The 55464-nt window shown below is 63.5% G+C and carries 51 protein-coding genes and 1 tRNA gene (1 of these 52 only partly in view); 25 read left to right on the top strand and 27 right to left on the bottom strand.

Annotated elements, in window-relative coordinates:
• The first annotated feature begins 89 nt into the window (after positions 1–89).
• Positions 90–371: a hypothetical protein gene (locus ACTIGF_RS10580; protein ID WP_439636856.1), complete on the top strand. Its 282-nt coding sequence runs from the start codon at positions 90–92 to the stop codon at positions 369–371.
• A 6-nt stretch (positions 372–377) separates the two neighbouring features.
• Here ACTIGF_RS10580 and dprA read toward each other — a convergent pair whose 3' ends face one another.
• The 7 genes from dprA to ruvX form a co-directional block, all read right to left on the bottom strand.
• Positions 378–1505 carry a DNA-processing protein DprA gene (gene dprA / locus ACTIGF_RS10585; protein WP_439636857.1) on the bottom strand — a complete coding sequence of 376 codons (1128 nt, stop codon included), beginning with the start codon at positions 1503–1505 and terminating at the stop codon, positions 378–380.
• Complete coding sequence (plsY, locus tag ACTIGF_RS10590; protein ID WP_439636858.1) at positions 1502–2098, bottom strand: glycerol-3-phosphate 1-O-acyltransferase PlsY; 597 nt, start codon at positions 2096–2098, stop codon at positions 1502–1504. The genes dprA and plsY overlap by 4 nt, the downstream gene beginning before the upstream one ends.
• 2 nt (positions 2099–2100) lie before the next feature.
• Positions 2101–3366 (bottom strand): dihydroorotase, encoded by a 1266-nt coding sequence (locus ACTIGF_RS10595; protein ID WP_439636859.1) that lies wholly within the window; start codon positions 3364–3366, stop codon positions 2101–2103.
• Positions 3363–4367, bottom strand: coding sequence for an aspartate carbamoyltransferase catalytic subunit (locus ACTIGF_RS10600; protein ID WP_022702090.1), 1005 nt, complete (start codon positions 4365–4367; stop codon positions 3363–3365). The genes ACTIGF_RS10595 and ACTIGF_RS10600 overlap by 4 nt, the downstream gene beginning before the upstream one ends.
• An 86-nt stretch (positions 4368–4453) precedes the next feature.
• The gene (locus ACTIGF_RS10605) at positions 4454–5368 is read right to left on the bottom strand and encodes an AEC family transporter (protein ID WP_439636860.1); all 915 of its coding nucleotides are present in this window, start codon (positions 5366–5368) and stop codon (positions 4454–4456) included.
• The gene (locus ACTIGF_RS10610) at positions 5365–6282 is read right to left on the bottom strand and encodes an AEC family transporter (protein WP_439636861.1); all 918 of its coding nucleotides are present in this window, start codon (positions 6280–6282) and stop codon (positions 5365–5367) included. Before ACTIGF_RS10610 ends, ACTIGF_RS10605 begins: the two co-directional genes overlap by 4 nt.
• Positions 6279–6725 (bottom strand): Holliday junction resolvase RuvX, encoded by a 447-nt coding sequence (gene ruvX / locus ACTIGF_RS10615; protein ID WP_439636862.1) that lies wholly within the window; start codon positions 6723–6725, stop codon positions 6279–6281. Before ruvX ends, ACTIGF_RS10610 begins: the two co-directional genes overlap by 4 nt.
• A gap of 165 nt (positions 6726–6890) precedes the next feature.
• Between ruvX and gatC the strand changes: the two genes are divergently transcribed.
• From gatC to ACTIGF_RS10645, 6 genes are all read left to right on the top strand, one after another.
• Positions 6891–7178, top strand: coding sequence for an Asp-tRNA(Asn)/Glu-tRNA(Gln) amidotransferase subunit GatC (gene gatC, locus ACTIGF_RS10620; protein WP_022702094.1), 288 nt, complete (start codon positions 6891–6893; stop codon positions 7176–7178).
• A gap of 5 nt (positions 7179–7183) precedes the next feature.
• A complete protein-coding gene (gene gatA / locus ACTIGF_RS10625; protein ID WP_439636863.1) occupies positions 7184–8665 on the top strand; it encodes an Asp-tRNA(Asn)/Glu-tRNA(Gln) amidotransferase subunit GatA in 1482 nt (493 codons plus the stop codon).
• Positions 8665–8904, top strand: coding sequence for a hypothetical protein (locus ACTIGF_RS10630; RefSeq protein ID WP_439636864.1), 240 nt, complete (start codon positions 8665–8667; stop codon positions 8902–8904). The genes gatA and ACTIGF_RS10630 overlap by 1 nt, the downstream gene beginning before the upstream one ends.
• Positions 8904–9890 (top strand): NADPH:quinone reductase, encoded by a 987-nt coding sequence (locus tag ACTIGF_RS10635; RefSeq protein WP_439636865.1) that lies wholly within the window; start codon positions 8904–8906, stop codon positions 9888–9890. The genes ACTIGF_RS10630 and ACTIGF_RS10635 overlap by 1 nt, the downstream gene beginning before the upstream one ends.
• Before the next feature lie 36 nt (positions 9891–9926).
• Positions 9927–11423 (top strand): Asp-tRNA(Asn)/Glu-tRNA(Gln) amidotransferase subunit GatB, encoded by a 1497-nt coding sequence (gatB, locus tag ACTIGF_RS10640; RefSeq protein ID WP_439636866.1) that lies wholly within the window; start codon positions 9927–9929, stop codon positions 11421–11423.
• Between the two features lie 603 nt (positions 11424–12026).
• Positions 12027–13382, top strand: a complete 1356-nt coding sequence (locus ACTIGF_RS10645; protein WP_439636867.1) for a mechanosensitive ion channel family protein — start codon at positions 12027–12029, stop codon at positions 13380–13382.
• On the opposite strand, the gene ACTIGF_RS10650 is transcribed toward ACTIGF_RS10645, so the two are convergent.
• The 4 genes from ACTIGF_RS10650 to ACTIGF_RS10665 all read right to left on the bottom strand — a co-directional run bounded on the left by ACTIGF_RS10650 (position 13379) and on the right by ACTIGF_RS10665 (position 16116).
• The gene (locus ACTIGF_RS10650; RefSeq protein WP_439636868.1) at positions 13379–14323 is read right to left on the bottom strand and encodes a radical SAM protein; all 945 of its coding nucleotides are present in this window, start codon (positions 14321–14323) and stop codon (positions 13379–13381) included. The genes ACTIGF_RS10645 and ACTIGF_RS10650 overlap by 4 nt on opposite strands.
• Before the next feature lie 101 nt (positions 14324–14424).
• On the bottom strand, positions 14425–14649 hold the full coding sequence (locus tag ACTIGF_RS10655) for a helix-turn-helix transcriptional regulator (protein ID WP_439636869.1): 225 nt from the start codon (positions 14647–14649) through the stop codon (positions 14425–14427).
• Positions 14646–15092 carry a hypothetical protein gene (locus ACTIGF_RS10660; RefSeq protein WP_439636870.1) on the bottom strand — a complete coding sequence of 149 codons (447 nt, stop codon included), beginning with the start codon at positions 15090–15092 and terminating at the stop codon, positions 14646–14648. The genes ACTIGF_RS10655 and ACTIGF_RS10660 overlap by 4 nt, the downstream gene beginning before the upstream one ends.
• Positions 15093–15162: 70 nt before the next feature.
• Positions 15163–16116, bottom strand: a complete 954-nt coding sequence (locus ACTIGF_RS10665; protein ID WP_439636871.1) for an isopenicillin N synthase family dioxygenase — start codon at positions 16114–16116, stop codon at positions 15163–15165.
• A 114-nt stretch (positions 16117–16230) separates the two neighbouring features.
• On the opposite strand from ACTIGF_RS10665, the gene ACTIGF_RS10670 reads away from it, so the two are divergent.
• From ACTIGF_RS10670 to ACTIGF_RS10680, 3 genes are all read left to right on the top strand, one after another.
• Positions 16231–16956 carry a glutathione S-transferase family protein gene (locus tag ACTIGF_RS10670; protein WP_439636872.1) on the top strand — a complete coding sequence of 242 codons (726 nt, stop codon included), beginning with the start codon at positions 16231–16233 and terminating at the stop codon, positions 16954–16956.
• A 72-nt stretch (positions 16957–17028) separates the two neighbouring features.
• Entirely contained in the window at positions 17029–18528 is a 1500-nt protein-coding gene (locus ACTIGF_RS10675) for a hypothetical protein (protein ID WP_439636873.1), read from the top strand.
• 174 nt (positions 18529–18702) lie between these two features.
• Positions 18703–18975 carry a hypothetical protein gene (locus tag ACTIGF_RS10680; protein WP_430432037.1) on the top strand — a complete coding sequence of 91 codons (273 nt, stop codon included), beginning with the start codon at positions 18703–18705 and terminating at the stop codon, positions 18973–18975.
• A 57-nt stretch (positions 18976–19032) separates the two neighbouring features.
• Here the strand turns inward: ACTIGF_RS10680 and ACTIGF_RS10685 are convergent, their stop codons facing one another.
• Entirely contained in the window at positions 19033–19764 is a 732-nt protein-coding gene (locus ACTIGF_RS10685; RefSeq protein ID WP_439636874.1) for a polysaccharide biosynthesis/export family protein, read from the bottom strand.
• A gap of 82 nt (positions 19765–19846) precedes the next feature.
• On the opposite strand from ACTIGF_RS10685, the gene ACTIGF_RS10690 reads away from it, so the two are divergent.
• The 3 genes from ACTIGF_RS10690 (at position 19847) to ACTIGF_RS10700 (ending at position 23268) form a co-directional block, all read left to right on the top strand.
• Positions 19847–21337 carry a GumC family protein gene (locus ACTIGF_RS10690; protein WP_439636875.1) on the top strand — a complete coding sequence of 497 codons (1491 nt, stop codon included), beginning with the start codon at positions 19847–19849 and terminating at the stop codon, positions 21335–21337.
• Positions 21338–21406: 69 nt separating this feature from the next.
• On the top strand, positions 21407–22021 hold the full coding sequence (locus tag ACTIGF_RS10695) for a hypothetical protein (RefSeq protein ID WP_439636876.1): 615 nt from the start codon (positions 21407–21409) through the stop codon (positions 22019–22021).
• Entirely contained in the window at positions 22018–23268 is a 1251-nt protein-coding gene (locus ACTIGF_RS10700; RefSeq protein ID WP_439636877.1) for an O-antigen ligase family protein, read from the top strand. Before ACTIGF_RS10695 ends, ACTIGF_RS10700 begins: the two co-directional genes overlap by 4 nt.
• Here ACTIGF_RS10700 and ACTIGF_RS10705 read toward each other — a convergent pair.
• Genes ACTIGF_RS10705 through ACTIGF_RS10720 form a run of 4 tightly spaced genes read right to left on the bottom strand, consistent with a single transcriptional unit; the run spans position 23265 to position 27356 of the window.
• The gene (locus ACTIGF_RS10705) at positions 23265–24179 is read right to left on the bottom strand and encodes a glycosyltransferase family 2 protein (protein ID WP_439636878.1); all 915 of its coding nucleotides are present in this window, start codon (positions 24177–24179) and stop codon (positions 23265–23267) included. The two genes, ACTIGF_RS10700 and ACTIGF_RS10705, sit on opposite strands and share 4 nt — an antisense overlap.
• Positions 24176–24967, bottom strand: a complete 792-nt coding sequence (locus ACTIGF_RS10710; RefSeq protein WP_439636879.1) for a polysaccharide deacetylase family protein — start codon at positions 24965–24967, stop codon at positions 24176–24178. The genes ACTIGF_RS10705 and ACTIGF_RS10710 overlap by 4 nt, the downstream gene beginning before the upstream one ends.
• Positions 24964–25902: a glycosyltransferase family 2 protein gene (locus tag ACTIGF_RS10715; RefSeq protein ID WP_439636880.1), complete on the bottom strand. Its 939-nt coding sequence runs from the start codon at positions 25900–25902 to the stop codon at positions 24964–24966. Before ACTIGF_RS10715 ends, ACTIGF_RS10710 begins: the two co-directional genes overlap by 4 nt.
• Complete coding sequence (locus ACTIGF_RS10720) at positions 25899–27356, bottom strand: lipopolysaccharide biosynthesis protein (protein WP_439636881.1); 1458 nt, start codon at positions 27354–27356, stop codon at positions 25899–25901. The genes ACTIGF_RS10715 and ACTIGF_RS10720 overlap by 4 nt, the downstream gene beginning before the upstream one ends.
• Positions 27357–27547: 191 nt before the next feature.
• Here ACTIGF_RS10720 and ACTIGF_RS10725 point away from each other — a divergent pair, with 191 nt between their 5' ends.
• From ACTIGF_RS10725 to ACTIGF_RS10740, 4 genes are all read left to right on the top strand, one after another.
• Entirely contained in the window at positions 27548–28633 is a 1086-nt protein-coding gene (locus ACTIGF_RS10725; protein ID WP_439636882.1) for a GNAT family N-acetyltransferase, read from the top strand.
• Between the two features lie 115 nt (positions 28634–28748).
• The gene (locus tag ACTIGF_RS10730; protein ID WP_439636883.1) at positions 28749–29501 is read left to right on the top strand and encodes a glycosyltransferase family 2 protein; all 753 of its coding nucleotides are present in this window, start codon (positions 28749–28751) and stop codon (positions 29499–29501) included.
• Positions 29502–29503: 2 nt separating this feature from the next.
• Complete coding sequence (locus ACTIGF_RS10735) at positions 29504–31204, top strand: ArnT family glycosyltransferase (RefSeq protein WP_439636884.1); 1701 nt, start codon at positions 29504–29506, stop codon at positions 31202–31204.
• A 56-nt stretch (positions 31205–31260) separates the two neighbouring features.
• A complete protein-coding gene (locus ACTIGF_RS10740) occupies positions 31261–32025 on the top strand; it encodes a crotonase/enoyl-CoA hydratase family protein (RefSeq protein ID WP_439636885.1) in 765 nt (254 codons plus the stop codon).
• A 65-nt stretch (positions 32026–32090) separates the two neighbouring features.
• Here ACTIGF_RS10740 and ACTIGF_RS10745 read toward each other — a convergent pair whose 3' ends face one another.
• Positions 32091–34685 carry a M14 family zinc carboxypeptidase gene (locus ACTIGF_RS10745; RefSeq protein ID WP_439636886.1) on the bottom strand — a complete coding sequence of 865 codons (2595 nt, stop codon included), beginning with the start codon at positions 34683–34685 and terminating at the stop codon, positions 32091–32093.
• 187 nt (positions 34686–34872) lie between these two features.
• Here ACTIGF_RS10745 and typA point away from each other — a divergent pair, with 187 nt between their 5' ends.
• Entirely contained in the window at positions 34873–36702 is a 1830-nt protein-coding gene (gene typA / locus ACTIGF_RS10750; protein WP_439636887.1) for a translational GTPase TypA, read from the top strand.
• 61 nt (positions 36703–36763) lie between these two features.
• Here typA and ACTIGF_RS10755 read toward each other — a convergent pair whose 3' ends face one another.
• Entirely contained in the window at positions 36764–37627 is an 864-nt protein-coding gene (locus ACTIGF_RS10755; protein ID WP_439636888.1) for an alpha/beta fold hydrolase, read from the bottom strand.
• Positions 37628–37745: 118 nt separating this feature from the next.
• Here ACTIGF_RS10755 and ACTIGF_RS10760 point away from each other — a divergent pair, with 118 nt between their 5' ends.
• Positions 37746–38522: a DUF547 domain-containing protein gene (locus ACTIGF_RS10760; RefSeq protein ID WP_439636889.1), complete on the top strand. Its 777-nt coding sequence runs from the start codon at positions 37746–37748 to the stop codon at positions 38520–38522.
• A gap of 48 nt (positions 38523–38570) precedes the next feature.
• Positions 38571–39941 (top strand): membrane-bound lytic murein transglycosylase MltF, encoded by a 1371-nt coding sequence (mltF, locus tag ACTIGF_RS10765; protein ID WP_439636890.1) that lies wholly within the window; start codon positions 38571–38573, stop codon positions 39939–39941.
• Between the two features lie 49 nt (positions 39942–39990).
• Here the strand turns inward: mltF and ACTIGF_RS10770 are convergent, their stop codons facing one another.
• From ACTIGF_RS10770 to selD, 3 genes are all read right to left on the bottom strand, one after another.
• Positions 39991–40860 carry a hypothetical protein gene (locus ACTIGF_RS10770; protein ID WP_439636891.1) on the bottom strand — a complete coding sequence of 290 codons (870 nt, stop codon included), beginning with the start codon at positions 40858–40860 and terminating at the stop codon, positions 39991–39993.
• 71 nt (positions 40861–40931) lie between these two features.
• Complete coding sequence (locus tag ACTIGF_RS10775; RefSeq protein ID WP_439636892.1) at positions 40932–42248, bottom strand: ABC1 kinase family protein; 1317 nt, start codon at positions 42246–42248, stop codon at positions 40932–40934.
• A 53-nt stretch (positions 42249–42301) separates the two neighbouring features.
• Positions 42302–43366: a selenide, water dikinase SelD gene (gene selD, locus ACTIGF_RS10780; RefSeq protein ID WP_439636893.1), complete on the bottom strand. Its 1065-nt coding sequence runs from the start codon at positions 43364–43366 to the stop codon at positions 42302–42304.
• Between the two features lie 53 nt (positions 43367–43419).
• Here selD and mnmH point away from each other — a divergent pair, with 53 nt between their 5' ends.
• Complete coding sequence (mnmH, locus tag ACTIGF_RS10785) at positions 43420–44481, top strand: tRNA 2-selenouridine(34) synthase MnmH (protein WP_439636894.1); 1062 nt, start codon at positions 43420–43422, stop codon at positions 44479–44481.
• Positions 44482–44579: 98 nt separating this feature from the next.
• Here mnmH and ACTIGF_RS10790 read toward each other — a convergent pair whose 3' ends face one another.
• Positions 44580–45467, bottom strand: coding sequence for a dienelactone hydrolase family protein (locus ACTIGF_RS10790; protein ID WP_439636895.1), 888 nt, complete (start codon positions 45465–45467; stop codon positions 44580–44582).
• Positions 45468–45658: 191 nt separating this feature from the next.
• Between ACTIGF_RS10790 and ACTIGF_RS10795 the strand changes: the two genes are divergently transcribed.
• A complete protein-coding gene (locus tag ACTIGF_RS10795; protein ID WP_439636896.1) occupies positions 45659–48094 on the top strand; it encodes a DUF305 domain-containing protein in 2436 nt (811 codons plus the stop codon).
• Positions 48095–48256: 162 nt separating this feature from the next.
• Here the strand turns inward: ACTIGF_RS10795 and ACTIGF_RS10800 are convergent.
• Positions 48257–48347: transfer RNA gene (locus tag ACTIGF_RS10800), tRNA-Ser, on the bottom strand.
• A gap of 146 nt (positions 48348–48493) precedes the next feature.
• Here ACTIGF_RS10800 and ACTIGF_RS10805 point away from each other — a divergent pair.
• A complete protein-coding gene (locus ACTIGF_RS10805) occupies positions 48494–49552 on the top strand; it encodes a P-loop NTPase (RefSeq protein WP_439636897.1) in 1059 nt (352 codons plus the stop codon).
• Here the strand turns inward: ACTIGF_RS10805 and ACTIGF_RS10810 are convergent.
• Positions 49549–49899, bottom strand: a complete 351-nt coding sequence (locus ACTIGF_RS10810) for a DUF1428 domain-containing protein (RefSeq protein WP_439636898.1) — start codon at positions 49897–49899, stop codon at positions 49549–49551. The two genes, ACTIGF_RS10805 and ACTIGF_RS10810, sit on opposite strands and share 4 nt — an antisense overlap.
• 169 nt (positions 49900–50068) lie before the next feature.
• Here ACTIGF_RS10810 and ACTIGF_RS10815 point away from each other — a divergent pair, with 169 nt between their 5' ends.
• Positions 50069–50413, top strand: a complete 345-nt coding sequence (locus tag ACTIGF_RS10815) for a rhodanese-like domain-containing protein (protein WP_439636899.1) — start codon at positions 50069–50071, stop codon at positions 50411–50413.
• Positions 50414–50485: 72 nt separating this feature from the next.
• On the opposite strand, the gene ACTIGF_RS10820 is transcribed toward ACTIGF_RS10815, so the two are convergent.
• The 3 genes from ACTIGF_RS10820 to ACTIGF_RS10830 are packed head-to-tail and all read right to left on the bottom strand — an operon-like array spanning position 50486 to position 52983.
• Positions 50486–51415: an alpha/beta fold hydrolase gene (locus tag ACTIGF_RS10820; protein WP_439636900.1), complete on the bottom strand. Its 930-nt coding sequence runs from the start codon at positions 51413–51415 to the stop codon at positions 50486–50488.
• Positions 51416–51427: 12 nt separating this feature from the next.
• On the bottom strand, positions 51428–52294 hold the full coding sequence (locus ACTIGF_RS10825; protein ID WP_439636901.1) for an alpha/beta fold hydrolase: 867 nt from the start codon (positions 52292–52294) through the stop codon (positions 51428–51430).
• Positions 52294–52983, bottom strand: a complete 690-nt coding sequence (locus ACTIGF_RS10830) for a TetR family transcriptional regulator (RefSeq protein ID WP_439636902.1) — start codon at positions 52981–52983, stop codon at positions 52294–52296. Before ACTIGF_RS10830 ends, ACTIGF_RS10825 begins: the two co-directional genes overlap by 1 nt.
• A gap of 205 nt (positions 52984–53188) precedes the next feature.
• Between ACTIGF_RS10830 and ACTIGF_RS10835 the strand changes: the two genes are divergently transcribed.
• A protein-coding gene (locus tag ACTIGF_RS10835) for a TonB-dependent receptor (RefSeq protein WP_439636903.1) crosses the window boundary here: on the top strand, positions 53189–55464 show its 5' portion. The gene runs 58 nt beyond the window's last position; the window shows 2276 of its 2334 coding nt (coding positions 1–2276); it begins with the start codon at positions 53189–53191; its stop codon lies beyond the right edge, outside the window.

Below are 55464 nucleotides of genomic sequence, written 5' to 3' on the forward strand. Positions count from 1 at the left end.
CTGTCAACATGGCGCTTCCGCTTGCCTTGGCGCGAGCACAGGTATACGGCTCGCCATTAAGTTGTTCCACGGGCAATCAAAGCGCGCGCATGATACAATCTCCCTCTCAAAACTCATCCAATAGTGACGAGACGCAGCCCGCATCCGCCAGGACCGAAGAAGCGGCGGGCTATCTCATCGAAATGCTCTCCGCCTTGTCTCATGTGGCGCATCGGGCGGATCTGAACAATTCCTCGGTCATGCTGGCGACCGCCGCGCATGTGATCGAGCAAGAGTGCAGACATCTGACGCAGAACGCGCCCAAGGCGACCCCAGGCGTCGATGCGGATACGCTGTTTCCCTTTCATCCCGACGGCAGCCCAAGGGAGTAGGGCGCGTCAGGGCTGATAGGCGCTGCAGACCATGCCGTTGGGCCAGATCTCGCAGCGGCCCGCCAGCTCCAGCTCCACGAGAGCGGCCAGAACCACACGGGCGGGCGATTTCGTCAGGCGCGCCAGCTCATCGCGCGACACTGGGGTGGGCGACAGCAGCGCGGCGATGCGTTCGCGGATATCCTCGACAGCGTCATTGAGCGCGTCCGCATCGTCAAATTCGTCTTCAAACTCCGACCCGCCCGGTTCCTGAAGGCTGGAGCGGCGAGCGCCGGACAGCACCGCCAGCACATCCTCCACCCCCTGCACCAGCGCGGCGCCGTCCTGCAGCAGACGGTTTGAGCCCCGCGCCCGCGGATCCATGGGAGAGCCGGGGACGGCCATGACTTCGCGATTTTGCTCCAGCCCATACCGAGCCGTGATCAGCGAGCCGGAGCGTTCGGCGGCCTCAACCACCAGAACGCCCAGAGAGAGCCCGGAAATCAGCCGGTTGCGACGCGGAAAATCGCGCGCTTGCGGGGAATAGCGCAGGGGCGTTTCGCTCACCAGGAGGCCTTGTTCGGCGATGGCGTGATAGAGCGCTTCATGTTCGGGCGGATAAATCGAGGTCAGCCCGCCCGCCAGCACGGCGATGGTTCCGGTCTCCAGGCTGGCGGCATGGGCGGCGCCGTCAATGCCGCGCGCCAGCCCCGACGCCACGATCACGCCGCGCTCGCCCAAGCCCCGCGCCAGATCGCCTGCAAAGCGTAGGCTCGCCGCAGAGGCGTTGCGGGCGCCCACCATGGCGCAAATCAGCCGGTCCTTGAGAACCAGCGGCCCTTTGACGCTGATCACCGGCGGCGGCGGATCAATAGCGGCGAGATCGGCGGGGAAGTCCGGCTCGCACGCACACAACAAACGCGCGCCCAGCTGATCGTGATCCTCAAGCTCGGCTTCAGCGTGCTCGCGAGAGTGGGCTTTCAGCGGCTTTGACCGTCCGCCACGTTTTGACAGATCGGCGAGATTGTCGATGGCGTTGGATGCGGTCTCAAACCGCTCGATCAGCTTGGCGAAGGTGACAGGTCCGACCCCCGATGTGCGCGACAGGCGAAGCCAGTCCACACGCTCTTTCGGGGAGAGGGCCTGTCGCCTCACGCTTTCTTCGCCCCGATCTTGGGTTCCTCACCTGTGAGGATGCGGCTGATATTGTCCTTGTGCCGCCAATAGAGCAGCACCGCCAGGAACAGGGCCAGCACCGCAACGGCTTCCTGGCCGAAGGCGTAGGCCAGAAGCGGCGCGGCCAGGGCCGAGGTGAGCGCTGCGAGCGAAGACATGCGCATCATGAGCGCCATGCCCAGCCAGACCAGGCAGGTCAGCACGCCGACCGGCCAGAAGGCCGCTAGCAGCACGCCCAGAAAGGTCGCGACGCCCTTTCCGCCCTGAAACTTCAGCCAGACCGGGAAACAATGGCCGAAAAACGCTGCGCCGCCAGCGATCAAACCCGCTGTGGGCGAGGCGAGCGCGGTGAACAACAGACACGCGAAACCCGCCTTGCCTGAATCCAGTATCAGCGTGGCGAGCGCCAGATCCTTGCGTCCGGTGCGCAGCACATTGGTCGCGCCGATATTGCCCGACCCCACGGCGCGAATATCCCCGAGCCCCGCCAGCCGGGTCAGCAGCAGGCCGAACGGGATCGAACCGAACACATAGCCGACGACCAGCGCCGCCGCGAACCAGGGATGAAACATGACTACTCGTCTTCCAGTTGATAGATAATCGCGCCTTCCGCGATGGTGATCAAGGCCTTGCCGAACATTCGGCGGCCAGAAAAGGCGCTGGGGGCCCGGCATTGCATGGGGCCGCGGCCGTAAACGAAGGGGGCGTTGGGATCAAACACCACCAGATCGGCGGGGGCGCCATTGTCCAGTCGGCCCTGTTCCAGACCCAGAATGTCCGCAGGGCCGCAAGTGACGGGCCGCAAGGCGTCCGCGAGGCTCATATGGCCGTCCTGCGCAAGCGTGCACAGAACCGGCAGCAGCGCTTCCAGACTGGCGGCGCCGGGCGCGGCTTCGGGGAAGGGATGGGCTTTGGATTCATTGGTGCAGGCCACATGGTCTGACACGATGGCGTCGATCCGGCCTTCGGCAAGGGCGGTGATCAGCGCTTCACGGTCGCTCTCACTGCGCAAAGGCGGTTCGAGACGATAGCGCGGATCGAGCCCGCCCGTATCCAGGTCGTTAAAGCTCAGATGGGTGAGCGGCGCGGTGACCGCGACTTCCAGACCGCTTGCGCGGGCGTCCGCCGCCGCGTTCAGGGCGTCCTGGGTGGTGACGCGGTCAAAGATCAGCCGGGCGCCGGTGAGCGCGGCCAGCGCCGCATCGCGCTTCAGGGCCATGGCTTCTGATTGCGCAGGACGCGAAGGCAGGCCCAGGCGCATGGACAGATCGCTTTCCGTCGCCATTGTGCCGCGGCTGAGCCCGGTGTCTTCGGGACGCAGGCTGACCCAGGCGTCAAAACCCGCCGTGTAGGCGAGCACCCGGCGCGCCAGGCGCGTATCCAGGATCGGCTGGCCGCCATCGCCCAGATAGAGCGCGCCGGCGCGCAGCATCAGGCCGATTTCCGCCATGTCTTCTTGAGAGCTGACGCACAAACCCGCCGCATACAGGCGCACCGCGCTCGTCAGGGCCGCAGCATCTACCGCCGCAATATCTTCGGGACGTTTGAAGCCGTCACCGCTTTCAGGCGAGAGCACCAGCGTCGCCACGCCGCCCGCCGCCGCGGCGCGCGCTGCAGCGTCCACGCCGCGAGCGCCGGTGGAGGCCGGGTCCGCCGTGCAGCGCATGTCGATCAGCGCCGGAGCGAGGGCGGCGCCCTTGACGTCGATGACGCGTTCATCGTCAGAGGGCGTCAGGTCCGGCCCGCTCTCCACGATCAGGCCGTCGCGAATACGCAGGGCGCCGAACTCATCGCGTCCGGAGGCGGGGTCGATCAGTCGGGCGTTTTCAAAGAGCATCATGCGCCGTCTCCCAGCCCGTCCATGTCATGGGCGCGCATGTCGGCGATCGCGCCGTTGGGCGCGCGTCCGGTGATCAGTTCGAGAATGGCGGAACGTACGGCGACGCCGCTTTCCACCTGATCAAGAATGACCGCGCGGTCGGGATCGTCCGCCAGCGCGCCGTCGATCTCCACGCCGCGATTCATCGGGCCGGGATGCATCACAAGGCAATCGGGGCTGGCGCGTTCAAGCCGGGCTTCGTTCAGCCCCCAGAGCGCGGCGTATTCGCGGTCTGACGGGATCAGCCCGCCGGTCATGCGCTCTTTCTGGATGCGCAGCGCCATCACCGCGTCGCAGCCTTCAAGCGCTTCCTCAAGATCATGAAACACCGTGACGCCCCAGCGATCGGCGTCGGCGGGCAGCAAGGTGGCGGGACCGCACAGGCGCACTTCCGCGTTCAGAAGGTTCAGCAGCGAGACGTTTGAGCGCGCCACGCGCGAATGCAGGATGTCGCCGACGATCAGGATGCGGCGGCCGCCAACCTCGCCCCAGCGCCGGGTCAGGGTGAAGGCGTCCAGCAGGGCCTGGGTGGGGTGTTCGTGGGCGCCGTCGCCGGCATTGACCGTCGGCACGCCTGTGACGCGCGCGAAATGCGCTGCCGCGCCCGCTGATTTATGGCGCACGACCAGCACGTCCGGGCGCATGGCGGCGAGGGTGAGGGCGGTGTCGTCGAGACTTTCGCCCTTGGAGATCGAGGCGCTTCCGGCGGCGAAGTTCACCACATCCGCACCGAGGCGTTTGGCGGCGATTTCGAAACTCGCCAACGTGCGGGTGGAGTTCTCAAAGAACAGATTGATCTGGGTGAGGCCCTTGAGGGTGTCGCCCTGCTTGTCGCCGCGGCGCGCGGCGTCGAAATGATGCCGGGCGCGCTCGAAAATCATCTGCACGTCGAGCGGGTTGAGATCCCCGACGCTCAACAGGCTGTCATGGGGAAAATCATAAGCGAAGCCTGTGCGCTCCATAAAGGCGCCTCCCGATAAGCGTTCGCGGGGGTATAGGCGCGCACACGGGTTCGGGCAAGCTGGCCCGTGTCAGAAATCAGAGCCTGTCAGAGCGACAGGGCGATCGCGGCCGCCACCGGCAGGGTGATCAGGCTGGTCAGAACGGTGAGGGTGATCATGCCCGCGGTCAGTCCGGCCTCGCCGTCAAAATCGGCGGCGACGGCGTAGATGAAGGCGGCGGCGGGGGCCGCGCCCGCAATCGCCATCAGCACCGCCAGATCCCCCGTCAGGCCGAACGCCAGCGCCAGTCCCAGATAGACCACTGGCCCGATGACGGTGCGCAGCACGGCGGCGGACAACAGCACCGTCATCCGGCCTTTGAGCGCCTTGAAATCCAGCCCTGCGCCCATGGAGAGCAAGATCACCGCCATGGAGCCGGCCCCGATCATCTCGATCGGCGCTGTGAGAAACGCAATCCGTCCCAGTCCGGACAGATTGGCGATGAGGCCGAGCACGCAGGCGAGCACCACAGGATCGCGTGCGGTTTTGGCGAGCGCTGCGCTCAGGCCGCGCCCTGAAGTGAGGGCGAAGCTCGCCACCGCGGCGGCCGCCCCGATGATGACGCCTGTGGCGGACACCGCGGCGCCGGCGCTGGCGATGGCGTCGCCCAGCAGCCGGTCCGCCAACGCCAGTGTGAGAACGATGTTCCACATCACGGCGGTGGCGATCATGGGCGCGGTGATCCGGCCGGAATTGCTGACCAGACGGCCCAATCCCAGGGCCAGGACGATCATGATGGCGGACCCCAGGGCCGACACGCCGCCGATCATCAGCGAGGCGCCGCCGTCAAACTCCGCCTGCGCCAGAAGCGTGAACAGGAAACTCGGCAGCAGGAGACGATGGTTCAGCGCGTTCACACCCCGCCAGTGCTCGCGGGGAATATAGCCGCTGGCGCGCACGCCATAGCCCAGTGCGATGACGACGAAGACGGGCAGGAAGGCGAACAGGATGATCTGCGTCATAGACCGGCGATCCAGATCCAGAAGGGGATGGCGAAGAAGGCCAGAATGGTTGTGGCGGTCACATGGCCGGCCATGAGGCGCGTGTCCCCGCCCATTTCAGCCGCCAGCACATAGGCGCCGGCGGCGCCCGGCGTCGCGCCGACCATCACCAAAAGCGCCAGGGCCGTGCCTTCCACCTGCATGAGCAGGCCCAGGGCCAGAAAGACGGCGGGCGCGACGACAAGTTTCAGCACAATGCCCAGGCTCAACAGTCCCGGGCGGGTTTTGAGCGCCGAGAAATCAAGACCGGCGCCGATCGCCAACAGGATCAGGGGCAGCGCGGCGCGCCCGGCCAGCTCCGCCGTTTTTGCGACCGGGCCGGATTGAAACAAACCCACAGCATTCGCCAGCGCGCCCGCCAGACAGGCGATGATCAGCGGATTGGTGACGAGCCGCAGTCCCACGCGGCGGATATTCGGACTGACCTGGCTGGCGCCCCAGATCGTCAGCACCGCCACGGACATGATGTTCACCAGCGGCACGGTCGGCGCGAACACCAGGGCCGCCAGCGCTTCGCCTTCCTGACCAAAGGCGGGGCCCGCCACCGCCAGAAAGACAAATCCGTTCCAGCGCACCGAGCCCTGAAACAGGCTGGTATAGGCCGGACCATCCACGGGCAGCAGTTTGAACCCCAGGGTCACAACGCCCATCACCAGAAAGCCCAGCGTCACCGCGATCAGGAAAGGCCCGGCGGGCAGGCCGGCATAATCGGCGCGTGAAATCGTCGAGAACAGCAAGGCGGGCAGCAAAGCCTGATAGCTGAGCCGGTTGACGCCCAGCCACAGCTCGGTGCGCACCAGACCTGACCGACGCATGATCCAGCCTAAGGCGATGACGCCGAAAATGGGGATGAGAGCGTCGGCGACCCCGGTCATGACAAGGGATCGTCCGGCGATGACAGCGGCGGGCTCAGGCCTTCATTGATCCGGGCGATGGCGCTTTCCAGAATCACCGCCGCCGCCTGGGCATCCACGAAATCCTTGTGCTGGGCGTGCTTCACGCCCGCCTCCAGCAGGGATTCGGTCGCCGCGAAGGTGCTCAGCCGCTCGTCCTGAAAGCACACCGGCAGATCGCGCAGGCGCAAAAGATTCGTCACGAAGGAGCGCGAGGACTGCGCCCGGCGGCCATCCCCGCCATTCATGTGCAAGGGCAGCCCCACGATCAGACCGGCGCATTTGCGCTCGTCATAGAGCGTCAGCAGCGCCTGGGCGTCCGGGGTGAACTTGACGCGCTGGATGGTGGTCAGCGGCGTGACCAGCGTGCGGTCGGTGTTGGAGACGGCGACGCCCAGCGTTTTCGTGCCGGGATCGACCGCCATCAGCGGCCCTTTGGGAAGGAGCGCGGGTTCTAGAAACAACATGCGCCCGGTTTAGGCCTGTCAGCCTGTCTTTGGAAGAGGCTGACTCCGTCACAATCTTGCGCCGCAGCACCGGCGTTGGTACGCAGAGCGCTTAGTCTTGCCCTCCCATCCGGAGACCTGCCCATGTCTGTGACCCAAGACGATGTCCGGCGCATTGCGCGTCTGGCCCGCATCGCCGAGCCGAGCGACCGTCTCGATTCGCTCACCAATGAACTCAACGGCATTCTCGACTGGGTCGAGCAGCTTGATGAAGTGGACGTCACAGGCGTCGAGCCGATGACCACCCCGGTGCAGACCCCGCTGCCTCTGCGCGCGGACGAGATCACCGATGGCGGCAAGCGCGACGACATTCTGGCCAACGCCCCGAAAGCCGAAGAAGGCTTCTTCGTGGTGCCCAAGAGCGTGGAGTAAGCGCGATGACCGAGTTTACCCAGCTCTCCCTGTTTGACGTGCTCGACGGCCTTGAGAAGAAAGACTTCTCGGCGGTTGAGGTCGCTGACGCGACCGTGAAGGCGGCGGAAGCGGCGCAAGGCGCGCTCAACTGCTTCACCTCGATCGATGGCGACAAGGCGCGCGAGATGGCGCAGGCCTCTGACGCGCGCCGCGCTGCAGGCAAGGCGGGCCTTCTGGAAGGCGCGCCCATAGCGATCAAGAATCTGTTCGGCGTGTATGGCGTGGAGACCACCGCCAGCTCCAACATCCTCAAGGGCTTCAAGCCGCGCTATGAATCCAGCGTCACCCAGAACCTCTGGGATGCGGGCGCGGTGTTCTTTGCCAAGACCTCCATGGATGAATTCGCCATGGGCTCGTCCAATGAAACTTCGGCCACCGGCCCGGTGGTGAACCCCTGGCGCGCCAAGGGCTCGGACGAGAAGCTGGTTCCGGGCGGCAGCTCGGGCGGCTCGGCCGCGGCGCTGGCGGCTGGCATTTCCTATGGCGCGACCGGCACCGACACCGGCGGCTCCATCCGCCAGCCGGCGGCCTTCACCGGCCTTGTGGGCGCGAAACCCACCTATGGCCGCTGTTCGCGCTGGGGCGTGGTGGCGTTCGCCAGCTCGCTCGACCATCCGGGTCCGTTCGGCAAGACGGTGAAGGACACAGCATTGCTCACTCAGGTCATGTCTGGCCATGACCCCAAGGATTCAACCTCTTATCCCGGTCCTGTGCCGGACATGGTCTCGGCGGTCAGCCGCGGCGTGAAGGGCCTGCGCATCGGCATCCCGAAAGAGTATCGCGTCGACGGCATGCCGTCTGACATTGATGCCTTGTGGGAGAAGGGCGCCCAATGGCTGAAAGAGCAGGGCGCGGAGATCGTCGAGATTTCCCTGCCGATGACGAAATACGCCCTGCCGGCCTACTACATCATCGCGCCGGCGGAAGCCTCGTCCAATCTGGCGCGCTATGACGGCATGCGCTACGGCCAGCGGGTCGAGGGCGATGACCTGACCGACACCTATGAAAAGACGCGCGGTCAGGGCTTTGGCGATGAGGTCCAGCGCCGCATCCTGATCGGCACCTATGTGCTGAGCGCGGGATATTATGACGCCTATTACCTCAAGGCGCTGAAAGTCCGCCGGAAAATCCTCGAAGATTTCAACGCCGCTTTTGAGGGCGTGGACGCCATCCTGACGCCGACCACCCCAAGCGCCGCCTTCGGCATTGGCAGCAAAGCGGACGCCGATCCCATCGAGATGTATCTCAATGACATCTTCACCGTGACCGCCAATATCGCCGGCATCCCGGCGATGAGCGTTCCGGCGGGGCTGGACAAGTCCGGCCTGCCGCTGGGCCTTCAGGTCATCACCAAGGCGCTGGACGAGGAAACCATGTTCGCCGTCGGCGGCGCGCTGGAACAGGCCGCAGGCTTCACCGCGAAGCCGGAGAACTGGTGGGGGTGATGCCGCTTCCCCGCCTCCTCATGATCGGCTTCGGGCTGGTCGCCATATTCGGTGCGCTTCTGGCGTCCGGGCGACTGGGCGAGGGCGGCGTGCAGATGGCGGTGGGGATTACGCTTCTTGTGACCGGCGGCATCGGGGTGATGAACACCATTTTCTTCACCCGGCTCAAACGCTCGCTCGACGAGATGGCGAAAAATCCGCCCGACGTCGCGCCCAAGCCTGACGGGGAGCCCGACTGATGCGCGCGATCTGGTATGAGGATCAGGGCGCAGCCGAGGACGTGCTGACGCTCGGCGAGCGCCCGGAGCCCAAGCCCGGCCCCGGAGAGGTGGCGGTCTTCATCAAGGCGTCGGGCGTGAACCCGTCAGACGTGAAAACGCGCGCCGGTCTGCGCGCCCCGATGAGCGTCGCGCGGCAAATCCCGCATTCAGATGGCGCAGGCGTTATCAAATCGGTGGGCGAGGGCGTCGACCCGGCCCGGATCGGCGAGCGGGTGTTTGTATTTAACGCCGCCTATAAGCGCGCCGGCGGAACCTGCGCCGAGATTTGCGTCGTGCCGGTCGAGTTCACAGGCGGCCTGCCGGACGCTGTGAGTTTCGAAGAAGGCGCGAGCTTGGGCATTCCGGCTTTGACCGCCCATCGCGCGCTGACGGCCAATGGTCCGGTGCAGGGCAAGACGGTGCTGGTCACCGGCGGCGCCGGGGCTGTGGGGCTGCAGGCGATCCAGCTGGCGAAATGGATGGGCGCGCGCTTTGTCATCGCGACCGTCTCCGGCCCGGAAAAAGCCGAAGCGGCGCTCGAGGCCGGCGCGGATGATGTGATCAATTACCGCCACCAGGATGTGGTCGAAGCGGTCGAGGCCGCCACAGACGGCGAGGGCGTCGATCATATCGTCGAAGTGGAGTTCGGCGGTAATCTGGCGGCGTCCGCCGCGCTGATCCGTCCGCACGGCCTGATCGCCAGCTATGGCAGCGAGGGTGAGAAGACGCCCGAACTGCCGTTTTACGATCTGATGTTCAAGAACGCCGGATTTCAGAGCGTGTTCGTCTACACCCTGACCCCGGCCCAGCGGGCGGGCGCGGTGGCCGATGTCAGCCGTGCGCTGGCCGAGGGCGCGCTGAAACCGCGCATCGACAGCTGTTACGCCTTGGAAGAGTGCGCCGACGCCCATAAACGGGTGGAAGCCGGAGAGAAAATCGGAAGCGTCATCGTCACGCCTGTGTGAGGATGATCCTTGTTAGTTGAGATAGAGAAGACCGCCATGAGCAGCGAGCACACCTACGTCATCAACGGCGCCACGGGCGATTGGGAAATCGTCATGGGGCTTGAGGTGCACGCCCAGGTCAAATCCAACGCCAAACTGTTTTCCGGCGCGGCGACGGCCTTTGGCGCGGAGCCCAACACGCAAGTGAGCCTGGTTGACGCCGCCATGCCGGGCATGTTGCCGGTGATCAACGAGGCCTGCGTCGCGCAAGCCGTGCGCACGGGCCTGGGTCTGAACGCCCAGATCAATAATTTCTCGCGCTTTGACCGGAAGAATTATTTCTATCCCGACCTGCCCCAGGGCTATCAGATCAGCCAGTTCGCGCATCCGATCGTGGGCGAAGGCGAGATCGAGTGCGAACGCGATGACGGCACCCTGTTCACCGTGGGGATCGAGCGCCTGCACCTTGAGCAGGACGCGGGCAAGTCCATCCACGACCTTGATCCCACCGCCACCTATGTGGATCTCAACCGCTCCGGCGTTGCGCTGATGGAGATCGTCTCGCGTCCGCATTTGCGCACCCCCGCTGATGCGGCGGCCTATGTGCGCACCCTGCGCACGATCCTGCGCTATCTCGACACCTGCGGCGGCGATATGGAAAAGGGCCAGATGCGCGCCGATGTGAACGTGTCGGTCTGTCGCCCGGGCCAGTACGAGAAGTTCATCGAGACCGGCTCGTTCGAGCATCTGGGCACGCGCTGCGAGATCAAGAACGTCAACTCGCTGCGCTTCATCATGCAGGCCATCGAGTTTGAGGCCCAGCGTCAGGTGGATATCCTGGAAGAGGGCGGGACGATTGATCAGGAAACGCGCCTGTTTGACGCCAACGCCGGGGTGACCCGGTCCATGCGTTCGAAAGAAGAAGCGCATGATTATCGCTATTTCCCTGATCCCGACCTGCTGCCGCTGGTGCTCGAGCAGAGCTTTGTCGACGATCTGAAGGCGAACCTGCCCGAACTGCCCGCCGACAAGCGCAAGCGCTTCGTCGAGGAGCTCGGCCTGTCGGAATACGACGCCTCGGTTCTGGCCGCCGACAAGGACCGCGCGGACTATTTCGAGAAGGTGCTGGAAGGCCGGGATCCCAAGCTCGCCGCCAACTGGGTGAATAACGAGCTGTTCGGTCGCCTCAACAAAGAGGGCCTCGGGATCACCGAAAGCCCGATCAGCCCCGAACAGCTGGGCGGCATCGTCTCGCTGATCAGCGACAAGACCATTTCCGGCAAGATCGCCAAGGACGTGTTCGAGATCGTCTGGGCGGAAGGCGGCGACCCGGCCAAGATCGTCGACGAGCGCGGCATGAAACAGGTCACCGACACCGGCGCCATCGAGAAGGTCATCGACGACCTGATCGCGGCGAACCCCGAACAGGCCGAAAAGGTCAAGGACAAGCCCAAGACCATGGGCTGGTTCGTGGGCCAGGTGATGAAGGAAATGGGCGGCAAGGCGAACCCGCAAGCCGTCAACGAAATCCTCGCCAAGAAACTGCTGGGCTAGGCTTTCCAGCGCTGCAGAACAAAACCCCGGAGCCAGGCTCCGGGGTTTTTTTGTTTGGGCTCTCAATCTGTCAGCCCGGACGCGTCGCGATCCGGGATCTACCGGAACCTCTCTGTTCTGATCACAGAGATGCCTGCAGTAGATCCCGGCTCAAGGCCGGGATGACGGGTTTAGAGTCTTGTATAAGACGCACCCATAGCCCCGCGCGCAAACGCAGGGGTGAACCAAATGACGGGTCGCGCGGGAGCGGGCCGTTAGAGGTGAGCGATAAGTCTTGGAAGCCATACCCGGCTCCCGCGCTGGAGATGTTTTGTCGGGATCACCGCACGGAGACTTCTGCGATGTCGCGCCGCCGGTGCAGTCGCCGTCTCATCAGACGCCGCCGCCCTGGACCGTACGATGATGACCCGCCTTTTCGCATGGAGCGCGCGTCACACGCTCTATGCTCGGGACATCTCGCCCCTCCCAGCCTGAACGCGCCGGCCGCCCGTCACGGAAGGAACGAGGCAGAGTATGGCTCACAGGAGAGAGGGGGCGGATAAGTTGGCGGCTGTCCGCACGCGCTCTAGTGACACGCAATGCGAACGCGCTACCCTTGGCGGCATGACCCAACAGCCTGAATCCGCCCTGTCTGACATCGTCCCGGTTGATGAAATCCGCACGCGCGCGGAAGCGTTGCTCGATTGGGTGCAGGTCTCTGTGCTCAATTTCGACAACGCCTTGCAGCTGGGCCTGATCCTGGCGGCGTTCGTTCCGGCGCTGATGTTCGGGCCGCGCCTGCGCAATCTGATCCATGAGGGCACGAAAACCCGCATCAAGACCGGGATGTGGCGCCGGCTGCTGACGGCGGCGCTCGCCTTGATGACGCCTCTGGCGCTGTATCTGGTGCTGACCATGATCCGGGTCGGCCTGGGGGCGCTGGATCGGCCGGTCGCCATCGTCAGCGCGGCGATCAGCCTGATGAGCGCCTGGCTGTTGATCCGGGCGGTGACGTTGATCATCCGCTCGCAATTCTGGTCCCGGCTGGCGTTTTATATCATCTGGCCCGTGGCGGCGCTCGACGTGTTCGGCCTGCTCGACGATGTGATCGCTCAGCTTCAGGCGCTGTCCATCCCGCTGGGAGAAACCAGCGAGGGTGAGCCGGTCTCGCTGAGCCTGTTCGACGTGCTGCGGACGATGATCTATTTCGGCCTGCTGTTCTCGATTGCGAGCTTCGCGGGGCGGACGCTCGACAAGCAATTGCAGAAGTCCGACGAGATTTCCCCGGCGCTGAGCGCCCTGATCTCGAAGGTTCTGGGCGTGTTGTTGCCCGTGCTGGCGCTGTTGATCGCGCTGCAGATGACGGGCTTCAACCTCGCCACGCTAGCGATTTTCTCCGGCGCTGTCGGCATCGGTGTCGGTCTGGGCCTGCAAAAGACCGTGTCGAACTTCGCGGCCGGTTTCACGCTATTGGCGGACAAGTCCATCAAGCCCGGCGACGCCATCGAGGTGGATGGTCAGTTCGGCTGGGTCACAGGCATGCAGGCGCGCTACGTATCGATCCGGACGCGCGACGGCACCGAAATGCTGCTGCCGAACGATCATTTCATCAATAACGGCGTCACCAACTGGTCGAAATCTGATCACATCGTGCGCATGCATGCGCCGTTTGGCGTGTCATACGGCACGCGCGATCTTAAGGCGGTGCAGACCCTCGCCATTGAAGCCGCCAAGACGGTGAACCGGGTGGTCGCCGAGCGCGACCCGGTCTGCAATGTCATGGAGTTTGGCGATTCGTCGGTGAATTTCGACCTGCGCTTTTGGATTCGCGATCCCCAGAACGGCCAAGCGAATGTGCGCTCTGACGTCTATCTCGCCTTGTGGGACCGCTTGCATGAAGAGGGGATCGAGATCCCGTTCCCGCAAATGGATCTTCACGTGAAAGCCCTGCCGGACCGGTCCGAGCCTTCAGAGGCTTAAGCCGAACAGCTAGCCCCGCCCTGAACGCAGAACTGGGCGCAGAATTTATGGTTCAGGCGCACAGGCTTCAGGCTCTCTTCCAGCGTTTGCGCCAGCTCGAACTCGTCTTCATAGGGCAGAAGGGTGCAGGCGACGACGCTGGCGCGTGTCGCGCCGCGCCGTTTGATCACCATGCGCTGGCTGGCGCACATGATGTCGTCTGGATTCTTGTTCAGAATGCCCCAGCAATCCACCGTGATCTCAGGCGGATCGCCGCTCTCATCCATTTCGGGAAATATCACCAGGCGGGACGGATCCTCGCTCGGGATATCCGCGCCGAGGTCTTCAAACAACGCCTTGAAACCGGCGCGCGCTTCGGCGTCGGTCTCATGCCAGAGCGAGCGGCCTGCAGCGCTGAGGGTGAAACCGTGATCTGAGAGCCATTTCAGACCCTCCAGCGTGGCGTCAAACCCGCCGACGCCGCGTTCTTCGTCATGATAGGCGCGGGTGTAGTGATCGAGGCTCAGCCGCATCTCGATCCGGTCGCCGAACCGGGCCTGAAGGTCCAAAAGGCCTGTCTGCACGCGTGGCCGCATCATCGGCTTCATGGCGTTGGTCAGGACCAGAACGTCATGTCCGCGCTCCAGTGACACCTCCATTAGCCGGACCATGTCCGGGTTCATGAAGGGCTCTCCGCCCGTAAAGCCGATCTCGATCTGACCGAATCCGAGCGCGTCGATCTCGTCGAGATAGGAGACCACGTCCGCCTCGGTCAGATAGACCAGCGCATCATTGGTGGGGGAGCTGAGGATGTAGCAGTTCTTGCACTCGATATTGCACAGCGTGCCGGTGTTGAACCACAGCGTCTTGAGCGTATCAAACCCGACGCTGGCGCGGGTTTCGCCTTTCGCCGTGACAAGAGGGTCTGAGAATTTGATCAGCGGCGCTGAGGCGTCAGGCATGAGGCGTATCCAGGTCAAGTGAGCAGTCGGGCTGTGAAGCTAGGGCAGGGCCTGGCGCGCAGCAATCGCGCTCAAGCGGATGTGTTCACAGGAGATGGTGTTTAGTCGTCCCCGGACTCATCTCGAATCCAGAACACGCTTTCGACCTTTTGCCCTAAAGCCTGGGCGATCTTCAGCGCCAGCAAGGCGGAGGGGATGAAAACCCCGTTCTCCACCGTGTTGATCGTCTTGCGCGTCACACCCACCTGCAACGCCAGCTCGGCCTGGGTCAGGCCCGCTTCGGCGCGCAGGGCCTTCATGGCGTTGCCGAGCGCTGCATCTTTCATTCTTCAGCCCCGGTTTCGCCCTGGCGGTCATAATGCACGGCGGCGAGAAAGAAGCTCGACACCGACAGGCCGGTCAGAATCTTGAGCAACATGCCGCCATCCAGACCGAATTGATTGATCGTCATGGCGAGCACAGTCGCGACCGTGATGACCCAGAACGCGGCTTCCGCTGCGCGGCGGCGGACATCGCGCGCCCATTCATCATTGATGATGTCATAGCCGACAGTCTTGTAAGCGCGGAACGCATCGCCAAAGTACAAGATGATCGTCACCAGCCAGAGCCCGAATCCGACGCCGCTGATCACAAGGCCCGGTCCCATCCAGCTGTCTGGAGTCTGGGGCGATGTCCCGACGCCGTCCGCCGCCTGCCAGGCGAAGAATCCTGCGGCCTGGCACAACAGAAAGGCGCGCATGCGCCCATTGATCTTTTCAAGCTCGTCCATGGAAGACTCCGATACGCCATGTCACCTTGGGGTAACATGGCGCGGGAGCGATGTAACGTCAAGGTGACGCTTACATCAGCCCGATTTCACGCAGGCGCTCGAGCAGATAGTCGTGTGCGGTCATCGGCTCGGGGTAGCGGTTCGGAGTGTCGTCGCTGACGCAGCCGGGCAGGGTCTCGATCAGGAAATCGGGATTGAAGTGCAGGAAGAAGGGCGTGGAATAGCGCGAAAACGCCATGCGCTCTTTGGACGGGTTCACCACCCGGTGCGTGGTCGACGGATACACATGGTTGGTCAGGCGTTGCAGCATGTCGCCGATATTGACCACCAGCGCGCCTTCGGGCGGCTGCACCGGCAACCAGGCGCCGGTCTTGGTCTTCACCTGCAAGCCGGCTTCTTCCGCGCCCAGCAATAAGGTGATGACGTTGATGTCTTCATGGGCGCCCGCGCGCACGCCCGACGGATCGCCGTCGATGGGCGGATAGTGCAGAAGGCGCAGGATGGAATTGCCGTCATTGACGGTTTTGGAGAACCAGCTCTCATCAAGCCCGAGATCCTTCGCCAGCGCCTGAAGCAGCACCGCGCCCATCTCGTCGAGCGCCGCGAACAGCGCCTGCACGCTGTCGTCAAAGCGCGCATGATCAGACACCGGCACATTGGGCGGCATCACGTCTGAATAGGGGTGGCCCTGCGGCAGGTTCCGGCCATGGTGCCAGAATTCCTTGAGGTCCTTTTGCGCCATGCCCTTGGCGTTTTCGGTGCCGAACGGCGTATAGCCGCGCTGCCCGCCGCCGTTTTCCACCACATAGCTTTGCTTGGCGGCTTCAGGCAGGGCGAAGAACGCTTTGGCGTCTTCCAACGCGCGGTCAATCACATCCTGATCGACAGGATGATCACTGATCACGGCGAAGCCGGTTTCACGAAAACTCGCGCCCAGTGCGCGGGCGAAAGCTGCGGGATCCTCACCGGCGAGTTTGAACGACACCGGTTCGAGGGTCTGGTCAGTCAAGATGATATCGGTCATGGCGCGCTCTTTAGCCTTCCCTCGCGGGCTCGTGAAGCCGCAATGTCTTGCACGAATGGTCGCAGACCCCGACATATGCCGCCTGAAGCTGTTTTACAGGGCATGGAGAACCGAATGACCCAGCCGATCGAGCTCTATTACTGGCCGACCCCGAATGGATGGAAAGTCACCATCGCGCTTGAGGAAATGGGCCTTCCCTACGAGATCAAGCCGGTCAATATCGGTCTGGGCGAGCAGTTCGAACCCGATTTCCTGAAAATCAGCCCCAATAACCGCATGCCGGCCATCGTTGATCCGGACGGCCCGGACGGCCAGCCGATCTCGATTTTCGAAAGCGGCGCGATCTTGCAATATCTCGCGCGCAAGACGGGGCAGTTTTATGGCTCCAACCCGCGTGAGCAGGCGGCGGTCGAGGAATGGCTGTTCTGGCAGATGGGCGGACTGGGTCCGATGTGCGGGCAGGCGCACCATTTTCGCACCTACGCCAAGAAGGTCGAGCCCGATGAAAGCAAGCTCGAATACGGCAAGAACCGCTACACCAATGAAGTGCATCGTCTGTACGGCGTGATCGAGCGGGCTCTTGAGGACCGGGACTATCTGGCGGGTGATTTTTATTCCATCGCCGACATGGCCGCCTGGCCGTGGATCCTGCCTGAAGGGCAGGGCCAGGATCTGGACGAATTCCCGCGGCTGAAAGCCTGGGTCGAGCGCGTCGGCGCGCGCGAGGCGGTGAAAACAGGCCGCAGAGTAGGCAAGGATTTGTTCAAACCCCTCGATGAAGACAGCGAGGACATGAAAAAGGCGCGCGCCGTCCTGTTTGGTCAGCGCGCCAAACCTTAACGAATTGTAAAATCGGCTTCCCCTTGGCCTTCAACCCGCATAATTTGGGGGTGAGGGACAGGGGGACTTCCAATGTGGGCGCAGACAGACCGGTCTCGCACCTATAGCGAGCGCTATGGCGCGCGTTCGCCATGGCTGTCAGGGCCTGTGCGGGCCGGAGTCTATCTGATCTGGCGCGGCGTGTTCGCGGCCTTGCGTCCTGTGTTGTTTCTGGGGCTGCTCATTGCGGCGGGCTGGTTCGCGTATCGAGGGCTCGAGGCGGCGCCCGGCGGCGCGCTGCAGCTTCCGCAGAGCTTGAGCGAGCAGTTTGACGCGGCGCTGCATGAAGCGGCGAACCCGGCCTCAGCTGATCCCATCCTGTCGCGATGGAATACGGAGCTCACTCAATCCTTGCGGCCAGGCCCGACGGGCGGACCAGACATTTTGCGCGCGCAGTCCTTCGCCGCCAGCCTTCCGGCCATGATGGGAGAGGAGGCGCTGGCGCTTCACCTTATGCGTCATGAGCGCCGCCCGGACATGATGCAGGTGGACCTGGTCGCCATGCCCGTCTGGCGGCGCAACCAGATCGTCACCGGCGTTCTGCGGGCGCGGAGCGATGATGCGCAGCGGCAGGGGATTGATCCGGTCTGGCTGATTGAGAGCAGCCCTGATGTGCAGCACCGCTTTGCGCGTGCGCAGCGCCTGTATGGATCCAGCCTGCAGGCGGCGGAGCATTGGTTTGTGCGCCCTGGATCACAGGCCCTGAACCTTGATGCGTTCGCGGATCTTGTAACCGCTCAGGCGACCGACCCGGTCATTCTGCCCGATGCGCGGGAGGTGATCGCGCTCGGATGCGCGCTTGCGCGGTCGCATGCCCAAACTGTGCCGGCCTGTATCAGAGCGCGACCCGCGCCCGTATCTGCAGACCCTGTGCGCACGGCTTTGGCTCTGTCTGTGTTTGACGCTCAGCTTGAAACGCCGGCGGTGCGTCTGGCGCTGGCGGCGCGCGCTGCGGGTCGACTGGACGGCGACTGGCTTGACGCTCTGGTGTTGGGGCCGGCGGCGCCTGAACGCGACTTGCGGCTTCTGACAGCGCTGATGCCGGTCTTGGCTGAGGCTGACCGCTATTATGCTCAGCCCGGGACCTGTCAATTGGCCTGCACGCGGGCGATGGCTGAGTTTGCGATGCGCGCCGGCTATGACGCCGCCGCGCGTCGAGACTGGTTCGCGGCATACGATCAGGTGCGCCGCCAGGATGGCGCATTGGTCACCATCCGGGTGTCACACACATTGACGGAGGCTGAGGCTGTTACGGCGCTGGTGCGGATCAGCGCGATCAGCGAGGGGCGTTTGCTCGCCGCCAGCGTGCTTCTGGGCGATGAGCTGACAGAGCTGCACGTCGCTGAAAATAATTTTTGGCCCGTTGGAGAGGATTTGAACCTCGTCCTGGCGGCCGTGCTTGCGGGCTTGGCGTTGCTGCTTCTGGGAATCGTTTTGATTTCAGGGGGCTTTCGGCGTTCGGGAGGCGCTCCGGGTGCACTTGAACGCTTCGACGGACAGGTCAGCCGGTTAATATTGGGTAGGAATGTCTAACGGAATTAAAGGGTTAATCGGCGTTATTCTTGAGACTCTTTAACCCTGTGGTCACCCATCACACGCATTCTGATCTTGCACAACGGGCCACCGAAAAGGCTTCGGGTGCATGGTGGGATGCGGAGGCGACACGGACGAAAAGTCCGGCCCTCCGCCAACGATGGGAAGACTAAAATGGCTTTCACTGACGTGGAAACGGCGCAAGTGCACGATGCGGTCAAAATGGACCCGACCGGCGAAGACCTGTGCAAGCTGGGCCTTTTGTATTCGACCGGCCAGTGCGGCGTGATCGATTACATTGAAGCGCACAAATGGTTCAACCTGGCCTCTCTGATGGGCTCGGACACCGCAAAATACTATCGCAGCGAAGTCGCTGCCGAGATGGATGGCGATCAGCTCGCAGCGGCTCTGACCGCAGCGCGCGAATGGCTCTCCACCCGGCACTAAGACTGATCGAGCCATGATCGCCGCCAGAAGCGACAGGCTCGATCCGTCTGCATTCCCTTAGTTCGAATTGAACACCTGATCGGCCAACGCGTAGGCGAATGCGTTGTCGAGCGGCAGGATGTTTCGAATGTAAAGCTCTGTAAAATCGTTGATTTCAGCGATTACAGTGCGCGGTGCGAAGACAATGTCATGCCGGGCCAGCGGGATCATATCCGTAGGCGCGCCCTGTTGGGCGTCACGCACATTGACCGTCCGCATCATGACGCCGCCGTTTTCCGCGCGGCGCAGGACGACCACCTGACGCAAACGCGCGCGATTATTGGCGCCGCCGGCGAGGGTCAGGGCTTCCAGCACGCCCATGCGCGGGCTGACCATTTCATAAACACCCGGACTGCGCACTTCGCCGCCCACAAGGATTTGTTGCGCGCCATAGCTGACGGGCCGCACTTCCACGATCGGATCGCGCAAGACGCGGACATATCGATCCGCAATGGCGCGCGCCGCTTCCGGCCCCGTCATCTGCGCCACCATCACCGATCCCGCCAGCGGCAGGCTGACACGGCCATCCGGTCCGACGGGCAGGGTGCGGTTGAGCTCTTCTGCGGTGTGAACCACCACTTCCACCTCGTCGCCCGGAAACAGGCGATAGGCGGGCGCGGTCTCATCCCAGCTCTGAAAGCGGTTTGGCTCAAACCCCTGTTGTGGGGCTTGCCGCGGCGCGCCCGCGCACGCACCTGCCAACAATACGCCCAGACCGGACAAGACAGACCGTCGTGTTGGCGAATTCATGCTGGCGACTCCCCTAATCAGATCTTCACCATGAAAGGCGGCGGCTAAGGAAAAATTAAGCGCAATCGCGCCAGATGCACCTATGACGTCAATGTCTTCAGACACCAGAGCCGAAGAGCGGGCGCGGCGCGAGCTGGATCTTGTGGATCTGGTTGCGATCGCGTGGACGCAGCGCCTGTTCATCATCCTGATTACGCTCATCATTTTCATCCCGCTGGCGGTGATGGCGTATTTGAGCCTGACGCCGACCTATACCGCCGGCAGTCGGTTGCTGGTGATTATGGATGACGAGGATCTGACGCCGGGCGCCGCCGGGGCGGGCGGCGAGTTCATGTTTGACCAGATCATGCAGTCCGAGGCCGATCTTCTGGCGTCAGAAGAAGTGCGCCGTCGCATGCTGATCGAGCTGACCGGCGCTGCTGATCCTGAACAGCTCAAGACGCTGGGCGACGGGTTTGGCGTTTCCAGAGCGCCGAACGCCAGCTTTCTGATCGCCACGTTCAAGAATGAAGACGCCCAAGTGGCCGCCAATACGGTGAACGCCATTGTCGACGCCTATTTGCGGTACCGGGTCGAACTTCTGACGGGCGGTTATGAAGGCGGCGTGCAGGCGCGTCTGGACGCCGCCGAACGGGACGCCCAGGCGGCGCAGCAGGCGCTTCGGTCCTTCCTGGCGGACAACGCCATTACCGATTTTGAGACCGAGCTGAACTCGGCACTGGGCCGGTTGGCTGATATCCAGGGACGCAAACTGGCGGCAGACGCCGATGCGGCCCAGGCGCGCGCGCTGGCGCAAGCGCTGGAGCAGCGTCTTCAGGACATTCCTCAAACGATCGAACTCTATGTCGAAAACTCGGTGACGGGTCAGCTTCTGGACCTTCAGGTGCGGCAAGCTGAATTGATGGCGCGTTACCAGCCGGACGCACCGCCTGTGGTCGCTGTTGAGCGCGAGATCGAGGCGCTTGAGCGCTTCGTTCAGGACGGTCGGGCCAATGGCCAGGGACAGCGCCGCACCGGTGTGAATCCGATCTGGCAGGAGCTGGAATCCTCACGCCTGCAACAAGAATCCAACGCCGCCGGCCAAGCGCGCCTTGCGTCCTCGCTGAATGCGCAATTGCGCGACGCCCGCATGCAAGTGGATCGCCTGCGCGCCTTGCAGTCTGAGTATGATCGTCTGATCCGTGCGGTTTCGGCGCGGTCCGCAGCTGCGGACCAGTTGTCGGTTCAGGCGGCGGACGCCATGGCGCGACGCGAGATGCCGCCCGGCGGCGCGGACGCCATCCGGATCGTCTCACGCGCCACCCCGCCGGTTCAGGCGCAATCCAAGCGAAAGCTGGCCGTGATGGCGGTGGGCGTGCTGGCGGGCGGGATCGCGCTCTTGCTCGGTCTGATCCGCGGCTATGTTGTGGCCGTGCGACAGGATCCGCCGCCGCAACGTCCAACTCCGCCTGTAGAGCGTGCGCCCTCCAATGAGCGCCCAGAGCCAGAGCCGCGCAATGAAACGCCCCGGAGCGAAGCGGCGCCCCGACGCACACCTGTGCCGGTGCTGGCGCGGGTCAGCGACGCGCGCTGACGCGGAAGCGCTCCGTTAACCATTCGCGCATACATCTGTCTGTTGAGTAAACAGGCGTGGTCGTCGCGTATGAGCATCGAGCGTGAACTTGAGGGGTTGGCCCGGCGGTTGTCACCGCAGGGCATGGCCGCGCGCGCCGTCATGGTCGCGCCGGTCAGCGCCTCGGCCGGCGCGTCGACCATCGCCGCCGGTCTGGTGCGCGCGGCTGTGGCGCAAGGCGTGAAACCGGTCTGGCTTTACGATCTCGATTTCAAGAACAATCCTCAATCCGATGCGTTTCGTCTGAACGGGCAGGCGTATTCCGGGGCTTTGTCGGGGCGGCGCTTCTGGCGAACCGTGCCTGACAACGCCGGGCGTGTGGCGCTGCGGCGGGTCGAGGACCAGCCGATCTATGTCAGCCGTTTCGAACGCGCGCCGGGACAGGTGCGCAGCCTGACATTTCTGGACAATGCCGAGTACTGGAACCGGGCGCGACACAGCGCAGGGCTGACAGTGGTGGACGCCTCGTATCAAAGCGCGGCGATTCCGCTGATCGCGCCGAATATGGACGGGGTCATTCTGGTCGCGGATGCGCGCAGCGACGGTCGCGCCGCCACTGAAAACGCCGCTGATCGCTTGCGGGCGCAGGGAGCGCAGGTCTGGGGCGTTGTCGTCAATCGCACCCGGGCAGCGGCGCCAGCGTGAGCGCGTTCGCGCTCGCCGATCGCTGGCGCGCGACCTTGCCGCGCTTTCGCTTTGCGCTTGCGCTTGAAGCCGGGCTCGCCGTCTTTCTGATCTTCATGTTCTCAAGCGCCCTGTTCTCGCTGATCTTTGGCGGCGATGAGGAGGGCAGTCCGGTTCTGCGGCTGATCTGGCCGCCGGTCTATCTGATGACCCTGATCCTGGTGGTGATGCGCCCGGTTCCGGTTCTGGGGCTGATGGCGCGCGCCTGGCCGCTGGTGATCCTTGCGGCCTTGCCCATGGTCTCGGCCTTCTGGTCGCTGGACGCCGGGTTAAGCCTGCGGCGGGGCTTGGGCGTTTTGATGCCGGCGGTGTTCGGGCTGTGGCTGGCGAGCCGATATAGCTGGACCGATCTGATCCGCTTGCTGGCGCTGTCGCTGGGCGTGCTCGCGTTAGGCTCCTTGATCATGGCGGTGGCGTTTCCTGCCTATGGCGTGATGAGCGAGGTTCACCCTGGCGCGTGGGCCGGTCTTTGGGAGCAGAAGAACCGGCTGGGCGCAGTGATGGCGATCACGACCATGGGCGGCATGGCCGCGGCCCTGACGACGCCCTATCGCCACGAAGTGCGCTATTGGGGCGCGCTGGTGATCCTGGCGGTCTTTCTGGTGCTGATGTCCACCTCCAAGACCGCGCTGATGGCCTGCATGATCGGGTTTGGCGGTCCGCTGATGATCTATTGTGCGCGCCAGGGCTTCATTTGGGCCGCGCTCGCAGTGTTCAGCGGGCTGATGGGCGTGTTTGCGCTGACCCTTGTGATCGCGATCGGGCCGGGCGTCATTCTCGAAGCGCTCGGGCGAGACCCGACCCTGACAGGCCGCACGGACATCTGGGCGGGTCTGATCCGCGCCGTGGCCGAGAAACCCTGGACAGGGTTTGGCTGGGGCGTGTTCTGGCTGGAAGAGGAAGGCCCGGTCTATTGGGTGCGTCAGGCGACCCAGTGGGAAGTGCCGTCCGCGCACAATTCCTGGCTGGAAATCGCGCTTGGCCTCGGCGTTCCGGGCGCCGCTCTGGCGTTCGGGGTGTATCTTCTGGGGCTGGGCGCCGCGCTGAAACGCCTGTTTTCGGGCGTCGAGACCTATTGGGCGCTGCCCGGCATTGCGATCTGGGGGCTGACCAGCATGTCGGAAAGCATCTTCATGACCACGAACGGCTTCACCTGGATGCTGTTCTGCATCACCTTCAGCAAGCTGTGCGCCCGCCGCGAAGCCTAGGCGCTTGCGCCGTAAAGCCGCGGTGACAGCGCTTCAAACCAGATCAGCTTGCCAGCGCCCTGCGCGGCCTTATCCAGACAATTGGCTGCAGCCTTGGCGGAGATCAGCCGCGCGACGGGCGCACAAGCGCCGAACACCAAGACTTGCGCCGCACCGACGCTCATCCAGAACGCGACGCCCGCCCAGTTAAGCGGGCTTTGCTGTGCGCAGGTCTGCGTCGGTCCCTGTCCATAGGCGAAGCTGCGTTGCAAAAGCTTTCCCCAGCTTAGCCTGGGGGCCTGGACGTGCTCGAACACATCCGCCTGCGCCGCCCAGCCAAAGCGGACGCCCTGGGCCTGCAGTTTTTGAAACAGCATGTCGTCCTCGCCGCCGATCTCATTGGCCGCGTGGTCAAAGACGGGCGACGGCAAATCCAGCGCTTCGCGATCAAACAGAGCGTTGCCGCAGCCATGGGGCTTGTCGATCAGCTGAGTGTCTGACGAGCCCAGCCTTGAATAGAGCCGTTGCGTGTAGGCGGCGCGGACGCCGCGGGTCAGCGGGTCGGGCAGCTGTGCGATGACGGGTCCGAACACTACCGGAGCATCCAGCATTTCACGAGCGTCCAGAAGGCTTGCGAGCCAGCGCGGGCTGGCTGTTTCGTCATCATCGAGCTGGGCGATGAAACGCGCCTGTGTATGTGCGAACCCGGTATTGCGGGCATTGGAGACGCCCGGACTGGCTTCGTGCACATAGGACAATCGCACGGGAGCGCCGTCCGACAATCGCTCCACTGCCGCCCTGGCACCGCCCTGCGGATCATTGTCCACGATGACGATTTCATCGGGCAGGCGGGTTTGCGCAAAGACGCTGCGCACAGCGTCCGCCAGCGCGTCATTGCGCCGATAGGTGGGGATCAGGACGGCGACGCTCATGCGCGCGCCTCGATCGCGGCGAGGGCGTCTGACTGCGTCATCACCTGGGCGCCCGAGTGTTCGACGGCGTGCAGGACCACATCCAGAAACTCCGGCGTACAGCCCCATTCAGAAGGCTGGTGTTGAATGTCGTGACCATAAAAGATCAGCCAGCCGGGATTGCGGGCCGCGTCCCTGACCGCAGCGACGGCGCGCTTCAGCCCGTCATCTCCGCCATCCAGCGGCACGGATTTGAGCAAACCGCGATCGGCCACGCCGCGATTGATCCCGGGCTGCACGCCGCGCAGGCTGGAATAGGTCTCAAGCAAACGCTTCTTGGCTTGCGGGGTCGCTTCCCCATAGGCGAAAGCGTAGCTGGTCGGCGCGTCATCAAGGCCGGCCGCCTTCAGATAGGCGCGATTGCGGGCGGCGTCCGCCGCCACGGCTTCCGCGGGCAGACGCGACGCATCGAGATGACTGAAGCCGTGACAGGCGATCTCATGACCTTCGGCTTTCAAATTTAGAAGGTCCTGAGGATCAAAAAGCTCGCCATGATGATTGGTGACGCCCGCCAGACTGCCACTGACATAATAGGTCCCGCGCCAGCCGCGCGCTTTCAGCCGCACAGCGCCCAGCTCCAGAGCCGAGCGCGGAAAATCGTCAAAGGTGAAGGTGACGATGGGGCGGTCGAGATTGATTTTGAGCGGGGTGACGCCCAGCCGACGTGTGAGCTGTTTTTGCACGCGACCGGCCAGGCCGCCGCGCGGGCGATACACCACAGTATCTGGATTACAAGCCGTCTGGCTCATGCGCGCCCCCTGGGCAAATCGCGGGCGGCGGCGCCCGCACGATAGAGTTTCAAGGCCAGAACGCGGACTTTCAGCGGCGCCCAAGCCGCTTTCGCCAGCATTTCGCCCATCATACGGGCGAGCCTGGCCAATCCCGTCGCTTGCACTTTACGGGCCAGCCGCGCGCCGGGGCGGCTTTCATACTCGGGATGACGGGTGAGAAGGCGGGCGAAATTGGCGCCCGCGCGGTCAAATTTATCAAGCAGCGTCGAGACATCCTGCAAACCGCCATGGGCGGCGGGCGCGTCCACATGACCCAGCTCGCCCTGTCGGTTGGCGCTGAGCGCCCAGTCCACATCTTCCCAGCCCCATCCCGTATAGCCTTCATCAAAGCGGCATTGGGCGAACAGGCTGGCGCGAACCGCAAGGTTTGACGAGCAGACCGCCGCCGCACCCAGAGCGGACCGCGTGGCGGCGTCCGGCGCGTCAGACGCATGGGCGAGGGCGGCGTGAACGGTTTCATGCTCAGAGCGCGGCATGCTCGGCGCATATCCGCCGAACAGGGCGTCACAGGCGGTCTCAGCCAGATGATGTCGCCAGCGCGCGAGAAATCCGGGTTCGATCTCCATGTCGGCGTCCAGAAACAGCAGCCATGCGCCCTGGGCGGCGTCGCCAAGCTGATTGCGCGCGGCGGAGCGACCCAGATTGTCCGGGCTGGTGATCAGTTTGATCGCAGCGCCGGACCCCAGCACGGCGTCTTTCACGCTGTCAGAGAGGGCCGGGTTCGGAACCCCGTCGTCAAACAGGATGATCTCTGTCTGTGGGTCCGTCTGGCGGCTCAGCGCTTCAAGCAAGGGGCGAGGATCATCGCCATAAAACGGGATCAGCACCGACAGGGCGACCGCATACGTATCGGCGGAGGGGGAGCGCGTCATCTGGAGGGTCTGGACGGTCATGCCGCGGCCCTCCGTCCCAGACGGGTTGCGATCCTTGCGCCCAGCCAACGCCGTGCACCCAGCCCGTCCAGCGCCAGCAAGATCACGGCATAGCTGAGCGCCCCAAGTGCGACTTGCAGGACGAGATCTGTGATCACCAGGCCGGTCGACGGAGCATAGGCCAGAGTGACCGCCATGCCTGTGGTGGCGAGCGCGGCCTTGCTCCATTCGCGTACGGGGATCGGCATGGGGAAAATGCTCCGCCCATGGATGGCGCAGGCGACCAGCGCGATGGCGTAGGCGGCCACGGTCGCCCAGGCCGCGCCATGGAGCCCCAGTAGCGGGATCAGGAGCGCGTTCAGCGCCAGATTGAGCACGGCGGAACCCGTCATGATGAACGCCATGGAACCGGTGCGGCGGCCCAGCGTGTAAGCGGTATGAAAGTAATGGGTCATGACGCCGTTCATCAGCCCGGACAAAGCGATCAGCGGCACGATGGAGGCCGCGCTATCGGCCAGCTCTTCCCCGATCATCAGTCTCGCCAGATCGGGCGAGACGAGCGCCAGCCCGGCGGCGGCCGGAAAGCCGATGGCGCCCATCAGCGCGCCGGTGCGGCGGGCGACGTCTTGCGCCGCCTTGCGGCCGTCATGTTCCAGCGCGGAGATCAGCAAGGGGCCCGTTGTCATGCCCAGCCATAAGAAGACGATGCTGAGCGAACGATCCGCCAGCGCATAGCCCGCGGCATAGGCGCCGGTGGCGGCTTCACCCAGATAGGCGGCGATGAGGAAGCGGTCGCCGCTGGTCAGAAGCTGTTCAAAGATCAAGGAGAAGGCGATGGGGCCGCCATAGGCGAAAAAGGCGGTGATCCGGGCGTTCTGGGCGCGGTCACGTTTGGCCTTGCGCGCCAGGGCGGGCAGATCAAACACCAGCGCCAGACCGGACGCCAGAGCGAGACCGGCCAGCGGACCCGCCGAGCCGAGATCTGTAAACAGCGTCAAAGCCGCGCCGAAGGCGAACCCGCCCGCCAGAGAGAAGGTCTCAAGCGCCGAATATCGCCAGGCTTCGCCGGCGGCGCGGCGCGTTTCCAGCGCGATCATGACGCCGGCGCGCAAAAGCAGATAGGCGAGCGCATAGGCGCTGGCGGTCTTTAGCGCGGGCGGCAGGTCGAGCACCAGCAAGAGAACGCCGCCCAGGATCGCGACCGGCGCGGCGATCATGGCGAACAGGCTGAGCGCCGTGAACAAATGCCCGCCCAGTCGGCCGCGTGCGCTGGCGCGGGCGTGATAGCGCGCCACGGCGGCGTCCAGCCAGGTGAAGATCAGGGTGCTGATCAGCGCGGAGCCTGTCAGCACCAGCATGTACTGGCCATAGGCGTCGGGGCTGAGAAGCCGAGTGAACACGACCACGCTGCCAAAGCCCACAAGAGCCTGGGCCAGATAGACAGGCAGGTAAGCCAGAAGGTGACGGTTCAGCATGAGAGGTTCAGGGTCCGGATCAGCACCAGGCGCGCCATGCAAGAGCGCGACCGGTCCCAAGCTTGCCTCACAACACTGAAAAACGGCTAAACGCGCGTGATTTTGTGCCGAAGCGGGCCAGATCGGGCGTTCGCCAAGCCTTTGTTCAGTCTTGTCTGTCAGGACTGTCGCAGAATGAAACGGGGACCGGGATGCAGATGCTGAGCGTGGACGTGACAACACCTCAAGAGCTGAGCGCCTCTGAGCGTGACGCCTGGCGCGCCATGACGGCGGCCAATCCGCTCCTGAAAAGCCCGTATCAAACGCTGGGCTATCTTGACGCCATCTCGGCGGCGCGCCCCGATATCCGAGTGGCGGTGATCCGCAAGAGCGAGCGCATCGCCGGCTTCTTCGCCTTTCAGAAAGGGCCGATGGGCCATGCCCGCGCCCCCGGCGGCGTGGTCAATGATTGTCACGGGATCATCTGCGCCCCCGATGAAGACATCGCGCTGTCGCATGTGCTGAAGCAGGCGGGGATCACGGTCTTTGATTTCCGTGACAGCCTTGCGGCTCAAGCCCCGTTCCGTCGCCATGCCGACAGCGTCGAAGGCGGCTGGGTGATTGATGTGTCCGAAGGCTTTGACGCCTATGTGGCGAGCCGTAAAAAGCTGGGCGGCAATACGTTTCGCAGCGCCATCGGCGCGCCGAAGAAACTCGCCAAGGAAGGCGAGCTGAGCTTCCGCTTTGATGATCGCCGACCCGAAACGCTTGAAGCGCTGTATGCATGGAAGTCCGCGCAGTATCGCGAGTCCGGCTTTCCGGATCTGTTTGCGCTGAAATGGGTGCGCGATCTTCTGGAGCAGCTGTGGCGGCAGGACCGCGCAGAGGGCGCAGGCCTGATGTCCACGCTGGAGCTTGATGGGCGTCTGGCGGCGGTGCATTTCGGCCTGATCGGGCCGGACGTACTGCATTCGTGGTTTCCGGCCTATGACCCGCAACTCATCAAGCTGACGCCGGGCAACGCCTTGTTGATTGAAATGCTGAAAGCGGGCGCTGAGGCGGGCGTGCAGGAAGTGCATATGGGGCCGGGCGAGGGGCGCCAGAAACAGGCCATGGGCTCGTTTCAGGAAGGCCTCGCCACCGGCTGCATCACCCAGCCAGGCCTCGCCGGCTGGACCCGCCAGATGGCGGGACGGATCGAGAAGGCCGCCGAGCCCTTGCCGCTGGGGCCGCTGGCGCGGGCGCCGGGCAAGGCGTTTCGCAAGATTGACCGCATCGCCGCGCTTTATGGCGTCTGATCGGGCCTGATCGCAGCCTGCGCTTCGGGTTGTGATTGCCCGCCTTGTGCGGTTCGCGCTAAACCGCTGGCATCAGATCGCGCCCCTTGCGGTCGGCCCTGCCAGATGAGCGCCCATGAGCATGCCAGCCCTGTCCATCGTCATCCCCGCCTTCAACGAAGCGGCCAGCATCGAAGAAGTGGTCAAGGAGGCGATCTCGGTCTTCTCTGAAGGTCTTGAGAGCTTTGAGATTATCGTGGTCGATGACGGCAGTGATGACGACACCGCCGGCGCGCTTGGCCCGCTCGCTCAGTCGGATTCGCGGGTGCGCGTGATCCGTCATCCCAACCGGTCCGGCAAAAGCGCGGGACTTCGGACAGGGTTTCTGGCGGCGCGTGCGATCTGGGTCGCCACCATGGATGGCGACGGCCAGGATGATCCGCGGTCGGTTCTGGAAATGAGCAAGGCGATTGATCTGTCCACCGTGGACACGGTGGGCGTGGTGGCCGGATGCCGGCAGAACCGCACTGACGGGGCCAACCGCAAATTCGCCTCGCGTTTCGCCAATGGCCTGCGCCGCTCGCTCCTCAATGATGATTGCCCGGATACGGCGTGCGGGCTGAAAATCTTGCCGCGGGACCTGTTCCTGGTGATGCCCTTCTTTGACGCCATTCACCGCTATTTGCCGGCGCTGGCCGGGCATCTGGGCTTTGAAACGCTCAATGTCACCGTGGTGAACCGGCCGCGCGCGGCGGGTGAGAGCAAGTACACCAATCTCGGCCGCGCGGCGGCGGGCCTGTTTGATCTGTTGGGCGTCATCTGGCTGATGCGCCGCACCCATTATCCCGATCCGCACATGCTCTTGGGCGCACGGGGTGAGGATCGCTGACCATGACGGGTTTTACGGACTCTCTGACCCAGCCCGGCCAGAATGGCGGGTTGTCTCGCCGCGCCTGGATCGTGGTGATGTTGCTGGCGGTGATCGCGCACTTTCCAGGATTGTTCTCGATCCCGGCCATGGATCGCGATGAAGCGCGCTATGCGCAGGCGAGCCGGCAGATGATGGAGACCGGCGATTTCGTCGATATCCGCTTTCAGGGCGATCCACGCCACGTCAAACCCAGCGGCATTTACTGGCTGCAGGTGATCACCACCCAGCCATTCGGCGGCGACGACGCCCCCATCGGCGCGCACCGCCTGCCCAGCTTTTTCGGCTCCCTGATCGCTGTGGCGCTGACGGCTTTTCTAGGCGCGCGCCTGTTCTCGCCGTCGGTGGGGCTGGTGGCCGGGATCGTGATGGGGCTCGGCCTCGCCATGCAGATCGAGGCGCGCACCGCCAAGACCGACGCCGCCTTGCTGGCGGCGGGCATGTTCGCCCAGGTCGCGCTGGCCATGCTGATGCTGAAAGTGCAGGAGGCGAAGCCGAAATTCTGGGGCTGGCCTGCGGTGCTTTGGGCGGGGACCGGCGCTGCGATCGCCATCAAGGGGCCGATCTTCTTCATGGTCACGGCGCTGACCCTGATCGGGTTTGTCGCGCTGAAGCGTGATCTGAAACTTCTATTGAAAATCAGACCCTTGCCGGGGCTTCTTCTGGCTTGTGCGATCTTCCTGCCCTGGCTGATCGCGATCAATATCCAAACCGATTGGGGCTTTTTCCAGGAAGCCGTCGGCCATGCTCTGTTCGGCAAGGTGGGCGTGGCGGACGACAGTCATGGCGGCCCGTTCGGCTATCATACCTTGCTGATGCCGGTGACGCTCTGGCCGGCGTCTGCGCTTCTGGGGCTCGCCGGTTTGGCCGCCTGGTCGCGGCGCGGCGAGACGGCTGTCCAGTTCCTGCTGGTGTGGATCCTGCCGTCCTGGCTGGTGTTTGAACTGATCCAGACCAAGCTGCCCCATTATGTCTCGCCCATGTTCCCCGCCATCGCCATCCTGATCGGTCTGGGGCTGGTGAACGCGAAAGCGCTGCTCAGCGGCTGGAAGCAATGGACGCTGTTTGGCGTCATTGCGGCGCTCGCCATTGTCGTGGGCGCGCTGGTGGGTCTGGTGCCCTGGATCGGCCAGATCGAGTTTGGCGAACCCGTCAGCCTCGCCAGCAAGGTCACGGCCGGGATGGGCGCTTTGGCGGTGATCAGCCTGGTCTGGCTGGCGTTCAAACCTGATCTGACGCGGCTCTTGGCGGTCAGCGTGGCCAGCGCGGCGGTCTATGTGGTCGCGTTCGGCGTCGCCATTCCCGGCGTCCAAAAGCTGTGGCCGTCCTATAACGCCGCCCGCATCGCGGAGACCTTCACGGGCTGTGAGACGATGGATGTGGCCACGGCGGGCTATCGCGAGCCGTCCAACGTCTTCAATTTCAGCACCGATATCCTGCTCGGCACGGATGGCGCTGAGACGGCGGCGTTTTTGCTGGCGCATCCGCAATGCGGTCTGGCGATTGTGGATCAGTCCGAGCAGGAGAGCTTTGAGGCCGGACTTGGCGGCGCAATCGTCCGGCAGCTGGCTGCGCTTGAAGGGTATAACGCGGTGAAGGGGCGGGATCTGACCTTGCGGTTTTATACGCTTGAAAACTCCGACCTCCAGGCGTCCGCTCGATAAGGCTTGTCTGCGCGTCAGTGCTGACCGACCCTGTTTGTCTCTCAGGGAGGACAGTCATGAGCGTTCAATACGAAACGCGAGGCGCCGTCGCGATCATCACCCTCAACCGACCCGACCGGCGTAACGCCGTGGATGGTCCCACCGCTGACCAGCTGGCCGAAGCCTTCCGGCGCTTTGACGCTGACGAAGGCTTGAGCGTCGCCATCCTGACCGGGGCGGGCGGCACCTTCTGTGCGGGCGCGGATCTGAAAGCGGTCAGCACGGGCGAAGGGCGCAACCGGGTCGAGGAGACCGGCGATGGTCCCATGGGGCCGTCACGCCTGAAACTGAGCAAACCTGTCATCGCCGCGATTGAAGGCCATGCCGTGGCGGGTGGGCTGGAGCTGGCGCTATGGTGTGATCTTCGGGTCATGGCCGAGAACGCCGTGTTCGGCGTGTATTGCCGCCGCTTCGGCGTGCCGCTGATTGATGGCGGCACGGTGCGCCTGCCGCGCCTGATCGGCCAATCTCGCGCCCTGGACATGATCCTGACAGGGCGCACGGTTGAAGCCGGCGAAGCGCTCTCATTCGGTCTGGCGAACCGGGTGGCCGAACCGGGGCGTGCGCTGGACGCGGCGCTTGAGCTTGCCGAACAGATCGCGGCTTTCCCCCAGCTCTGCCTGCGCCATGACAGACAATCCGTGCTGGAGCAATGGGGGCTTGATGAAGCGGACGCCATGCTCAACGAGGTCCGGCTCGGGATCAAAACCCTCTCCAGCGGCGAAACCGTGGAGGGCGCAACCCGTTTCGCCAAAGGCGAAGGCCGGCACGGCCAGTTCTGAGCATTCATAACAAAAGCGCCCCGCCAGTGTCCTGACGGGGCGCTCTCAGTCAGTCGTTCAGCGACTTATTCTTCTTCGTAATCGCCACGAGCGCGGCTGATCATGGGGGAGAAGAAGATCGCGTTCATGAGCAGGCGCTCCGAACCGGGGAAGGTGGCCCGGAAGACGGGATTGTCCGCCATCATGATCACCGAGCCCCGGCCCAGACGCTCGGCGACGACGGCGGGCGTGCCCGCGATTTCGTCCTGGCGTCGCTGGGACGCGTAACCGCTCAGCAGCGGATCATCCGTGTACTGCAGCGGCACGGCGTAAGGATCGTCCTCAGGACGGATCAGCACGTCGGTGATGTTGCGCTGAACCGCCAGCGTACGGTCCTCAAAACCGAAGCCCAGCGGGTGAGAGGTGTCCAGATCGGTCTCAAACAACGCCCCGCCGATAATGTGCTCGGCTTCGCGCACCGCCATATCGGCGACGTTCAGACGTTCGGTCGTCTCGGTGTCGTCTTCAGACTCGTCTTCCTCTTCCTTGCGGTCAAAGAAGGCGTCCTGCGCCCAGATCGCAGCCTGGCGGGTCGCGATCAGCGTGCCGCCATCGCCCCGGATCCAATCCTCGACCTCTTCCTGGATGCTGTCTGAAAGACGGGCATTGCCGCCCACCAGGATCAGGTGCGTATATGCGCTCCAGTCGACGCCGCCGAGATCATCCTTGCGAACAAGGGTGACTTCCATGTTGTGGCGGAAATCGAGGGTCCACCACATCTCGCCGGAATCATAGCGCGTCAGGCCATCGTCAAAGGCCAGCAGCACTTTTGGCGTCTGAACTGAGCGGAACACGCCGGCAGCGCCGAAATCCGCGCCTTCATTGGGCGTCAGGCCCGAGGTGAGGGCATGGACGGTGACGCCGTCCTCGGATGCGATGGTCTCCATCAGGGCGTGAATGTCTTCACGGCTCATATCCTGACGGGCATAGGGCACGAAGATCGCGCCGCGACCCATCTCCACCCGGCCGCGCGTGGTTTCTGCGGTCACAGGTTCCGTACCCGCTCGCGCCAGAAGCTCGGCGGACAGAATCCGGTTCAGCGCCCGCGGGGCGAAGGTGTGCGACCATTCCAGCGCATAACCATAAGGCGCGACGTCCGGAGCGGGGGCGGCTTCAAACGCGCCATCGGCCAACTCGTCTGACATGGAGACCGAACGCAGGCCGCCGGTCAGCGCGGAATATTCAAGGTCATAAGCCAGCGGCAGGGTCCAGCCCGACACGTCATAGAAGATGTTTTCTTCAAACTCGGTGACCTGATCAAAAACGCCGCGGATCATCCGGTGCTGGTCCTGGTTCATCGGCACCACGAAGGACTCGCCCGCCGCATAGGTGCGGCCATCGGCGCGCACATCGCTTTCCAGCGTGTACACATCGATATCGTGCATGCGCAGTAGGCGCACAAAGCGGTGCGCCCGTTCAGGGTCGCCCGCCGCGGTGAACACATAGGCGCGACGATTGTCGCGGTTCGCCATCTCGGCGGAGTCAGCAAAATAGCTGGTTTGATACTCGATCAGTTCGTCGCGGATATTGCGCGCGCCTTCCACTGTGGTCAGCGCGGTGCGGAACTGGGTGCGCACATTGTCGGCATGGGTGACGAGACCCCGATCGGTTTCGATTTCACCGCCGCGTGCGGCGCCGATCTCAAACAGGATGCCCAGCGATCCGTTGATCTGCGGATAGGTCGAGCCCTTGCCGATATAGAAATTATCAAAGCCTTCCTGGGTGGTGTAGAGCCGCGCTTCAGGGTCCAGGAAGTCAGTGGTGTGCTGCTGGGCGATCCGGTAGGTCAGGTCGCGCGCCCGTTCCGGGATGAGCGGATTGCGGCGCAGCGCTTCGCCCGGATGGAAATAGAACGGGCTGGACGAGCCCATCTCGTGATAGTCCGCCGAGACCATCGGCTTCCATTCATGCCATTTGCCGATCCAGGCCTGAGCTTCAGGTTGGGTCAGCAGCAGCCACTGGCGGTTTAGGTCGAACCAATAATGGTTGGTGCGCGCTTCGACCCACAGATTATGGATGATGTCGGCGGGATCGGTGTTCTGCGCCTGGGAGAAGAAAGTCTCCACATGGTTCACGCGGCGCGAATGGCCGTCCGGGTTGAACACGGCGGTGAACAGCAGAACCGTATCGTCGAGCGTGTCGCCGATATCAGCCTCGCTGGCGGCGGCGAAGTGGTAGAGAACCGGAATGGCGGCGTCCATGCCGGAGGATTCTGCGCCGTGAACGCCGAAATTGATCCACAGGACCAGCGGCGTGTCCGCCGGGGCGCTTTCCCCGCGCAAGCGCGCCAGATGCGCGTCGCGAATCGCGTCGATGCGTTGCTGGTTCTCAGATGAGGTGACGGTGAAGAACAGGATCGGCCGCTGCTCGTGCGTATAGCCGATGGTCTCCACCGAGATGCGGTCAGACTGACCGGCAATGTCGCGCAGATAGGCGACCATGTCAGCGTGACGGATCGGGCGATCACCGACTTCATAGCCGAAACTGTCTTCAGGCGTCGTGATGGACGCATCATAGCGGACGTCTTCAGGCATGAAGAAGGAAATGGGTTCTGCGACGGCCGCAGAGCTGGTCAATGCGGCGCCAAGCGCGAGCAAACCCGCACGGAAAAGGCTCTTCATAATGTCTCCCCATGAGCCGTTTATCGGCCCTGCTTTGTCTCGATGGTGAAGTGTTCAGCAACCTAGGCCGCAAAACTTGCGGCGACCAGTGCTAGCCGAATTCAATTTCGCCCTGTATGAGAGCCGCAAAGAGCGCAGGTTTTGCACCTGCGAACACATCGAGATCCGCGAGATTAAGGACTGATCTATGACCGCTCCCGTTGAGCGCATTCGCAATATCGCCATCGTGGCGCACGTCGACCATGGCAAAACCACGCTTGTGGACAAGCTGCTCCGGCAATCGGGTACGTTCGATGAACGCGCCGCGAATGTCGAACGCGTCATGGACTCCAATGATCTGGAGAAAGAGCGCGGCATCACCATTCTCGCCAAGAACACGGCGGTGACCTGGAACGATTACGCCATCAACATCGTGGACACGCCCGGCCACGCCGATTTCGGCGGCGAAGTCGAGCGCGTGCTGTCCATGGTGGATTCGGTGCTGCTGCTGGTCGACGCGGTGGACGGCCCCATGCCGCAAACCACCTTCGTGACCAAGAAGGCGCTGGCCCTGGGCCTGAAGCCCATCGTGGTGATCAACAAGGTGGACCGCCCCGGCGCGCGTCCCGACTGGGTCGTCGATCAGACCTTTGACCTGTTTGACCGTCTGGGCGCAACCGACGAGCAGATGGACTTCCCTGTCGTCTACGCTTCGGCGCTGGAAGGCTGGGCGACGCTGGACGTTGACCAGCGCGGCGGTGATCTGAACCCGCTGTTCCAGGCCATTGTGGACCGCGTGGCGCATCCGGACGTGGATCAGGACGCCCCGCTTCAGCTGCAGGTCTCGGCTCTGGACTATTCCAGCTATACTGGCGTGATCGGTCTGGGCCGCATTCGCCGCGGCAAGCTGAGCAAGAACCAGCAGGTCGTCGTGGTCGGCGCTGACGGGACGGAGCGCCGCGCGAAAGTGCTGCAGGTGTTCGGCTTCCACGGTCTTGAGAAAGTTGAGCGTGAGACGGCCGCCGCGGGCGACATCATCACCTTCAACGGCATTGATCCGCTCAACATCTCCGACACGCTCTGCGATCCTGAGCATGTTGAAGCGATGCCGCCGCTGACGGTGGACGAGCCGACCATCTCGATGATCTTCCAGGTGAACGATTCGCCGTTCGCGGGCCGTGAAGGCAAGTTCGTCACCTCGCGCCAGATCAAGGAACGTCTTGACCGTGAGCTGATCCACAATGTGGCGCTGCGGGTCGAGCAACAGGATGACGCGGATAAATTCCTCGTTTCGGGCCGAGGCGAACTGCACCTGTCTGTCCTGATCGAGACCATGCGCCGCGAAGGCTTCGAGCTCGCCGTGGGTCGCCCCCAGGTGATCAACCGCGAGATTGATGGTCAGATCTGCGAGCCGTACGAGACGTTGACCATCGACGTCGAGGAAGAGCATCAGGGCGGCGTGATGGAACGCCTGGGCTCGCGCAAGGCCGACCTCAAGAACATGGAGCCGGACGGCAATGGCCGTGTGCGCCTGGAATACCTGGCGCCGACGCGCGGCCTGATCGGCCTCCGGTCTGAATTCCTGACCCTGACCCAGGGCTCAGGCCTGATGTTCCATACCTTTGACCACTATGCTCCGCGTTCGGTCGGTGAAGTCGGTCAGCGTCCCAAGGGCGCGATCATCTCCATGGAGACCGGCAAGGCGCTGGCCTTCGCCCTGTGGAACATCCAGGAGCGCGGCAAGCTGTTCATCGGCCACGGCGTTGAAGTCTATGAGGGCATGGTCATTGGCCAGAACGCCCGTGACGACGACATGATCGTGAACCCGCTCAAGGGCAAGAAGCTGACCAATATGCGCGCTTCGGGCACCGATGAAGCGGTGGTCCTGACCACCCCGGTCCGCGTGACGCTGGAATACGCGCTCGAGTTCATCAATGACGATGAGCTGGTGGAAGTGACGCCGGAGAGCATTCGCATCCGCAAGCGCTTCCTGCTTGAGCACGAACGCAAGAAAGCCAGCCGCGCCAAGGCGGTCTAGGCAATCTGGCTGACGACTGAAAAGGCCGGGCGCAACGCCCGGCCTTTTTTGTTTTGAACTGTCAGAGGCCGGCTGTGTCGGCGGCCTTGCCAAGCCAGTTCGCGACGATGGCAGGGGCCTCCATCGGGATCAGATGCCCGCCTTCCACACGCTCGATCCGCACCCCGCGTGCGGCAAGGCCGACAGTGTTGATGACGGTGGAGCCTTTACTGGCTTTGAGAACCTGAACGCTGTCGCCCAGCTGGCGCGCGGCTTTCAATAGATTGTGCCCCTGGCCTTCGAAATTGGCGGCTTCCCAGTTCGGGTCGCAGGCCAGTTTGACGCCGTCTGCGCTGTCCTGAAGGCCATCCTTCAGATAATCCTCAAGCACGCCGCCCGCCCAGCGGGCGAAGGTGGGGCGTGATTGATAGCGCGTGATCACCGCATCGCGGTCTGGCCAGCCGTTCGAGCGTTTGCGCGCCATTGCGCCTTGCTTGACCGAGCCTTTCATGAAGGTCCAGAGCGGCGAGCGCGCCATCAGATAGAGCGACGGGGGCAACACCACCGGCTCGACCAGCGCCAGCGGCGGCGGCTCTGACATTCGCGCTGCGGCGAGCAAGGTGCTCGACGCGCCCATGGAATGACCCGCCAGCAAGGCCGGGCGGCGGTCCAGCCGGTCGTACAGCGCCAGAAGATCCCTGGCGTAGATGTCCCAGCTCGTATGGGTGGCGGGATCAGCGGGCAGGGTGGTGCGCCCATGGCCCCGCAGATCGGGCGCGATGATTTCAAACCGCTCTGACAAAGGCTGCAAGAGCTGGCGATAGGCCCCGCCGTTAAAGCCGTTGGCGTGAGCGAACACCAAAATCGGCGCGCCGGGATTGGGCCAGCGCCAGGCCGCCATCATCCCATCTTCGAAGTCAAACTGGGCGCGTTCGGGCTCGATCATGGCGGGCTTTCATTCACAGGCGGTCACAAGGGGTTGAGCTTGCCCGATTCTCACCGGGGCGTGACTGGTTTTCGGCAATCGCGGGTCTAGTCTACTGACCAGCCGCAAGGAGGGTGGAATGAAACCATTCATCATCGCAATCGCCTGTCTCTTCAGCCTGACCGGTCTGCCGCTCGCCCAGGCCCAGACGGATCTGCACACGCCCTGGGATCAGGTGCTTGGCGCCTATGTCGTGAACAGCGAGGACGGGGTGAACCGGTTTGATTATGCCGGTTTGCGCGCAAACCCGGACGATCGCGCGGCCTTGACCGCCTATATCGAACGCCTTGAGGCGACCCCGGTCAGCACTTTGACGGATGATGAGCGCTTCGCCTTCTGGGCCAATCTCTACAACGCCGTCACGGTGCGGCTGATCGTGGATGAAGCGCCCGAAAACTCCATTCGTCAGATCCGGCCGCGCCCCTGGTCTATCGGTCCCTGGGGCGTGAACCGGGTGGAGGTGGAAGGCCGCGCGCTGTCGCTGGACGATATCGAGCATGGGATCATGCGCGTCGAATTTGACGCGTCTCTGGTTCATTACGCCGTCAATTGCGCCTCTATCGGTTGCCCCAATCTTATGCCGCGCGCCTGGCGCAGCGACACCCTGGACGCGGACCTTGAGGCGGGCGCCCGCGCCTACATCAATCATCCGCGCGGCGTCACCGTCACGGAGGACGGGCTCGTCGTTTCGCGCATCTATGACTGGTTCAACGAGGATTTCGGCGGCTCTGATGCGGGCGTGATCGCCCATGTGCTGAGATATGCCGAGCCCGGTCTGGCGCAGCGCATAAATGGCGATACCCGTATTGTTTCATACGCCTACGACTGGTCCCTCAACCGGGTTGAGGACCCGTAAGCGACGCTAGATTTGGAATGCAGCCTCTAAGCGCCTATCTTTGTCGCCATGGGGCTGTGGACAATATCCGTACGCAAAGCGTGCGTTGCTGCGCTGGCGCTCGCCGGCGCCGTATCCTGTGGGCGCGCTGATCCGCCCGGACTGGAAACGCTGGATGAGATCCGCGAGCGTGGGGAGCTGATCGTGCTCACGCTTGAAAGCCCGACCACCTATCATCTGGACGAGGATGGCGAGCCCGAGGGCTATGAGGTCGCTCTGGTCCAGAATTTCGCGCAGGATCTGGGCGTCAGCGTTCGCTTCGAACCCCAGCGCGATCTGGGCCAGCTGCTGGCCAATATCGAGGCTGGCCAGGGCCATCTGGCGGCTGGCGGCGTGACGATCACCGAGGCGCGTCGGGAGACCAACACCTTCGGCCCCGCCTATAAAACCGTCACCGAACAGTTGGTCTGTCGCCGCGGCGGCCCCCAGGTCCGCACGATCGAGGATATGGCGGATGTCGAGATCACGGTGCTTGAAGGCTCAAGCTATATCGAGACCCTGCAGGCGCTGAAGGTGGACCATCCCGGCATCGAATGGCGGACGGTGAACGCCGCCTCCGCCTTGCCCTTGCTGGAGCTCGTGCAGGCTGAGCAGGTGGATTGCACGGTTTCGGATTCCACGATTGTCGCTCATGCCCGACTGCGGTTTCCCGAGTTGTTGACGCCGCTGGTGCTGAGCGAAGAACGCTCTCTGGCTTTCGTCCTGCCCTTGGACTCCGCCTTGTTGCAGCCCCTGAACCGCTGGTCTGAAGCGCGCCACGAAGGCGGCTTTCTGGAACGGCTGGATCAGCGCTGGTTCGGGGTGACGCGTCAGTTTGATTATGTGGACACGGCCCGCTTCATCCGCCGTATCGAGGAGCGCTTGCCAGCCTTGCGTCCGCATTTTGAAGCGGCGGCTGAGGAGAGCGGCATCGACTGGCGCTGGCTCGCCGCTCAGGCCTATCAGGAATCCCATTGGGACCCGGATGCGGTCAGCGCGACCGGGGTGCGCGGCATCATGATGCTGACCCTGCCCACCGCCAACGAGCTGGGCGTGGAAGACCGGACCGATCCCGCCCAGTCGATTTCGGGCGGCGCACGCTATCTTGCGAACCTCATGGAGCGTTTGCCCGAAGAGGTGCAGGGCCGCGACCGGCTGTTTCTGGCGCTATCGGCCTATAATGTCGGCATGGGCCATCTTTACGACGCACGCCGGCTCGCCGAACGCCAGTCGCTGGAGAAAAACCGCTGGGGCGATATCCGTAAGGTTCTGCCGCTGTTGTCGGACCCCGAATACTATTCGACCTTGCCGCGCGGTTACGCCAGGGGGCGGGAGCCGGTGCAGTACGTCGCCAATATAAGGCGCTATCGCGTGCTGCTGGATTTGCACCTGGATGAGTGAGGTCATTTGAAGAGCCTGGCCGGGTCCGGCTGTGAGCGGTCAGCGGGTGTTATTGCCCGGCGGCAAAGCGCTCCGACAACGTCTCCAGGACGGCATGTGGCGTCGATTCAGGGTATTCAAGCGTCAGAGTGCGCGAAGCGTCCTGCATGCTCAGAACCAGCGCCTGGCGCGGCTCGCTGACGGGGGTCGGGGCGCCAAGATCCAGCAGCTGCGCTTGGTCGCCTAAAGCCCGGAGCGCAGCGGAGATTTCGAGTGCGGTCACCGTCTCTGTAGATTCCTCCAGACGGGTCAGCTCGGCGTCAAAGCCGTCCCCGTCGAGCACGCGCACGCCCACATCATCCAGATTCCAGTACACGCAGCCGGGCAGGGCGTTTTCTGCGCCCAGAAGGTCAAAGCGCAAAAAGCCTTGAGCGATCAAGGGACATGACAGGCCGTCTTCATGGACGGCGCCCATTGGCGCGACGGCCCGCCACCCGTCGCCGGCCTGGGGGTGATGACGGACCATGCGGGCATTCGCGTCCGCAACACGTTCTGCATCATCGAGCTGGTAAGCGGCGCGGGCTTCTTCCGCCGCCATGTGGGCGGCGTTGAGCATCAACGCGCCCTGCAAGGCGGGGTCATCCATGATGATGGCGTAGGCCTCGCTCGAATATGTCGCGGTCGCCTGCCAATCACCCAGGCGGGCGCTGATATCAGTCAGGATATGGCGGGCGCGGTAGTGTTCCGCCGGGGTGGAGGCCAGGGTCAAAGCCTCCTCGGCAAGCGGGCGCGCCTGCTCATACTCATGGGTGAGCATATGGCCGATGGCGCCGCGAAAGGCCTGAGTGAAGTCTGGCGCCGTCCGGGCCTGCGCAAGAGGGGACAGGCACGATGCGCCAAGCGCAAGTGCGGACGCAGCGATCAGGAAAACTCGCATCATAACGCCTATAATCGATGACCATCTGAAGCAGACTAGGTCAGAGCCAGAGGCGATCCCCACTTACAATTGTGTTAGATGTGTTCTGACAGCAGGCTTCGGATGTCCAGGCGAGCGTCGAGCTTCGCGCCGAGCAGATACAGCCCCGCAACCTTGCGCTGGATGAAGACCGCCATGGGCGCCGGCGTCTGGGCATAGCCCATCGTACGCAGCGTGAATCCGCCCTCTCTCAGCGGTTCGACCAGGGCGGACGCGTCAAAATCATACGGCTCAGCGCTGAAGAGCGGCGACAGCGCCAGCTCGGTCAGCTCCAGCACCAGAGCGCGTTGGTCCGGCGGCGTCTCGTCTGACAGATAGCCCAGCTCCGTCAGCGCCTGTTCTCGGCCGCCCCGATCGCCAGACAGTCCCGCTTTCAACAAAAGCCGTCCGGCGCTCTGGATCGTTTCGGGTATGTCCTGCACGGCGCCGAAATCCAGCAGGCCGATCCGGCCCGTGTCGGGTTGGTAGCGATAATTGGCGAAATTGGGGTCGCTCTGGATGGCGCCGAACTCAAACACTTCGCGCAAGGTGAGGTTCGCCAGCTGAGCCATCACCCGGTTGCGTTCGCTGAGCAGGGCGTCGGCCAGCGTTTCAATCGGATCGCCGGGCAGATAGCTCATCGCCAGCACGTTGGCGGTGGTCAGATCGGCCGCCAGCTCTGGTATGGCGAAGCTGTCAGACCCTGTGAGCCAATCCCGAAACTGGGCCATCTTTTCGCCTTCGCGGGCGTAATCGGCTTCATCTTTGAGCTGGCGTTTGACCTCTTGAAGGATCGGTTTGAGGTCGAGCCCCTTGGGCGCGAGCCCGGACAGCGCGATGAGGCTGGCGAGATTGTCCACATCGCTGTCGATGCTGTCTCTGACGCCGGGATACTGCACCTTGATCGCCAGATCGCGGCCATCCTTGGTGTGGGCGCGATGCACCTGACCGATGGAGGCGGCGGCCATGGGGCGCGGCTCGAAGCGTTCAAACCGGCTGAGCCAGTTCGGTCCCCAATTCTGGGTGAGCACGCGCTTGAGCTGATGGGGCGGCATGGGCCGGGCGCTTTCGCGCAGCCGAGCCAGCACCTCGGTCAGTTCCGGCGGCAACAGATCGCCGGAATCCATGGACAGCATCTGGCCCATTTTCATCGCTGCGCCGCGTAAGTGCGCCAGCTCATCGGCCATGCGTTTGGCGTTTGACGGGGTGAGGATCAGCCGCGAGGCGTCCAGCGGCTCGCCTTTCGCCAGCGCCTGAACGGTGTTGCCCAGCGCTTCTCCCGCCGTGCCGGCGGCGAGACGCCCGAAGCGTTCCAGCCGGCTCAAACGGCCTTTGGGGACGGCGGAGCCGCGATCATCAGCTTTGTCGGTCATGCGGATATCCTCTCAGATGAGAGAAACTAGGTCGCAGCCCGGTGAAAACGCGCTCAGGCGGAAAAACTGATCATCGGGTCGCCGGCGTCCAGCCGCCCGATCTGAACGGCGGCGCTATGGCCATGCTTGTGAAAGGTCGCCAGAACTTCGGCGGCGGCGTCCGGCGCGCAGGCGACCAGCAGGCCGCCGCTGGTCTGGGGATCGCACAGCATGTCACGATCTGCATCTGACCAGTCCGGGGTCTGGGTGACATAGCGTTCAACCGCCGCCCAGTTGCGCCCTGACGCGCCCGTGCGCACGCCCTGGTTCAGCAGACGCCGCGCGCCGTCAAAGACGGGCAGGGCGGTGCGGTCAATCTGCGCGGCGAGTTTTGAGCCGCGGCACATTTCCGACAAATGGCCCAGCAGGCCAAAGCCGGTCACATCCGTCACCGCATGCACGCCCGCCATACCTGCCAGATCGGAGCCGGGCGTATTTAGCCGGGTGGTCGTGGCGATCATGGCGTCATAATCGTCCGGCGTCAGAAGCCCGCGTTTTTGCGCGGCGCTGAACACGCCCACGCCCAAAGGCTTGCCCAGGATCAGCACGTCGCCGGGTTTGGCGCCGGCGTTTGTCAGGATCTGGTCGGGATGCGCCAGACCAAGCGCTACAAGTCCGTAGAAGGGTTCGGCGGCGTCGATGGAATGACCGCCCGCTACAGGCGCGCCGACGCTTTCCGCGACCGAGCGGCCGCCATCGAGAATCTGCCGGATGGTTTCTGGCGGCAGCACATTGATGGGCATGCCCAGAACCGCCAGGCAGAAGATCGGCTTGGCGCCCATGGCGTAGACGTCTGACAAGGCGTTCGTCGCCGCGATGCGTCCAAAGTCATAAGGATCATCGACTACCGGCGCGAAGAAATCCGTCGTCGCCACCAGCGCCATCTCGTCATTGATCTTGTAGACGGCGGCGTCATCGCGCGTGGCGGCGTCCAGCAACAGGGCCGGGTTGAGCGGCAAGGGCGGGCTGTCCGCCAGAATGCGGTCGAGGAAGGCGGGATCGAGCTTGCAGCCGCATCCGCCCCCGCGAGCCAGGCTTGTCAGAGACGGCGCAGTGGAAGAGGAGGGGGTCTCGGTCATGGTCGCATCCGGCTGTGTTCGATTCTTGATGAGAACGGAACTATAAGGCGCGCATGTTGCGATACGAGACCCTCAAAGATGTCAGCGCCGCCGCATTGCAGCGCTTTGACCTGATTATTGACGTGCGTTCGCCCGGCGAATACGCCGAGGACCATATGCCGGGCGCGGTGAACATGCCTGTGCTAGACGACGCCGAGCGCGCCGAGATCGGCACGACCTATGTTCAGGTGTCTGCGTTCGAGGCGCGGCGCGCGGGCGCGGCGCTGGTGGCGCGCAATGCGGCGAAGCATCTGGAGACCGCGCTGGCGGACAAGCCCAAACGCTTTCGCCCGCTCGTCTATTGCTGGCGCGGCGGCATGCGGTCTAATTCCATGGCGACGATCCTGTCGGCGGTCGGCTGGCCGGTCGCCGTGCTTGAGGGCGGTTATCAGACCTGGCGGCGGGCCGTGATGGCCGGGATCGAGACGGCGTCGCCTGAACTCGATTTGATCCTGATCGACGGTCAGACGGGCACCGCGAAAACGGCTCTGCTGGAGGTGCTGCGCCAGAAAGGCGAGCAAGTGGTGGATCTGGAAGGTCTCGCCCGGCATCGCGGATCGGCGTTTGGCGGCTTCGCGAACGCGCCCCAGCCCAGCCAGAAAGCGTTTGAGACAGCGCTCTGGTGCGCGCTGGAAGGCGTTGACGCCACCCGCCCGGTCTTTGTGGAAGCGGAATCCGCGCGCATAGGGTCGGTTCGTCTGCCGTCGCCGTTATGGACGCAGATGAAGGGTGCGCCGCGCATTGAGATCAATGCGCCTGTGGCCGAACGTGCGCATTTCCTGGCGACCGCCTATGCGGATATTGTCCAGGATCCGGAACAGGCCTGTGCAGCGTTGGAGCTCATCAGTCCTTTCCATCCGCGCGATCAGATCGCGCATTGGCGCGAGCTGGCGCTGCAGGATCAGCCTGAAACGCTCGCGGCGGAGCTTATGGCGGCGCATTATGACCCGGCTTATGACCGGGCGCGTCGCAAACGCCTGACCCCGAGCGCGCTGTCGCTTGAAACAGAGCGGCTGGACGCGGCGGCGCTCGAGACGCTGGCGGATCGCATCATCGCGTCAAAACAGGCGCTTTGAGGCGCGTGCCTCCACTGAGGACCCACGGGGTCGAAAGGCTGAAGGCCGCTCGCAACCAAGCGAGGATCGAACAGCTGGACGGGTGTGAGCCCGAAAAATTAGGCGTTCAGGACCTGGTCAAAGAATTCGAGCGTGCGCGACCAGGCCAGCTCGGCCTTCTCAGGGTCGAACCGCGCCGTGGTGTCATTGTGAAAGCCGTGCTGGGCGCCGTCATACATGAAGACCTCATAGGGGGCGCCAGCGGCATCCAGGGCGTCGCGCCAGACCGGCCAGCCGGCGTTGACCCGATCATCGAGCGCGGCGAGATGGATTTGGAGCGGAACGCGCACGGCTTCAGCGTTCTCAGGCTCCGGCCAGCCGCCATAAAACGGCACGGATCCCGCCAGCCAGTCCAGGCGCACGGCGAGCTGGTTGGCGACCGCGCCGCCATAGCAAAAGCCGACGGCGGCCACCTGGCCCGTGCAAGCCGGATGATCGCGCAGATAGTGCGCGCCCGCGATGAAGTCCTGCAGCATTTCACGCCCATCGCGCTGGCGTTGCAGGGTGCGGCCTTCATCGTCCGTCCCCGGATAGCCGCCGAGCGGGTGCAAGGCGTCCGGGGCGAAGGCGACATATCCCGCCAGCGCGGCGCGCCTCGCCACATCGCGTATATGCGGGTTCAGCCCCCGGTTCTCATGGATCACCAGAACCCCGCCGCGCGGCGCTTCGGCGCCTGCGGGGCGCACCAGATAGCCGCTCATCTCGCCCGCGCCGTCCGGTGAGGCGTAGAGCACGTCCTCTTCAACCAGTCGCGGATCGCCGGCTTCGATCTGTTGCGCCGAGGCGTAATTCGGCATCAAGGCGGCGGCGAGCACGCTGACTGTCAGCCCACCTATGGCGTAGGCTTTCAATCCGTCCAGAAAATCCCGACGCGACATCGCGCCATGGGCATAGGCGTCATAGAGCTTGAACGCGCCTGGCGCGATTTCAGGGACGGGTTTCTGCATCGCTTCGCTCCTACTGGTTCCGGGATGAAGCTAGCGCATCGCGCTTAAGCTGCAAGTTGCTAACCTTTCCATGTGAGGGCGCGTCGGCGACCCCTTTGAGAGCGACCGGCGATAGGTCTGTACATACCGGAATTCCTTGCCGAACAGTGCCCGAGACTTACTGTATGGCGACAAAACCGGGGAGAAACGCCATGACTTTCAACACGCGATTGCGCCTTCAGTCCGCCACGCTCGCGCTTGCCGCAGGGCTTGCGGCGAACGCCGGAGCCTTTGCGCAAGACGCGCCCATCGTTCAGCCGGGCGCGCCGGGCGAGGATGTACGCCAGATCAGCGCGGAAGAAGCGGTGCAGATCGCTGCCAACCGCTTTTCAGACGCCGATGTGCAATTCATGCGCGACATGATCATTCATCACTATCAGGCGGTGCAGATGGCGGATCTGGTCGCAGATCGCACCAGCACGGAAGACATTGTCGCCGTCGCCGGACGCATCAACGCCAGCCAGGCCGATGAAATCGCTTTCATGCAAGGCTGGCTTGAAGAGCGCGGCCAGGACGCGCCCGATCCGGCCAATGACCCGCACGCCATGCACCATGATATGGATCACGGTGACGGCCATGAAAGCCATTCCATGATGGCGGGCATGGCGACGCCAGAGCAGATGGAAGAATTGGCCCAGGCGAGCGGGACGGAGTTTGACGCTTTGTTCCTGGAGCTGATGATCGCCCATCATGACGGCGCGGTGGTGATGGTGGACGCGCTTCTGGATGAACGGGGCTCGGCCTACGACCCGGTTCTGTTTGATTTCGTCAATGATGTCAGAAGTGAACAGAACTCAGAGATCCGCCGTATGAGCGCCGTGCTGGCCGCGCTGTCTGAAGATCCGCGCAATGGCCTGTCCGCCGGATTCCGCGATGCGGGCGAGGCGATCTCCAATCTTGAACTCATCGCCAGCCTGCCCAAGCCCACCGGCTTTTTCGATACGGAGAACCCGGCGGGCCTGCCGCCAGAAATCGCGCCTGAGGACAGCGATGAAGAGGTTGAGCGCCGGTTCGGCCAGCGTGCGCCCTTCCTGAGCTTCTCAAACACTGACATGGCCTTCGCCGGCGATCTGCTGGCGGTCGGCAATTACCACGGCTTCAACCTGTATCGCTTGGGCGAAGACGCGCCTGTTCTGATCAGCTCGGTCGTCTGTCCGGGCGGGCAGGGCGATGTGTCCATTGTCGGCGATCTGCTGCTGGTGTCCGTGCAGGACACCCGCGCGCGCGTGGATTGCGGTCGTCAGGGCGTGAGCGAAGAAATCAGCGAAGAGCGTTTCCGGGGCTTGCGGATCTTTGACATCAGCAATCCGGTCGCCCCGCGCCAGGTCGGCCAGGTGCAGACCTGCCGCGGCTCTCACACGCATTCGGTGGTCTCAAGCGATGAGAACACCATTGTGGTCTACAACTCCGGCACCAGCTCGATCCGTGATGAAGACGAGATGGCGGGCTGCGTCGCGGGTTTTCCGGGTGATGAAGAAACGGCGCTGTTCAGCATCGACGTGATCGAAATCCCGGTCGCCAATCCTGCCGCGTCTCGCATTGTGGACAGCCCCCGTGTCTTCGCGGATGACGAGACAGGCCGCATCGCCGGACTGTGGAGCGGGGGCGATCATGGCGAGGGCACCCAGTCCTCGCGACGAACCGACCAGTGTCATGACATCACGGTGTTCCCGTCGCTGAACCTCGCCGCCGGCGCGTGTTCGGGAAATGGCATTGTGCTCGATATCAGCGATCCGCGCGCACCTGAACGCATTGACGCCGTGGTCGATCAGGGTTTCGCCTATTGGCATTCGGCCACTTTCAGCAATGCCGGTGACAAGATCCTCTTCACTGATGAGTGGGGCGGCGGCGGACGACCGCGTTGCCGGGCGCAAGATCCCAGCGATTGGGGCGCGGACGCGATCTATACGATCAATGACGGCCAGCTTGAGTTTGAAGGCTATTACAAGATCTCTTCAGCCCAGTCCGAAGAAGAGAACTGCGTCGCTCATAACGGCTCCATCGTTCCGGTTCCCGGCCGCGATATCTTCGTGCAGTCCTGGTATCAGGGCGGGATTTCCGTGCTCGATTTCACCGATCCCGCCAATGCCTACGAGATCGCCTTCTTTGACCGCGGTCCCATCGACCCGGATGTGATGGTGCTGGGCGGTTACTGGTCGAGCTATTGGTATGACGGCCGCATTTACGGCACCGAGATCGTGCGCGGTCTGGATGTCTTCGAGATGGTTCCCAGCGCGTATCTGAGCGAAAACGAGATCGCCGCCGCGGCGCTGGCTGATCAGGGGCAAACGTTTAACCCGCAACAGCAATTCCCGGTCAGCTGGCCCGACCATCCGGTTGTGGGCCTGGCCTATCTCGATCAGCTGATGCGCGATGACGCGTTGTCCGCCGAGCAGGCTGAGAGCCTGTATGATGCTCTGGGCCGGGCGGCTGAGGCTGTCGACGCGGAGGCGCGCGATCGCCAACTGGCGCGTGAATTGCGCGATCTGGGGCGGGATTTGCCCGATGCGTCTGAAGACGGCGCCGTTGCGCATCGTCTGACAGCCTTGACCAGCGTGATCGAGGGGGTGGCGCGCAGCCTGCGCTAAGTCGACGGTTTCTCGTCCAACGCCATGGAAAAAGCCGCGTCACTTTTGGCGCGGCTTTTTTCAACGTGCGCCGTCTGAACCGATAGCGAGGCGCGCGACCAGAGTCGCGACCGTCCCGGAACTGGGCAATCACGATTTTGGTTCATTTGGGAAAAAGAAGGCTGGCGGAGACGATGGGATTCGAACCCACGATACCCTTTTGAGGTATACTCCCTTAGCAGGGGAGCGCCTTCGACCACTCGGCCACGTCTCCACTAACCGGTGTAGCCGGGCTTGCACCGGGCGATCAAGTCGCTCGCGCCTCTCAGCTGCAGTTTATGCTGCAATGGGCTGGTTATAAGTGCGCTTGGCTTTGCGTTCAGGCGCCGGCTCGCCTATCTCAGCAGCATGAACGAAATCGTGCTCAACGCTCTCGCCTCCGTCGCCGATCCGGCCACCGGGGCGCCCCTGAACCGCTCAGGCCGCATCGACGGCGCGGATTTGCGTGACGGCGTGGCGACGCTGGTGCTCAAACCCGGCGGAGCCGATGAGGATGCGGGCGCGTTGCGGCAGGCCATCCAGGACGCGTTGACCGCCCATCCCGAGATCGAGCGGGCGCGGGTCATTATCGAGGCGTCGTTGAGTTCCAAAACTCCGAAACCCGCGAAAGCTCAGGCCGCCGCGCCAAAAGCGCCCGCCAAGGCGGTGATCGCTGTGGCGTCCGGCAAGGGCGGTGTGGGCAAATCCACCACGGCCGCCAATCTGGCGGCGGCCTGCGTGAAAATGGGCTTGTCGGTGGGGTTGATGGATGCGGACGTCTATGGCCCCAGCGCGCCTCGCATTTTTGGCCTGAACGGCGCACCAGGCCTGCAAAAGACGGAAGGCGGCATCGAACCGCTGGAAGCGCATGGCGTGAAGCTGGTGTCCATGGGGTTTCTGGTGGGCGAGCGCGACCCGGTGGTCTGGCGCGGGCCCATGGTGACCGGCGCGATCCGGCAGTTCCTGACCGAGGTGAACTGGGGCGATCTCGATGTTCTGATCATCGACATGCCACCTGGCACGGGCGATGCGCAGCTCGCGATCGCGCAGAGCGCGCCGATATCGGGCGTGGTGATCGTGTCCACCCCGCAAACCCTGGCGCTGGATGATGCGCGCAAGGCGGTGGCGCTGTTTGATCGCACGGCGATCCCGATCCTGGGCATTGTCGAGAATATGAGCTTTTTCCTGTGCCCGTCCTGCGGCGAGGGAACCGAGATTTTTGGCCGCGGCGGCGCGCGAGCGGAAGCGGAACTTCTGGGCGTGCCTTTCCTGGGCGAGATCCCGCTGCATCCCGAATTGCGTGAAGCCAGCGATGAAGGCCGGCTGGTTGCTTCGGGAGACGGGCCTGTGGCGAAAGCGTTCCATCGCGCCGCGTCGGGCATGCTGCATGCGCTTGAAGGCGCGCATCGTCCCGCGCCCGAAATCGTCTTTGAAGACTAAAGCTCTACGATGGGCTCAAACCCGCCAAAGATCATGCGCTTGCCGTCAAACGGCATCTCGCCAAGCGCCTCCATGCGCGGATCTTCCATGATCGTGCGCCAGCCTTCATCGCGCGTGGCCTTGTCCGGCCAGACCATCCAGGAGAGCACGACGGTTTCTCCGTCCTGAAGCTTCACGGCCAAAGGGAACGAGGTCAAATCGCCCTCCGGGACGTCTTCACCCCAGCATTCGATCAAAGTCAGCAGGCCGTGATCTTTGAAGATGGCGCCGGTCTGACGCGCGAAATTTTGATAATCTTGCTTGTTCGCGTTGGGTACGGCGCACACCGCCGCTTCGACATATGTCATCCTCGTCTCCCCTGACGGCCTGCGCGCAGTCTATCAGCGCCGACCATGCTCGCGAAACGAATACGTGACGGGCAATTATCAGAGATGGCCCTTGTAAGGGGCGCCAAACTTGTCAAAATTGATAAATGATGGAGCGCGGAGCGCGCACGAGCTTTATGGAGTGCTGAGAATGGAAAACTGGTCGCCTGAGCAGGTCGATAAGGCCCTGAAAGCGGGTGAAATCATCCTCGTGGATGTGCGTGAACCGGGCGAGTATGAAAACGAGCGCATTCCGGGCGCGCTGCTCTTGCCGCTGTCGACCTTTGATCCGGCGGCGCTGCCGACCGGGCAGGGGCGCAAGGTGGTGCTGCATTGCGCGGCGGGCGGTCGATCCGGCAAGGCGCTTCAGGCGTGCGCCGCAGCCGGCTCTGACGTGGTGACGCACATGGCGGGCGGCATGGGCGCCTGGAAAGCCGCGGGGCTCGCCTATTACCAGATCGAGCCGTCCACCGGACAGATGGTTCTGAAAGGCTGAGCGGCTCAGCCCCCGAACGAGAAAAGGGCGCGCAAGTGATTGCGCGCCCTTTCTTTTGGATGACGCGGCGGATTAGTCGTTGAGGAAATCGCGCACCAGTTCGGCGGTCTCAACGGGCCATTCCTCCATGGGGACATGGCCGGTGTTCTGCATCAGGACCAGCCGTGAATCGGGAATGGCGGCGTCAAAGCGCGGACCATGGGTGGCCGGGATCATGGCGTCATTGCTGCCCCACACGATCAGGGTCGGCGCCGCGATGCGGGCGAGGTCCGGGTTCGGGTCGGGCAGGGTGAACTGTTCGATCCGCTCGATCAGCGCCTGACCATTGCCCTCGACCCGCATCATGGCGCGGATGCGCTCAAGCTGTTCAGGCGTGACGCGCGAGGGATCGGCGTAAAGGGTGGAGGTCGCGTAGGCGACGCCAGCTTCCGGCGCCAGACTGAGATAGGCGCGCATGGCGTCCGGAATGGGGGCCGGTTCGTCACCCACACCCAGATTGGGATAGCCGCCCGGATCGACCAAGATCAGATTTTCCACACGATTCGCATGTTCCGCCGCATAGCGCCACGCCACCAGTCCGCCCAGCGAGTTGCCGCCGATCGAGAAGCTGTCGGGCGCAATCACATCCAGAAGGGCGCTGACCTGCGACACAGTCTCGGGCACGGAATAGGCCTGATCGGCGCGCGGCCCCGTCAATCCATGACCAGGCAGATCAAAGCGGATGATGCGGAACTGGTCTTCAAGCTCGGCCGCCATCGCGTCCCAGGCTTCAAGCGAATGACTGAAACCGTGGATCAGGACGAGGGCCGGCGCGTCTTCCGGACCGCTTTCGCGCACGCGCCAGTCTTCGCCATCCACTGTGACGAAGCGGTCTTGCCCGGTCATCCACTGCTGGCTGACGGCGTCCATATCCAGCGGACGCAAGCTCCAGGCGAAAAAGGCGATCACCAGAACCGCCAGCAGGATCAGCCCGCCCAGAATACGCAGCAGCATGTCAGTCATTCCTCAGATGCCTCAGTCCAGACGGGTCAGGAAGGCCTTGATCGGCTCCAGCGCGGCCGGTTCGGTCAATAGGGGAGCATGGCCGACATCAGGAACCTGGGCCAGTTCCATGTCGCCATGACGATGTGACATTTCATTGACACACTCCATGGCCAGAAGGTCGGAAATGGCGCCGCGCACCAGCAAGAGCGGCGTGCCCTTCAAGCCCTCAAAGAACGGCCACAGATCGGGCGGCGCCACATCGCCGTCCTTGACCGGTTTGGAGATGTTGGCGTCGTAATCAAGCACGATCTCGCCCGTGTCGATGGACCGGCAGGTGCGCTTGGCGAATGCGATCCAGAACGCCGCGCCGGTCTCGTTGGGGAAGGCGACGCCGTTGATGGCGCGCAAGGCCTCTCCGGCTTCTTCCCAGTTGGCGAAACGGCCCGCGCCGCCGACATAGCCCTGGATGCGGGTCAGGCCGACCGGGTCGAGCTCCGGGCCGATATCATTGATCACCGCGCCGGTCAGAAGGCCCGGGCGAGAGGTGGACAGGATCATCGTCATCAGACCGCCCATGGAGGTGCCGACAGAGATCACCTTCTCCCAGCCGAGCTCATCGAGAATGCCTTGAACATCCTCGACATATTTGGCCGGATTATAGTTTTCGATCTGGGTGTCATAGTCCGACTTGCCACGTCCGCGGACATCCACGGCCACGACCGTGCGGCCCATCTCGGCGATGATCGGCGCCAGATCCTCGAAATCGCGGCTATTGCGCGTCAGACCGTGCAGACAGATGACCGGCGTCTTGCCGCTTTCGCCTTGCGCCGGATAGCGTCGGTAATAGGTGCGGACGCCATCGGGGGCGGTGAAATAATGCTCTGAAAACGGGGTCATCAAACCGTCTCGGCCTCCTGTTTCTTGCTCGATTGACGCTGCGCCAGACGCTGGAAGCCTGCGGCCAGAAATTCGGGCATGCGCTCGGTCACCGCCTCAAGATCGCTCGATTTGCACAAGCCGCCCGACAGGGCGTCCACGCGTCCGGTGTCCGCGAAGGTCAGAACCAGCGCGCCGGACAGGAAGTGATAGCTCCAGAACAGCTCTTCTTCGGGCGCGTCGGGCAGGGCGCGCCGCACCGCGTCCAGAAAATGGCGCACGATCGGGTCAAAGTATTTGGACATGATCGCCACGCCCCATTCGGGCGAGTTGGTGACCTGGCCCACCAGGGCGAAATAGCTTTTCCAGCCCGGGCCGCCATTGGCGCTGCGGTCCAGCAGCGGATGGGTGAAGGCGTGAATGATCGCTTCCAGAGTCGGGCCGTCCGGGCCGGCATTGGCCTCGCACGCTTCCAGCTCGGCGAGGCGAATCGTATTCAGCTCCTCGGCGCGGCGCAGAAGGACAGCGTCGAACAATTCCCGCTTGCCGCCGAAATAATAGGCCACAAGCGCCGGGTCGCTGTCGGCCTGGCGGGCGATGGCGCGCACAGTGACGCCATGAAAGCCCTTTTCGGCGAACAAGCTCTCTGCAGCGTCAAGAAGGCGAGTGCGGGTGCGTTCGCCCCGGCGCGTTCCTCCGGCGTCGGTCATGATGTTGGTCCTCCCATAAGCCCTTTTAGAGCCCGGAGCCTTGGATTGACCAGACTTTGCCTGTGTCCGGGCCTGTGTCTGGGAAGCCTCAGCTGTTCTGTTTGTTATGACCGAAGTCCTAATGGTTCTTGACTTTTCATTCAACGTTGAATTTACCTCATACAAAAGCTCATAGAGGCTTCTGTTCACAGGGAGGGATAACCCCATGACTATGAAACGCACCGTTTTGAGTGCGGCCGCATTGCTCGTATCTGCGTCCGCCCTGCCTTTCGCCGCTACAGCCATCGCCCAGGAGACCGGCGCGTCCAGCGGCCCGGTCCGCGACGTGGTGACCGTCACCGCGCGCCGTCGTGAAGAAACGCTCACTGACGTTCCGATCTCCGTCACCGCCTTCTCCGGCGATCAGCTGGACGCCCTTGGCGCGCAGGACATCACGGCTGTGGGTCAGGTGACCCCGAACGTGACGCTGGAAGTGTCGCGCGGCACCAACACCACGCTCAGCGCCTTCATTCGCGGCGTTGGCCAGCAGGACCCGGTCGCAGGTTTTGAAGCGGGCGTGGGCATCTATCTCGACGACGTCTATCTGAACCGGCCTCAGGCTGCGGTTCTGGACATCTATGATGTGGAACGCATCGAGGTTCTGCGTGGTCCGCAGGGCACGCTTTATGGCCGCAACACCATTGGCGGCGCCGTCAAATACGTCACGCGCGGCCTGTCAGACGAGCCGACCGCCAGCGTGCGCGTGAATGTGGGCAGCTATAACCAGCTTGATGTCATCGCATCCGCCTCCACGCCGCTCACGGATACGGTGCGAGTCGGCGGCGCTGTGGCGCGTCTGTCGCATGAAGGCTATGGCGACAATCTCTACAACGGCATTGATAACTACAATAAATCAGTCTGGGCTGGACGGCTCTCGGCGGAGTTTGATCTCACTGAGAACTTCCAGGTTCGCGTGGCTGCGGATTACACCGATGACGCCTCCAACGCCCGTCAGGGCCATCGCCTGATCCCGGATCAGTTCCCGACCTTCGACTATCCGGTTCTCGATGACGAGTTTGATACGCGCGCCGGTCTCGATTTCCCCGAGCAGTCTGTTGAAGCTTATGGCGGCTCCATTACGGCGGAATGGATGGTCAATGACTCCATCACGCTGAAGTCGATCACCGCCTATCGCGAAGATGAGAGCACCACCCCGATCGACTTTGATTCGCTGCCCGAAGCGGATCTGGACGTGCCGGCGATCTATACGAACGACCAGTTCTCCCAGGAATTCCAGATGCAGTATTCCGGCGACCGCCTGAACGGCGTTGTCGGCGCTTACTATCTGGACGCCAACGCTTCCACGGCGTTTGACGTGATCCTGGCCACCACGGGCGCCGTGATCGGTTTGCCGGGCCTGAACGCCCAGACCTTTGGCGACGTGTCCACTGAAACCTGGTCGGTGTTCGCAGACTTCACCTATGACCTGACTGACACGCTCGAGCTGTCGGTTGGCGCGCGCTACACCGAAGACGAGCGCTCCTCCATCGTCCGCCGCACCACCTTCATCGGCGGCGCGTCCGACATTTTCGGCGGCAGCGCTGTTCCGATCGCCGTCACGTCGGACTTCAACGGCACCGCAGATTTTGACGACTTCTCCCCGCGTGCGTCTCTGGCCTGGTCCTTTGCGGACGGCCAGAACGTCTATGCAACCTACTCGCAAGGCTTCAAGGGCGGCGGTTTCGACCCGCGCGGCCAGACAAGCGCTGCGCCTGATTTTGACGGCGACGGCTCGGTTTCAGACGGCGAAGTCTTCCGCTTCATGCAGTTCGATCCCGAGGAAGTGGACAGCTATGAGCTGGGCTGGAAAGCCGATTGGGGCAATGGCTGGCGCCACTCCCTGGCCGTGTTCCAGATGGACTACACCGATGTTCAGGTTCCAGGTTCAGTCGGCGTCGACACAGATGGCGACGGCGTGGCCGACACCTTCACGGGCGTCACCACCAACGCCGGTGAAGCGACCTTGCGCGGCGTGGAGTTCGAACTCTCCGGCGCCTGGGAGACCAACGCCTTCGTCGACGGCGATTATATGAGCCTGAACGCGACCGTGGGTCTGCTGGACGGCGAGTATGATCAGTTCATCAACGCCTTTGGACAGGACATCTCGGACCAGGCCTCGATCCAGAACACGCCTGATACGACGGCTTCGCTGTCGCTGGGCTATAGCGTGCCGGTTTACTCTGGCGAGCTGAACCTTCTGAGCACGGTCTCCTATCGCAGCGAATCCCAGCAGTTCGAGCTGGCGAGCCCGCTGATCGATCAGGACGCCTACACTCTCTGGAACGCCAGCGCCGTCTGGAATTCCGACAGCGGCACATGGTCTGCGGGTCTGTACGGTCGCAACCTGACCGACGAACGTTACAAGGTCGCTGGGTATGACTTCGTTGATTACTCCAGCAATAGCGGTCCGTTTACCCCGACTCTGGGCCTTGAAGGCACGCT

Source organism: Oceanicaulis sp., assembly GCF_051859625.1.
Lineage (GTDB): Bacteria > Pseudomonadota > Alphaproteobacteria > Caulobacterales > Maricaulaceae > Oceanicaulis.

Excerpts from the sequence above, each read along its gene's own strand:
- ACTIGF_RS10580 (WP_439636856.1), top strand. The coding sequence starts at position 90 with ATGATACAATCTCCCTCTCAAAACTCATCCAATAGTGACGAGACGCAG.
- plsY (WP_439636858.1), bottom strand. The coding sequence starts at position 2,098 with ATGTTTCATCCCTGGTTCGCGGCGGCGCTGGTCGTCGGCTATGTGTTC.
- ACTIGF_RS10595 (WP_439636859.1), bottom strand. The coding sequence starts at position 3,366 with ATGATGCTCTTTGAAAACGCCCGACTGATCGACCCCGCCTCCGGACGC.
- ACTIGF_RS10600 (WP_022702090.1), bottom strand. The coding sequence starts at position 4,367 with ATGGAGCGCACAGGCTTCGCTTATGATTTTCCCCATGACAGCCTGTTG.
- ACTIGF_RS10605 (WP_439636860.1), bottom strand. The coding sequence starts at position 5,368 with ATGACGCAGATCATCCTGTTCGCCTTCCTGCCCGTCTTCGTCGTCATC.
- ACTIGF_RS10610 (WP_439636861.1), bottom strand. The coding sequence starts at position 6,282 with ATGACCGGGGTCGCCGACGCTCTCATCCCCATTTTCGGCGTCATCGCC.
- ruvX (WP_439636862.1), bottom strand. The coding sequence starts at position 6,725 with ATGGCGGTCGATCCCGGCACGAAAACGCTGGGCGTCGCCGTCTCCAAC.
- gatC (WP_022702094.1), top strand. The coding sequence starts at position 6,891 with ATGTCTGTGACCCAAGACGATGTCCGGCGCATTGCGCGTCTGGCCCGC.
- gatA (WP_439636863.1), top strand. The coding sequence starts at position 7,184 with ATGACCGAGTTTACCCAGCTCTCCCTGTTTGACGTGCTCGACGGCCTT.
- ACTIGF_RS10630 (WP_439636864.1), top strand. The coding sequence starts at position 8,665 with ATGCCGCTTCCCCGCCTCCTCATGATCGGCTTCGGGCTGGTCGCCATA.
- ACTIGF_RS10635 (WP_439636865.1), top strand. The coding sequence starts at position 8,904 with ATGCGCGCGATCTGGTATGAGGATCAGGGCGCAGCCGAGGACGTGCTG.
- gatB (WP_439636866.1), top strand. The coding sequence starts at position 9,927 with ATGAGCAGCGAGCACACCTACGTCATCAACGGCGCCACGGGCGATTGG.
- ACTIGF_RS10645 (WP_439636867.1), top strand. The coding sequence starts at position 12,027 with ATGACCCAACAGCCTGAATCCGCCCTGTCTGACATCGTCCCGGTTGAT.
- ACTIGF_RS10650 (WP_439636868.1), bottom strand. The coding sequence starts at position 14,323 with ATGCCTGACGCCTCAGCGCCGCTGATCAAATTCTCAGACCCTCTTGTC.
- ACTIGF_RS10655 (WP_439636869.1), bottom strand. The coding sequence starts at position 14,649 with ATGAAAGATGCAGCGCTCGGCAACGCCATGAAGGCCCTGCGCGCCGAA.
- ACTIGF_RS10660 (WP_439636870.1), bottom strand. The coding sequence starts at position 15,092 with ATGGACGAGCTTGAAAAGATCAATGGGCGCATGCGCGCCTTTCTGTTG.
- ACTIGF_RS10665 (WP_439636871.1), bottom strand. The coding sequence starts at position 16,116 with ATGACCGATATCATCTTGACTGACCAGACCCTCGAACCGGTGTCGTTC.
- ACTIGF_RS10670 (WP_439636872.1), top strand. The coding sequence starts at position 16,231 with ATGACCCAGCCGATCGAGCTCTATTACTGGCCGACCCCGAATGGATGG.
- ACTIGF_RS10675 (WP_439636873.1), top strand. The coding sequence starts at position 17,029 with ATGTGGGCGCAGACAGACCGGTCTCGCACCTATAGCGAGCGCTATGGC.
- ACTIGF_RS10680 (WP_430432037.1), top strand. The coding sequence starts at position 18,703 with ATGGCTTTCACTGACGTGGAAACGGCGCAAGTGCACGATGCGGTCAAA.
- ACTIGF_RS10685 (WP_439636874.1), bottom strand. The coding sequence starts at position 19,764 with ATGAATTCGCCAACACGACGGTCTGTCTTGTCCGGTCTGGGCGTATTG.
- ACTIGF_RS10690 (WP_439636875.1), top strand. The coding sequence starts at position 19,847 with ATGACGTCAATGTCTTCAGACACCAGAGCCGAAGAGCGGGCGCGGCGC.
- ACTIGF_RS10695 (WP_439636876.1), top strand. The coding sequence starts at position 21,407 with ATGAGCATCGAGCGTGAACTTGAGGGGTTGGCCCGGCGGTTGTCACCG.
- ACTIGF_RS10705 (WP_439636878.1), bottom strand. The coding sequence starts at position 24,179 with ATGAGCGTCGCCGTCCTGATCCCCACCTATCGGCGCAATGACGCGCTG.
- ACTIGF_RS10710 (WP_439636879.1), bottom strand. The coding sequence starts at position 24,967 with ATGAGCCAGACGGCTTGTAATCCAGATACTGTGGTGTATCGCCCGCGC.
- ACTIGF_RS10715 (WP_439636880.1), bottom strand. The coding sequence starts at position 25,902 with ATGACCGTCCAGACCCTCCAGATGACGCGCTCCCCCTCCGCCGATACG.
- ACTIGF_RS10720 (WP_439636881.1), bottom strand. The coding sequence starts at position 27,356 with ATGCTGAACCGTCACCTTCTGGCTTACCTGCCTGTCTATCTGGCCCAG.
- ACTIGF_RS10725 (WP_439636882.1), top strand. The coding sequence starts at position 27,548 with ATGCAGATGCTGAGCGTGGACGTGACAACACCTCAAGAGCTGAGCGCC.
- ACTIGF_RS10730 (WP_439636883.1), top strand. The coding sequence starts at position 28,749 with ATGAGCATGCCAGCCCTGTCCATCGTCATCCCCGCCTTCAACGAAGCG.
- ACTIGF_RS10735 (WP_439636884.1), top strand. The coding sequence starts at position 29,504 with ATGACGGGTTTTACGGACTCTCTGACCCAGCCCGGCCAGAATGGCGGG.
- ACTIGF_RS10740 (WP_439636885.1), top strand. The coding sequence starts at position 31,261 with ATGAGCGTTCAATACGAAACGCGAGGCGCCGTCGCGATCATCACCCTC.
- ACTIGF_RS10745 (WP_439636886.1), bottom strand. The coding sequence starts at position 34,685 with ATGAAGAGCCTTTTCCGTGCGGGTTTGCTCGCGCTTGGCGCCGCATTG.
- typA (WP_439636887.1), top strand. The coding sequence starts at position 34,873 with ATGACCGCTCCCGTTGAGCGCATTCGCAATATCGCCATCGTGGCGCAC.
- ACTIGF_RS10755 (WP_439636888.1), bottom strand. The coding sequence starts at position 37,627 with ATGATCGAGCCCGAACGCGCCCAGTTTGACTTCGAAGATGGGATGATG.
- ACTIGF_RS10760 (WP_439636889.1), top strand. The coding sequence starts at position 37,746 with ATGAAACCATTCATCATCGCAATCGCCTGTCTCTTCAGCCTGACCGGT.
- mltF (WP_439636890.1), top strand. The coding sequence starts at position 38,571 with ATGGGGCTGTGGACAATATCCGTACGCAAAGCGTGCGTTGCTGCGCTG.
- ACTIGF_RS10770 (WP_439636891.1), bottom strand. The coding sequence starts at position 40,860 with ATGATGCGAGTTTTCCTGATCGCTGCGTCCGCACTTGCGCTTGGCGCA.
- ACTIGF_RS10775 (WP_439636892.1), bottom strand. The coding sequence starts at position 42,248 with ATGACCGACAAAGCTGATGATCGCGGCTCCGCCGTCCCCAAAGGCCGT.
- selD (WP_439636893.1), bottom strand. The coding sequence starts at position 43,366 with ATGACCGAGACCCCCTCCTCTTCCACTGCGCCGTCTCTGACAAGCCTG.
- mnmH (WP_439636894.1), top strand. The coding sequence starts at position 43,420 with ATGTTGCGATACGAGACCCTCAAAGATGTCAGCGCCGCCGCATTGCAG.
- ACTIGF_RS10790 (WP_439636895.1), bottom strand. The coding sequence starts at position 45,467 with ATGCAGAAACCCGTCCCTGAAATCGCGCCAGGCGCGTTCAAGCTCTAT.
- ACTIGF_RS10795 (WP_439636896.1), top strand. The coding sequence starts at position 45,659 with ATGACTTTCAACACGCGATTGCGCCTTCAGTCCGCCACGCTCGCGCTT.
- ACTIGF_RS10810 (WP_439636898.1), bottom strand. The coding sequence starts at position 49,899 with ATGACATATGTCGAAGCGGCGGTGTGCGCCGTACCCAACGCGAACAAG.
- ACTIGF_RS10815 (WP_439636899.1), top strand. The coding sequence starts at position 50,069 with ATGGAAAACTGGTCGCCTGAGCAGGTCGATAAGGCCCTGAAAGCGGGT.
- ACTIGF_RS10820 (WP_439636900.1), bottom strand. The coding sequence starts at position 51,415 with ATGACTGACATGCTGCTGCGTATTCTGGGCGGGCTGATCCTGCTGGCG.
- ACTIGF_RS10825 (WP_439636901.1), bottom strand. The coding sequence starts at position 52,294 with ATGACCCCGTTTTCAGAGCATTATTTCACCGCCCCCGATGGCGTCCGC.
- ACTIGF_RS10830 (WP_439636902.1), bottom strand. The coding sequence starts at position 52,983 with ATGACCGACGCCGGAGGAACGCGCCGGGGCGAACGCACCCGCACTCGC.